Genomic DNA, 45002 nt, shown 5'->3' with positions numbered 1-45002 from the left:
TCGTGTTCCCGCAGCTGACCGAAGGTTCGACCGACGCTCACCGGTGGCAGGAGTTCACCGTTCTGCCGGACGCCTGGAAGAACACCGCCTACGGTGGTCTCGGCCAGGCCTGCCTGCTGTTCGTGGACAATCATGATCGCCGTGGTGACGAGCGCGTGTGGGTGTCGATTGCTGATTCGACCGGCGCTACCGCTAACACCAAGTACGGCGCTCACAATGGTTGGCACGCGAGGGGTAAGGTGGACGTGAACGATCCTTCGGGCTTCGTTCGCAACCTCAACCAGCCGCCTGGCACCACGTGGGACATGCTCGGAGTCAAGGCTTCCGAGTCGCTGAACACCAACGCCGGCTCGCTCGGCGCCGACTACGGCAACCACGCTCCTTCGAACGTGGACGGCAAGTGGTCGTTCGAGGGTCCGTCGATCGGCATGCTCGAGACCTATTACAAGGTCATCCTCATGGTGACCGGTGATCTGAACTCGGGCATCCTCGGACCGTTCAGCAACAAGAGCCAGGATGACACCCGTATGCTCCGCGAATTCATGCTCGGCGGCACGTCCAGTGACCTCCGCGGCGTGTGGGTGCAGGGCGACGGATTCGTCGAGGACTCGGATCAGTCGGGCGTGGACCAGGGCAACCTGTTGCACAACTTCTTCAAGCTGTCGCTGCGTGATCCGTCGTACTTCGCGCTGAGCAACGTCGACAATCAGTGCGTCGACCTGCAGGCGCTCAACCCGATCACCACGAATGGCGACGTTTACGGCGTCCGGAACGGTTGCACGTTCACGAACGACGTGCTCACGCCTGGCGTGGGTGGCGTGCCGGCGTCTCTGTATTCGCCGAACGGCACCGCGCTCGCGCCGTTGGTTTCGGGCGTGTTCCACGACAAGAACACGGGCACAGGTGAGTTCTGGCTGTCGCTGATCGACGGCTTCGACATCCGCAACCTGCGGAGCCGCTTCTGCGACAAGTCCATCGGGCGGCTGGCCTACTCGTACAACGTGCTGACGGCGATCTTCGGCAAGATTTGTGCGATTGCCGGCACCCCGCCGCAGACCACGGATGTTCCGAACAACGACAACGGCTCGGTGTTCGTGGACTTCATGAACCTGCGCAACAACCCGCTGGTTTCTGGTCAGGCGACGGTCGACTTCGGCCTCGCCAAGGCCGATCGCGTCGAGGTGAAGGTGTTCGACGTGAGCGGTCGTCTGGTGCGGACGCTTGCTGACCGCCAGTTCCTGGCCGGCCGGCACACGCTGACCTGGGACGGTGTCGACAACGACGGCCGTACGGTTCCGCGTGGTGTGTACTTCACGCAGGTGAAGTACGTGAACAGCCGCTTCACGGACGCCAAGAAGCTGACGGTCCTGAAGTAGCAGTCGTCGCAAGGAAGTAACCGCACGGGCGGGACCCTCAAAGGGCCCCGCCCGTCGGGCTTTTCGGGGAACCAAGCGTCTCCGGGATCGCGGAATCCGGCCTTTTCCTGCTTGACGGTCCCCACCCTCCCTGTTAGCTTTCTTTCACTTCCCGCTTACATGACTGGGCGTGTCGGAGGGCGCGAATGCGCTTTCGTGCTGGGCTCATTTTGCTTTTTTTCATCGCTTTAGTCGCGGGCGGATGTCGCAAGCCCATGGCCCCCACCTTCGACAGGAACAAGGCTCCCGAGACTTGGATCTCCGCCGCGCCGATGGACACCCTGTTCACGCGGGACGCCAGCGGTCACGCGACGCCCCCCCAGGTCCTGCAGATTTCCTTTCGCTATCACCTCTACTGGGCCGGCTCGGATCCGGACGGAAGCATCTCGGGGTTCTTCTATGCGGTGACCGAGACCCTACCCGATCCTCCCAATCCGGAAATCGACCCGAATCCGCCGCCGCTGCCGGGACCCAAGGCGCGTGACTACCACTTCACGGCCCGGACCGACAGCACCTTCGTGTTCTCGGTTTCGGACGGACATTCCGACCGCCAGCACGCCTTCTACATCTACGCCGTGGACAACCTGGGCAAGCCCGATCCGACGCCGGCGCGCTTCATCTTCCGCGCGTTCGACCGCTTCCCGCCGCTGGCGGTGATCGATCAATTCCTCGCGACCGGCTACGTGTTCACACAGGATCCGAACACGCTCGCGCTCACTCGCTCGCTTCAACAGTTCCAGGTGGGTTCCACCGACACCTTTGCGATTGGCCGAGTGCCCACCGCGGTGGTGCCCTCGGGTGCCCGTCTCGACATCCACTGGCATTCCGAGGTCACGACGGCGTCGAACGCGGCGGTGGGCTACAAGTACAAGATGGACGAGCCGCAGTTCGTCTCCGTGGACTCGTCGGTCACCTCGCTGACCTACAACAGCGGCGTCGCCGACCGCGTCGGCCCCGGGCTCAAGATCTTCTATCTCAGGGGGATCGATGGCTCGAGCGGCTCGCGGCAGACCTCGCGCGAGTTCCAGATGAACTTTCCGCCCGACTCCTGGTTTGCGGGCGCGGACACGTCCTGGGTGGGCTGGACCCGTTCAGGCGGGGATCGCTCGGTCGACGTGGCGATCTGGCCGAGCAACTCCAATCCGGGCGGATCGTTCGCGGACTTGCGGCCCGCGCATTGCTACCTCAGCGCCGACTCGCTGAAAGTGCTGCCGTCCCAGCGCAAGCCCTACAAGAGCTTCCTCGAGTTCTATGGAAACAAGATCTACTGCGTGCGCGAGTTCGAGACCGTCCGGATGAACTCGTGGCTGCTGTTCTTCAATGGGGGGTTCGACGCCGACTCGCCCTACAGCGTGGTCTGGACGGGGAATGATCCCAATGCGCCGCCCTCGGACACCCTCCTGAATCCCGTGATCCAGGTCCGCCCGCCGAATGGCTCGCCCATCGGCTTCCGCTCCCGCGTTCCCGCCACCCTGACGAGCGTGCCGCCGACCGACCAGGCGGGAACTCAGACCGGGCTCTACCCCATCTACGATCCCGCGAACGTCTTCCGCTCACCGAACATCGGCGCCTACTGGTCGTTCAATCGGGCCGGGACCTACTACTTCTTCGCCCGCGCCCAGGACGGAGACGGCACGGTGGACAATCGCATCGGATCCACTCCCGATCTTACGGCGCAGAACATCGTGGCCGCGGTGGACGGCGGGGGCGGGACACCACAACAGATCGCGCTTCGCAAGCAGATCATGGTTTTCAACGTGGACTTTCCACCTTATTTCGCGTTCACCGCGGCGATGCGTCCGCATCCGGGGGACGTGTATTTCACCCGAATTCTGACCCTCAACCTGGTCGGGAGCGACCTCGATCCATTCGATCCCGAGGGCGGAGGGTCCGGCTCTCCGCCCGCACCGGGCGGCCCGCCGGCGAGCGCCGTCTACCGCTACTCGGCTTCGTTCCGGGGCCCGCGCAACGTGACGTCGCCGACCGATTCGGTCACGTTTGCCCCCGCCAGCTGTTTCCGGGTCGCGAACCTGCCGGTTTCGGTGACCCTCCCCGACTCGCTCGGTGGCACACAGATCCGCGTGATGGTCGAGCTGTGCGACTGCGCGGACTGCGAAGACCGTCCGGGAGCGGGGCGCTGCTCGAACTACTCGTATCTGGTGACGGTGCCGGCGCCCCCTCCGCCGCCGCCGGCGCCCTCCGCCAGTTCCTCATGGGTCCCAAGCGCACCGGGCACGGCCGCAGAGGTCTTACGAAGGAGAGGTGAGCGATGAGCATCCGCCGAATCCTGCTCGCCCCGGCAACTCTATTCATCATCGTGCCGCTGGCGATCCTGTCCGCCGGCTGCAGCAAGAAGTCGATCACGAATCCACGCGCCAACATCCGCCCGACGATCGAGCTGACGCGAGCGCCCTACAACCAGTCCACGCGGTTCGAGTACTCGTATCGCATGGACTGGCTGGGTTACGACCCCGATGGACGAATCGACCACTATCTCTACGCCATCGATCCGCCGTCGCCGACCGCCGCCGATCCGGAGCCGGACACTGCCTGGGTCAGCACCCTCAAGAGTGAGGAGTTGATCAACTTCAGCGCCACCAAGCCCGACAGCAGCCAGCCGGGCGTCAATGGCTCGTCGGATTTCCATACTTTCGTGGTCAAGGCGATCGACAACGGCGGGCTGCAGTCGACCCCGCTCTACCGTTCGTTCTTCACCTACACCGTGGCGCCCACGGTCATGATCCTGCAGCCGCCCCCCAGCGACCGCGGGCGCAGCTACGTGACGCCGGCGGTGCGGATCAACTGGACCGGCACGGACGACGACGGGATCTTCGATTCGAAGAAGCCCGTCAAGTACAAATTCATCATGCTCACCAACAATTCGCCGGTCCCGGTCTCGGTCGCGATCTCGACGCCGGATTCGGTGCGTCGCTACTACGCACCCAGAAACTGGGCGGGCTGGGATTCCACCTCCGGCGACACCACCGAGGTGCAATACACGAACCTGGTGCCGCAGGGCGACTACCTGTTCGTGGTGGTCGCGTTCGACGAAGCCGGAGCCTATTCGCCGGTCTTCTCGCTGAACGGAAACATGCTGGCTCTCCGCGTCACGTTCGCGGCGGCCGGCGGTCCGTTGCTCACCATCTTCAATTCGATCTTCACTTACACATACAAGACCGCTGCCTACTCGATCCTCCCGCAGTACCAGATCCCGCTGGAGGTCGGGGCGGGCCAGCCGATTCCGTTCTACTGGACGGCGGAAGCCGGGCCGGGAGCGACCGTCAAGGGTTATCGCTGGGCGCTCGACATCAGCGATCCGTCCGACGAGACGCCGCGGGATCCTCCCGCCACCGATTTCAGGCACTGGAGCGACCAGGCGCTGGGCAATACTCAGGCTCTGGTGGGGCCATTCGGGGGCGGAGAGAACCATCTCTTCTACGTCGAGTCCGAGGACAACAACGGCTTGAAGAGCCTCGGCATCGTGAACCTCACCGCCGTGCTCTCGACGCTGTCGAAGCCGCTCGGGATCGTCAACGACACGCGGGGTGTGTTGGATAGCCAGAACCCCAACGGCAGCTACAGGTCGCCCACGGGGCGCTGGCCCGACACCGCGGAGTTGGACACCTTCCTATTCGCTCGGGGCGGATACTCGTGGAAGGGATATCCGGCGGGAAGCCTCAGCTCGCCCGGCCTGTTCGCGGGGTACTCGTTCGATACGATCAACACCCGGCTTGGACGCTCCGACCTGCACATTCCTCTGGCGACGATAGGACAGTACGCTCACTTGATCTGGATCACGGATGCTGTCGCCGCCATCAACACAGCCCCAGGGACGCAGCTCATCGCAGGCCAGACCGCGCTGAGATACATGACCTCGCCCGGGAATGCCAATTCGATCGCCGCTTATGTGTCCCAGGGAGGGCATTTGTGGCTGACGGGCGGCGGAATCGCGTACGCGAGCCTGAGCGTCTACAACAAGTCTACCAACGATCCGCCAGGCGGATATGGGGCGGGAAAGACTTTCACCACATTGCCGCCCTATTCCGAATTGGTGCCGGGGAGGATGATGTTCGACCTTGCGCACTGGCAATCGGAGATCAAGGTCGCCGGCCCGCCGAATCTGGTGATCAGCCGCACCCTGGCTCGCTACGATTCCTTCCCGGCCAACGTGCCGACGGTGCCCTACAACTACGCGGCCACGTACGCGCACATGCCCATGCAGATGCGTCTGAAGTCCCCGGCGACGGATCCGCTTCCGCCGCTCCGTTCGAGTTCGGATTTCTACAGCGCCAGTGCCCTGGACATCGAGTACCTGAGCCAGCCGAACTGGATCCAGGAGGATCTCGACCCGAGCCCCTTGACGGAGAACCTTCAGTCGACGCTCGACACCGTGTTCTCTGCGTCGCAGATCAGCCTCGTCCAGAACAACTTCAACGTCTGCATGACCATCTATCACGGGCTCGACACCATCAAGCCGATCATCTTCACCGGATTCAGTTTCTGGCGCTACACTCGCCAGGACGCCCAGGATCTTGTGGACGCCGTCCTCCAGAACTTCTGGGGGCTGACGAAATCGGCGCCGAGCGGCTCGAGCAGGCTCAGGCCGGTCGCGACGGTGAACAGCCCCATCTCGAGTCCACCGGCCGTCACCATGGGAGCCCCGTCGACCGGCGCGATGGTTCACGCGCGGGTTCGAGACCGTTAGCGCACTTGAAAGGACGATAGCGTCTTGTTCGACTGGAAGCGGACGATGTTCCACGCCGCGCTGGCCGTGATGGCCAGCGCGGTCTGTGGAACGCAGGCACGGGCGGCCAATACCTTCCCGAAAATCCCGATCTGGGCATACGCCGGCGCCTATCGCGACGTCGCCCACTCCACCTTTCCCTACACCCAGCTCTGCCAGGGTCTCGGACTCGCGCCGCTGCCCGACAGCATTCAGCCGAGGCAGCGCACCGTCACGGTGCGCTTCCTTCGCGACCGGGTCGCCGAGGCGCGCTCGGATTTCGGAGGCTACCGGATCTATCGGGTGGTCAATTCGCCCGACAGCTCCCACATGGAGCTGATCCGGCGCTACTCGGTGCAAGCGGGCGACACCCTGACCTGGTTCATGTCGCGCGTCGACAAGACCACGCTCCAGTTCATGTGCGGCGGCCAGGTCATGAACGACAGCATCGCGACCTTCCTCGACCCGGACTCGTGCGGCCACTACGTGAAGACCTGCCCGATTATCGACTTGCGCGCCAACCGTTGCCTCGCGGACTCGGTGTTGAGCCTGATCATTCCACCCGGTCCCCACAACGGATTCACCACCTACTACTCGGTGACCTACGAGCTGTTCAATTCGGGGGCCGAAGCGACCTACGAGGACATGTTCGTCCCCGACACCGCCGGGGTCTACGGTCCGTGCGCCAACCCCTCGAACAAGTTCACCTGCCCCAACCTCAACAACAAGCTCGCCAATCTGACGCCCGGGATCGAACCGACCGGCGGACCCACCACCGACCTCGAATCGGTGATGGTGGTCCCGAATCCCTATCGTGCCACCGAGTCCTGGGATCAGCCCGGGCAGCACGAGATCCACTTCGTCAATCTCCCGAACTCGGCCAAGATCCGGATCTACACCTCGGCTGGCGATCTGGTGAGGGTGCTGCAGCATTCCGATCCGACGCGGGATTTCGAGCGATGGGATCTCAAGAACGCGGGCGGCCAGGATGTCGCCTCGGGGATCTACATGTATCGGGTCGAGGCGGGCACATTCGCGTTCCAGAGCCGGTTCATCGTCATCCGCTGATCCGGGCGAGAGCGCCCCGCCATGCGAGTCCACCTCGAAGTCCAGGTCTGGCGCGGCACGATCCCCGAATCGCGCCATCGCCTTCAGCTCGCCGCCTGTGACGTGAACGGCGCCGAAGTCGCCGCCACCGAGGCCGCCGACAGCGTCACCACCTTTCGTTCGGCGGCCAAGCCCTTTCAGCTGCTGCCACTGGTCGAGCGCGGCCACGCCGATCGCTGGTCGTTCAGTGACGCCGAGCTGGCGGTGATGGCGGCCTCGCACACCGGCACGGCGGCTCACCTCGATCTGGTTCGCGGCATCCTCGCGAAGATCGACTGCCGCGAGAGCGATCTGGCGTGCGGATTCCACGAGCCGGTGGATCCGGACGCGCTGCGCGAATTCCGCGAGCGGCGTCTGCCGCCAACCCCGCTCTACAACAATTGCTCGGGAAAGCACGCCGGAATGCTGGCGATGTGTCGCGCCGAGAGCTGGCCGACCGCAGGCTACGAGCGCCCATCGCACCCGCTCCAGCAACTCCTGCATCGCACGGTGGCGAGCGTGTGCGGCACGAGCCCGGAGCGAGTGCCGATCGCGATCGACGGGTGCAGCGTGTGCGTGTTCGCGCTGCCGCTCTCGGGCATGGCCCTGGGTTACGCGCGGCTGTCGTCCAGTGCCGACGACGCGCGCGGCCAGGCGCTGTCGCGCATTCGCGCCGCGATGATGAAGCACCCGTGGGCGACGGGCGGAAAGGGGCGCTTCAGCACCGAGCTGATGGAGGCGTCCCCGGCGCTGGTCGCGAAGGGCGGGGCCGAAGGTCTCGAGTGTGTCGGCTGGCCGGCGCGTGGAATCGGCATCGCGGTCAAGTGCGAAGATGGAGCGGCGCGCGCGGTGGCGCCGGCAACGATCGCCGCTCTGGCGCAGCTCGGCGCGCTCGAGGAGCCCTCGCGCGCGAGGGTCGCGGATTGGGAGCGGCCCCTGCTTCGGAACGTGGCCGGGCTCGAGGTCGGCCACCTCAGCGCCGAGCTGCGGCTTCTCGCCTCCACGGCCCGCTAGTTCATCCCTCGACCGGGACGGTTCGATTGTCGCGAACGCTTGCTGCTGACCTCGCCTGGGCGTGTCTCCTTTGCGGGATGGCATGGTTGGCGGTCGCGCAGCCGGGAGAGGCCGCCGTGCCGCGAGCACCGGCGGCGCTCGGCGCCAAGCTCGATCCGTCGCTGCTTCCGTTCGCACTTTCGTCCGGCGATTCGGCGAGCGTCTGGATCTGCTTCCGCGACAAATCGCCCGGCGGTCCGGCCGCGGAGGCGCTCGCCCTGAATGCCGCGCGCGCCGCGCTCACGCCCCGCGCGCTGGCTCGTCGGCTCCGCGCCCACGTCTCGCCTTTGGTGGACGCCGCGGATCTGCCGGTGCCGTCCGAGTACCTGGACGCGCTTCGATCGCTGGGGCTCAGGCCGATCGCGGTGTCGCGGTGGCTGAACCGCGCCGCGGTGCGCGTGACGCCCGGCGACCTCGAGCCCGTGGCCGGCCTGCCCTTCGTCTCGGCGATCGCGCCGGTGCGACTCACGCGTGTCGTGCCGCCGCGAGCCTCGGGCGCGGAGGTGAGTCGCTCGAGCCCGTCCTCGACCCGGACGGAAGGTCGTCGCGCATCGGGGGATCAGGTCCTGTCGCCGCCGCTCGTGCCGTCGACGCAGAGCGGCCTCGCCTGGCTCCAGCTCGCTCAGATCGGGGCCACCGCGCTCCACGACTCGGGCTACGCGGGGAGCGGCAGGCTGATCGTGCTGTTCGACGACGGCTTCAACTTCCACGATCGGCACGACGCGCTGCGCAACGTGATCATCGCCCCGGGATTGGTGCGCGACTTCGTCGACGGCGACACCACCGTGACCGACACCACTCAGCTCGCCTCGTTCGAGCACGGCACGTGGACGTTCGGCTGCATCGCCGGCTACGAACCCGGGGTCTATCTCGGCAGTGCCTATCGCGCCGACTTCGCGCTCGCCCGCTCCGAGGTCGAGACCCGCGAGACTCCGGTCGAGATGCTCTACTGGTCGCAGGCCGCCGAATGGGCCGACAGTCTCGGGGCCGACGTGATCTCGTCGTCGGTGGGCTACAACCGCTTCGATTCGCCGTGGCCGAGTCTCGGTCCGGCCGACCTGGACGGACACACCTCGGAGGTCTCACGGGCCGCCGAGATCGCGGCCAGCAAGGGCATCCTGGTGGTCAACAGCGTCGGGAACGACGGCGAGGGGCCGCTGCCGCGCCTGGTGGCGCCCGCCGACGTCAACGGCGACAGCCTGATTGCCGCGGGAGCGGTGGACTCGTTCGGCGTGGTGACGAGCTTTTCGTCGCGGGGCCCGACCTCGGACGGGCGCATCAAGCCTGATCTCATGGCGCGCGGAGAGGCGGCGTGGGTGGTTTCGGGGTCGGGAGTGCCCGACGGCTTCCTGCTGGCCGACGGCACCTCGTTCTCGGCGCCGCTGATCGCCGGGCTCGCCGCCTGCCTGCTCGAGGCTCGACCGGCGTGGACGCCCACCGAGGTGATCCGCGCCCTGCGCGAGACCGCCTCGAGCTGCTGCGGCCCCGACGACGTTTACGGCTGGGGGATCCCCAACGGCGCCGCGGCGCTCGCCTGGACGCCCGGACCTCCGGCGCCCGAGCTTCCGCCGACCGGTTACGTCGAGGTGGCGATCCAGAGCCCCAATCCATTCGAGCCGCGGAGTGCGCCGCTCGAGGTGCGCTTCGGGCTGGGCCCCCATTTCACCGAGTCCCAGACCGGCAGGCTGCGCGTGTTCGACGGGAGCGGGCGTCTGGTTCGGGAACTCTACTCGGGCACGCTGGCTTGCGGCCGCTGGCACGTGGCGCAATGGTCGGGCGACGACGCCCAAGGCCGTTCGGCGCCGTCGGGGATTTATTTCGTAAACTTGTACGCTGCGGGTCGCACCCAGACGGTGCGGCTCGCTCTGCTACGCTGACGGATTCGATCGCGCAGGGTCCCGAACCCGCCTCGGGCTCGTGACCCGGAAAGGCAACCCTCGAATGAGACCCGGGTTCATCTGGATCGCGATGGTCGCGCTCACGGTTTCGACCACCGCCCAAGCGGCCGCGCCCACGACTTTTCGGCTCGCCAACGGCCTGAGCGTGCTGATGGCGCCCGACTCGCTCGCCGCCGGCGTGGACGTCGCGGTCTGGTATCGCGCCGGAACGGCGTACGAGCCGGCCGGGCAGTCGGGGCTCAGCAGCCTGATGGCGCGCCTGATGTTTCGCGGCTCGCCCGGTTTCGCGCCCGGCGAATACGCCCGCCTGCTCGGCGAGCAGGGCATGAACTACAACACCTTTCTCGCGCCGGACTACTCGTGCTTCTACTCGACCGGGGCCGCCGGCGCGCTCGAGACCGCAATCCACCTGGAGGCCGATCGGATGGCGGGGCAACGCCTGACTGCCGAGAACGTGGCCGCCGAGAAGTCGGCGCTGCGCGACGAGCGACGCCGGCACGAGGCCAATCCGCTGACGCGCGGCCTTCAGACGCTCGAGGCGACCGCGTTCGGCGCGCACGGTTACGCGGCGCCGCTGCAGGGAAAGGCGGCCGATTTCGAACGTCTCACCCCGGCCGCGTGCGCCAGCTACTCGAAGGCCCGGTACGGACCCGGAAACGCCCTGCTCACGCTGGTCGGGCGCTTCGATCCGGTGGAAGCGGAGTCGCAGGTCAGGCGCTGGTTTGCCGCGATTCCCGAGCGCGCGACCGGGCCGGCGCCGGCGGTGGCGCTCCCGGCACTGCGCGAGCGGCGCGCGACCCTCCGCCTCGAGTCGCCGGTGCCGATCCTGCTGGTGGGCTGGCGAGCGCCCGCCGATTCGGTGTGCGGCGTCGAGCTCGAGGTGCTGGCGCGCCTGCTGGGAGGCAAGGGCGGCCGGCTCGCCTCGGCCATGAGCGGCGACAGTGCGCTGGCATCGGGGACGGAATGCGACGTGGACACTCGCCGGCAGGCGTCGCTGCTGTTCGCGCTCGCGACGCCCGCCAGCGGAGCGGACTCGGCGAAGGTCGAACGGGCATTGATCGCCGAGGTCGAACGGCTGGCGCGCGATCCGATCTCCGATGACGAGCTGCTCCGCGCCAAGCAGCCGCTGCTGCTGGCGGCACGGCTCGATCGACAGACGTCGCGCGGTCGCGCCCAGTCGATCGGGGCCGCCGCGATGATCGACGGCGACTGGCGCTACGACGATCGCCAGCTGGCGCGACTGGAAGCCCTCGAGCCCCGCGACGTGAATCGGCTGGCGGCGCAGTTCCTCGACTCTCAGCACCGTTCGATCGTGTGGGCGCTGCCCGCCCGCGCCACCGCCCCGGGAGGCCGTCCATGAGAGCCCGGAAGATTTCCGCGCCGCTCGCCGCGTTCGCGGTCCTGGCGCTGGCGGTGCCGGGAGCCACGCTGGCGGCTTCCGAGTTCCGGCTGGCGCCGCCCCAGCAGCGTACGCTCGGCAACGGCCTTCGCGTGGTGGTGTTCCCCCGGCCCGGCTGCGGGCTCGTCCAGGTTCAGCTGCGGCTGGCGGCCGGGGTGTCGGCCGAGGGCGATGCGGAATCCGGCGCCGCCACGCTCACGGCGCGCATGCTCGATCAGGGCACCACCTCGCGCTCCGCCGCGTCGTTCGACCAGGATCTCCAGCGCGTGGGTGGAAGCTTCGCGGCCAGCGCGTCGCGTGAGTTCGCGTCGGTCGCGGCGGCGTATCTGCCGCAGGATCTCGACAGCGGTCTCGATCTGCTGGCCGACGCGGTGGTCAATCCGGTGTTCGATGACTCGCGCTTTCTTTCGATCAGCAATCAGGCGGCTCGCGCCCTGGTTCAGCAGCACTTCGATCCGGCGGCGGTGGCCGACGAGCAGATCTGGCCGGCGGTGCTGCCGGGAGTCGCGGCCGCGCGTCCTCCGGGGGGCACGCTCGGCACGCTGCTCAGCGCCACGCGTGAGACCGCCCGAAACTTCTACCGCGACCACTACCGCCCCAATCAGGCGGTGCTGGGGATCGCCGGCGACGTCACCGCGGAGCGCGCGTTCACGCTCGCCGAGCAGGCCTTCGCGCACTGGTCGGGGAAGGGCTCCACGCCGGCGGCCGAGGCTGCGCCTTCCGGCCCGACCGAGGTGCGCTCGCGTCTCATCGATCGGCCCGAGATGACCAACGCCGAGGTGCGGATCGGCTGGCGCACGCCGGGGAGCGGCGCCGCCGACCAGCTCGACCGCATCGCGGGCGCGAGCCTGCTCGAGTCCACGCTCCAGCAGGCGCTCAAGCCGCGCGTTCCGTCGCACGTCGACGTGGCGCTGAGCCAGGTCCGCGCCGGCGGCATGCTGGTGGTGGGATTCTCGGCGCCGGCCGATTCGGTGCCGGCGGCGGTGGCGCGCGTGAGGCGTGCGATGCGCGCCGCGATCGCCACGGTTCCCGAGAAGCCGCTGGCGACGCTGCGCCATCAGATCATCGCCACCTATCCGTTGCGCTTCGAGACCCTGGCCGGGTTGCTGTCGCAATGGCTGGCCGCCGATCTCGAAAGCGACGATCCCACTCGCGCGCTCGACGACTATCCGGAACGAGCGGCCGCTCTGACTCCCGCTTCGGTGAGCGCCGCGCTCGCCCGCGGCCTCGACCTCGATCATCCCGCGCTCGCGGTGGTCGGGCCGGCCGCGCGGCTCCGCACCCCGCTCCTGCGGCTCGGCCATCTCGACGTGATTCCCCTCGATCAGCCCCCGGCCGAGCTCTCGCTGGCGGAACGCGACACGATGCAAGCCCCGACGCCGGACGACGAGCGGCTGGGGAAGGAGTGGGCGGCGCGAGCGATCGCGGCGCACGGCGGACTGCAGAAGCTCCGGGCGATCAAAAGCTCGTTGTTGGAATGCGACATGACCATTCAGCTCGAGGGCCGCGCCCTGCACGGGCAGATGCGGCAGCTCCGAAAGGAGCCGGACCGCATGGTGTTCCTGACCTCATTCGAATCGTTCGAAACCCGCCAGGTGCTGAACGGCGATCGCGCATGGTCGCTGGCGCCCGACGGGAGTCTCCAGGACGCCGATTCGATCGGACTACGCGCGCTGAAATCGGGCTTCAGCTCGGACGTGCCGCACCTGCTCCTCTCGCTGGCCGATCCGCAGGCCAAGCTGGCCTCGCGCGGGGCGGCCCGGCTCGACGGCCGCGAGGTACACGTGCTCGACGTGACGCTGGGAGGAGAGCGCCGCCGTCTCTACTTGAGTCCCGACAGCGCCCGGGTGATAGGGATGGATCAGAACGAGGAAAGCGGTCGCGGCAGCCGGCTGATGGCGCGAAGGATCTATCGCGACCTGCGCAGGGTGGACGGCGTGCTGCTGCCGTTCGAGGAGGAGCGCCAGATCGAGGACCGCACGGTGCTGCAGCTCAAGGTGACGCGCGCCGAGCTGAACAGCGACATTCCGGACACCGAATTCCAGCGTCCGGCCAGCTCGGGACAGCCCAAGAACTGAGTTTGAGGCGGCGGCGGGCGGCGACTATCCTGCCCTCGACCCACATCAAGGAGGAGCGAAGCCCGTGACGGAGAGCCCTGCCGAAGTGATGACCACCGCCGAACCCGCCGCCACCACCACCTTTGTCTTCGCGTTCGGTGAGGGAAAGGCGGACGGGAACGCCTCGATGCGCGACCTGCTCGGCGGCAAGGGCGCCGGGCTCGCCGAGATGACCAACGCCGGCGTGCCGGTGCCGCCAGGGTTCACCATCAGCACCGAAGTCTGCCGCTGGTACTACGCCCACGGTCGCACGCTGCCCCAAGGCTTCGAGGCGCAGCAGGACGCGGCGCTGGCGCAGCTCGAGCGTCGCATGGCGAAGACCCTGGGCGAGGCCCGCGACCCACTGCTCGTGTCGGTACGCTCGGGCGCCAAGTTCTCGATGCCCGGCATGATGGACACCGTCCTCAACCTCGGGCTCAACGACCGCTCGGTCCACGGGCTCGCCGAGCGAACCGGGAATTCCCGCTTCGCCTGGGACTGCTACCGGCGGTTCCTGCAGATGTTCGGCTCGGTGGTGCTCGGGCTCGAGAAGCGCGACTTCGAGGAGCACCTCGAGTCGTTCAAGCGTCGCCGCAAGGCGAAGACCGACCAGGACCTCTCGACTGCGGATCTCGAGAAGCTGGTCGGCGAATTCAAGGCGCTGGTCAGGAAGCGCACCGGCCGTGAATTCCCGCAGGAACCCCGCGAACAGCTCACGCTCGCGCGCGACGCGGTGTTCCGCTCGTGGATGAACGATCGCGCGATCTACTACCGCAAGCAGAATCGCATCTCGGACGATCTCGGCACCGCCGTCAACGTGCAGGCCATGGTGTTCGGCAACATGGGCGAGACCTCGGCGACCGGCGTGGGGTTCACGCGCAATCCGGCCACCGGCGAGAATCAGTTTTACGGCGAGTACCTCACCAACGCGCAGGGTGAGGACGTGGTGGCGGGCGTGCGCACTCCGCATCCGATCTCCGATCTCGAGCGCGAGATGCCGTCGGCGTTCCGCCAGCTCCACGAGATCACCAAGCGCCTCGAGAAGCACTATCGCGACGTGCAGGACTTCGAGTTCACGATCGAGGACAGCCGCCTGTTCCTGCTCCAGACCCGCACCGGCAAGCGCACCGCGCAGGCCGCGGTGCGGATCGCCGTGGAGATGGTGGGCGAGGGCCTGATCTCACGCGAGGAAGCCGTGCTGCGCGTGGAGCCCGCGTCGCTCGATCAGCTGCTTCACCCGCGCCTCGATCCGAAGGCGAAGCTCCCGCTGCTCGCCACCGGACTCGCCGCGTCGCCGGGCGCGGCAGTCGGCATGGCGGTGTTCGACGCCGACACCGCCGCCGAGTGGGGTCATGACGGGAAGAAGGTGCTGCTGGTGAGGAAGGAGACCACTCCCGACGACATTCACGGCATGGACGCCGCGCAGGGCATTCTCACCTCGACCGGCGGGCTCACCTCCCACGCGGCGGTGGTGGCGCGCGGCATGGGCACGCCGTGCGTGTGCGGCGCGGGCGGGATCCGCGTCGACGACCGGGCACGCTCGCTGACCGTGGAAGGCCGCACGGTGCGCGAAGGCGAGTGGCTCTCGATCGACGGCTCGACCGGGCGCGTCTACCTGGGGCAGGCGCCGACGATCGAAGCCGAGGTGACCGGCGAGTTCGGCACCTTCATGGGCTGGGCCGACGAGCTGCGGCGTCTCAAGGTGCGCGCCAACGCCGACATTCCGCGCGACGCGAAACAGGCGCGCGCGTTCGGGGCCGAAGGGATCGGGCTGTGCCGCACCGAGCACATGTTCTTCGCCGAGGATCGCCTGCCGTGGGTGGTGCAGATGATCATGAGCGCGCCGCGCGCCAAGCTGCTGCGCGAGCGGCTCGCCGCGAAGACCGCGGAGCTCGAGGGCGCCGATCGGCTGGCCGCCGCGCGGATCCGGCCGGAGATCGCGGCGCTCAAGAAGCAGCTGGCCGGTCCCGAGCGCGAGTACCGGCAGGCGCTGGCGAAGCTCCTGCCGCTCCAGCGCGCCGACTTCCGCGGCCTGTTCACGGCGATGGACGGCTACCCGGTCACGATTCGCACCCTCGATCCGCCGCTCCACGAGTTCCTGCCCAAGCGCGAGGACCTGATGGTGGACATCGCGCGACTGCCCCGCGCCACTCCGGCCCAGAAGAAGGAGATGGCCAAGCAGTACCGGCTCACCGTCGCCGGCTTGAAGCGCGGCCTGCCCGACCTGCTCCAGCGGGTCGAAGAGCTGCACGAATTCAACCCCATGCTCGGCCATCGCGGCTGCCGTCTCGGCATCACCTATCCCGAGATCACCGAGATGCAGGCGCGCGCGATCTTCGAGGCCGCCACCGAGTGCGCGAAGAAGGGCGTGCGCGTGGTGCCCGAGGTGATGATTCCGCTGGTCGGTCACGTGAACGAGTTGAAGGACCAGGCGGCGATCGTTCGCCGGGTGGCGGAAGACGTCCTCGCGCGTTCGGGCCAGAGGGTCGAATACCTGGTCGGCACCATGATCGAGGTGCCGCGCGCCGCGATCACCGCCGATCGCGTCGCCGAGGTCGCCGAGTTCTTCTCGTTCGGCACCAACGACCTCACTCAGATGACGTTCGGCTTCTCGCGCGACGATGCTGGCAAGTTCCTGCCCGAGTACGTGGCGCGCAAGGTGCTGGCGGCCGATCCGTTCGTCTCGATCGACGTCGAGGGCGTCGGCGCGCTCATGAAGTGGGCGGTGGATCGCGGCCGGGCGCAGCGAGCCAGCCTGAAGATCGGCATCTGCGGCGAACACGGGGGCGATCCGGCCAGCGTGGAATTCTGCGACGGCGCGGCGCTCAACTACGTCTCCTGCTCGCCGTTCCGGGTTCCGATCGCGCGGCTCGCGGCGGCTCAGGCCGCGGTCCGGGGGCGCGCCGCCGGCAGCGACCAGCGCTGACCGGCCCCGGTCAGCGTACGGGATTGGCGGGCGAGGGGATCGCCTGGGTCGGATCGGCGAGCATGGCGCGCACCCAGGCCGCTTCGCCCAGTGCCTTCTGGTCGAGTGGATGGAAGCGGTTGGCGCGCCGGAACTCGAGCAGGGATTCACGCTCGAAGCCCCAGAGCCCGAGCACCTCGGCGCGCGTGGTGGCGACCGCGCCGCGGCGCTCGGCATCGGGTGCCAGCGCCTCGGCGCGATCCAGCTCGCTCAGCGTCTCGCGCAGGAAGCCGATTCGCTCGACCGATGAGCGCGTCCGCGGTCGCAACACTCCGTCCTGCCGTCGCGACTCGATCGCCGCGTTCTGGAGCGCGGCGGCAAAGCGCGCGTGGAACTCGAACGAATTCTGGGGCGCGAGCGACATGAGCAGCCGCGCGTAGGGAACCAGGTCGTAGGAGCGTCCCTGGTCGTCGAGGGCCTGGAGCGAATCCAGCGCCGCGGACGCCGAGACCGACGGGAGCCCGGTCGGGCGCGCCTCGCGACGGCCGGGCATCGCGCGCCACGCGGCGAATGCCGCCAGAACCGCCAGGGTCAGCGAGCCGAGCAGCCACGGCACTCGCGCTCCACGCCGGCGCGTCGCGGCGTCGCGGCCGGCCGGTCGCGGCGCGAGGCGTGACTTCGGCCGGACGGGGCGGGAACGCTTCATCGGTCCACCGGCTCCACGATCGTCGCGATCGCCGACCGAGAGCCGGGTGGGGCGAGCACGCGCGTGTCGCCGGCGGCGCCACGGAGCGGAGCCGCCGGCGGCGCGGCCAGGCGCGTGCCAGGCGGGAGCGTGAGCGTGGTCCAGACCGGGACCTGGCTCCAGGCCCAGCGGGCCTCGCTTCCGTGCCGGGAGAACTCGAGCTGCAGCGCGCCCCATCGGGTCGGGGCGCGGGTGATCTTCGCCCCCTGCCACCAGCGATCGCGCGCGCCGAGCGTCAGTCGGAGCGTGTCGTCGTCATCGAAGATCACCGCGTTCCGCACCAGCATCCACAGCGAGGCGGCGGCGCTCGGGTGCGGCGGGAAATTGACGCCGAAATCGCCGTCGCGGCTGAACAACTCGGCGCCGCCGCCGCTCGCGGTGCGCCAGCGGAGCTGGGCGGCGAGCACGCTTTCGGCTTCGGCGCGCCGTCCCGCGAGCATCGCCCACACGCCGAGATCGGCGCCGAGATAGCCGTGCAAGGAATCGGGCGAGGCGTAGAACGTGAGCCCCGCGCCGCCGCCTTCGCGCCAGACGCGCTCGGCGAACCTGGCGGCGCGCGCATCGCCCGGCGGGATCGCGCCGCATGGCCAGGCCGCGGCGTAGGCGCCCCAGTCGCGCCCCACGCCCTGCCAGGAGGGCGGGAGATCGGGCTGCCCGCTCTTCTCGAGAGCCGCGGCGAACTCGACCCGATAGCGGTCGCGCGCCGATTCGACCTCGCGCGCGTCGTCTGACCGACGCGCCGCCGCGAGCAGGCGCGCCGCCGCGCGCTCGCCGGCGATCGCCCAGGCGTCGTTGCCAAGGAGCTGTGCCCGCGTCAGCTCGGCGTCGCGCGGTTCGGCGAACGGCAGCATGCGTGGGAATCGCTCGTGGGCGGGATCGCCCCGCTCGCGCTCGGCATCCAGCCAGCGGTGGGCGCGCATCGCCGACTCCGCGAAGCGCTGAAGCTCCGGCGCGGGCGCCGGGCGCAACAGGCACTGTTCCATCGCCCACAGTGCCTGCCCGGTGCCGTCGAGCTGTCCGCGCTGGCTGAGGAACGCGCCGTTCGGCCACTGGAACGCCAGCAAACCCGCGGTGAGTCGGCGCGCGACCTCGGTCTGACCCGCGACCGAGAGCGCCGCGATCGCGCGCGCGCCGTCGCGCAGCCAGACGTCGCGATACTGGAACGGCCCGCCGATCGGGACCCAGACCCCGGATTGACGTTCCCGGCAGCAGAGCAGCACCACCATCGCCGCGCGCAAAGCGTTCTCGACTTCAGGATCGCTGAGCTCGAACCGGGCGCCACGCTCGAGCTCGGCGCTCCAGTGCCGCCGCTCGTCCTCGGCGAGCGCGGCGGCCGGACGATCGGCCCAGCGCGCGAGCTCGCGCTCGGGCATGGGATAGGAGGGGAGCACCAGCCGAATCGTCCGTTTCCCGCCGGGCGCCAGATTCCAGGTTTCGGCCAGCGAGTCGCCCGACGCGCCCTCCGCCCACGCGTGCGCCACGCGGCTCGACCGGGCGCCACCCCATCGCGGGGCGACCTCACCGGCGTCCCACGCCGCGTATCCCGGCGTCGCGTCGCGCCGGGCGAGAACCAGGTCGAGTCGCGCCGCGACCGGCGCCGTCGAGTCGTTCGTGGCCGTGATTTCGACAACCGCGACCAGCTGTGAATCGCGCGGCGCGGTCAGGGCCCTTGCGACCGCCAGAAAATCCCAGCGCACGCCCGCCCCCGCGCGCGACCAGCGCAGGACCGGAAGCCAGCGCGCTTCAGCGGCGATTCGGGACGGAGGCGCGGCGGCGAGGCCGCCGGCGGAAGGAGACATCCGCAGCTGCCAGGCCCCGTTGTCGAAGCCACCCTCCGCGGTCAAGCGCCAGGCTCGCGTCCCGCCCGGTTCCATCAGGGCGCCGCTCGCCCGCCGGAAGGCCTCGGGAATTCGCTCGGGATCGAAGGCGGGCGCGGCGGTGCGCGGGCCCGGCGAGCACGAGACCAGCGCGGCGAGCGACAGGAAGCCCAGGCGCTTCAGGTGGTCGCCCCCTTCCGGAATGGTTTCGTGCGGACGGAATCGAGTGACGGCGGCTGGTCACTCTAGCATCGGGCGTCGCGCCGCGATTGCGGGTGGCCCGGAGGCCGGCGTACTCTTTCGCCCGAACCGTCCGCCACCCGGGAGGCCGCATGTTCATCGAGACCGAGCTTCAGGAGCTGCGCCGGCAGCGGTTCGCCCCGGCCGCGCTGATCGGCTACGCCCGCGCCCTCAGCCGTCACGTCCGGGCCACATGGGACTCCAATCCGGGAGCGGTGCGCAGCGTGTGGAGCCTGGCGCTGGTGTTCTTCGCCGTGGACTTCGTGGCCTCGGCGGCAGTCGCGTTGCGGCTCGAGCCGCAGCTCGGGGTGGAAGTGTTCCTGCTCACCGCGGCGATGATCCTCATCTCGTTCGCCGGCGTGAGCGCTTCGCTCGACCTGCTTCGCGACCGCCGGGGCTTCCGGCTGTCGGCGATCAATCTGCCGATCGCGCTCACCCTGCTGCGGCTGGCGATGCTCCCCGGCATCCTGCTGTTCCTGCTCGAGCGCCGCTTCCTGCTGGCGCTCTCGGCGTTCGTGATCGCGGCCCTTTCCGACGTTGCGGATGGCGCGCTGGCGCGGCGCTGGGATCAGTGCACGCCGCTCGGGACCGTGCTCGATCCGGTGGTGGACATCGTCTTCAATCTCGCCATTTTCGCCGGACTGTACGCCGCGGGATTGCTGCCCGGCTGGGCGTTCGCGATGGCCGGACTTCGCTACGGCATCCTGCTGGCGGGCGGCGCGTGGCTCTATCTGTTCGTGGGCCCGGTGCGCATCCAGCCCACGCTGTTCGGCCGGCTGACCGGAGTGGTGCTGAGCGCGCTGGTGGGACTGCTCACACTGCTGCACGTGGTACGCGGGGCGCTCGCGGCGCGCCTCGTGCCGCTCACCGAGATCGCGCTGGGCGTGCTGCTCGCGGTCACGGTGGCGCACGTGATCGTGCTGGGCTGGCACAATCTGCGGCTGTTGACCGGCCGGGTGGAGGCCGCGGGGCGGGTGGTGGGCGACGTGCGCTGGAGCGGGCATTGAGCGATCCGGCGCTCGAGGGCGACCTCCGCCACTTCTTCCCCACCGAGGTGCTGCAGATGCTGCAGCTCGCGCAGGCCAACGGACGGCTCGAGCTCGAACGCCCGCGCGAGATCGTCGAGCTCTTCATCGAGCGCGGCCGTCCGGTGTTCGCGCGCACCTCGGGCGCCGCGGTGCGCGCCGGCGAGGTGCTGGTGCACCGCGGCATGATCTCTCAGGACGCGCTCGACCTGGCGCTCGCGATCCAGAAGGATCAGCCCGGCGAGCGCCTCGGCACCATGCTGGTGGCGGCCGGCGCCATCTCGCCCGACCAGCTCCAGCAGGCGGTGCGCGAAGTGCTGCGGCGGATCGTCTACGGCGTGCTGCTGTGGCGGGAGGGGCGCTTTCGTTTCTACCCCGGCGATCGAGTGCAGACCGAGGACATTCAGCTCGACCTTGAGCTGGACCGCCTGATCCTCGAGGGACTGCGCCACGCCGACCAGCAGCGCGCCGCCGGCGGAGCGGTCTGACAAACTCCGAACCCCGCATCGACCGCACGTTGACCGGCCGCCCGCCGGAATGGGACGCTGAGCGTTCCGCCCATGTCCGACCTGTCTCTCCATCTCGCACCCAACGCTCCGTGGATCTGGCTGACCCTGCTGAGCGTGGCGCTCGGCGCGCTCGCGCTGTGGGCCTACCGCATCGCGATTCCGCCGCTGCCGGCGCTGGCCAAGCGATTGCTGCCGCTGCTTCGCGCCTTCGCGCTTCTGGCGTTGATCTGGCTGCTGGCTCAACCGGTGCTGGAGCGCGTGGGAGGGGAGTCGGCGCGGGTCGTGGTGCTGCTCGATCGTTCGCGCAGCATGAACCTGCCCGCCGCCGCGGGCGGGCCATCGCGCGCGGCGCTCGCCGCGCGGGCGGTCGCTGATCTCAAGAGCGCCTGGCGTGGTCGCGCCCGCGTCGAGGTGCTCGATTTCGCGAGCCGCCTGGCACTCGACTCGACCGGCGTCGGCAGCGGCTCCGGCACCGGGCTCGGCACGGCGCTCAACGAGCTCGGGCGCTCGCCGTCGGGCGAAGGCGCGAGCGCGGTGGTGGTGGTGAGTGACGGGGTGAGCAATCGCGGCGACGATCCCCTGACGGCCGCGCGCGAGCTGGGCGTACCCGTGCACGCCGTGATCGTGGGCGGATCCGGTCCCGATCGAGTGATCACGGAGGTCGAGGGCTCGAGCATCGCGCGGGTTGGCGAGCCCACGCCGATCCGGGTCCACGTCACGTCGGGCGAGCCGCGCGGGCTGCCGCTGCCGGTCTCGCTGCTCGACGGCGGGCGAGTGCTCGCGCGCGCGGTGGTGCCCGCGCCGGGACCGGGCGCCGAGGCCACCGCCGAGCTCACCGTGACGCCGCCGCGGGCCGGGCTCGCGGTGTGGACCGCGCGGGTGGATTCGATTGCGGGGGAAATGGACTTCGCCAACAACGCGCGACAGGTGGCGGTGGACGTGGCGCCCGGCAAGCTCGGCGTGCTGGTGCTGACCGGGAGCCTCAACTGGGACCTCTCGTTCCTGCGCCGTTCGCTGGCGGGCGATTCGAGCCTGGCGCTCACCACCCTGTCACGCGAACGCGAGGGCTGGCGTGCGATCGAAACGCGCCGCCGGCGTGGCGCTCCTTCGCCGGAAGATCTGCGCGGCATCTCGGTGGTCGTGCTGGACGCGCTCACCGGCACCGATCTCGGCGACGTGATGGATCGCGCGCTGCTCGACTTCGCCCGCTCGGGCGGCGGTCTGCTGGTGCTGGGCGGCGCGCCTCCCGGTCTTTCGCGCCATCGGGCGGGTGCGCTCGGGGCGCAGCTCCACGTCGACCTCGAGGGCGCGCTCGCCGGCCGGCCGGGAACCCCGGTGCCCACCCCCGAAGGCCGCGAGCTGCTGGCGTGGGACCCGGATCCCGCCCGCGGCGACGCGGCGTGGCGGTCGGCGGCCCCGCTCACCGACGTGGCGCCGATCCAGCCCGGCGCCGGCGATCGCGTGCTGCTTGCGACTCCCGGCTCCGGGCCGCCGCTGCTGTTCACGCGCCGGATCGGGCGCGGCCCGGTGCTGATGGTGAACGGCGTCGGGCTGTGGCGCTGGTCGCTGGCCGCACAGGACGAGAACGGCGATGAACGCGGCCGCGCGTTGTGGCGGCGCCTGGTGCGCTGGCTCGCCGAGCCGGTGCAGGGCGAGCCGGTGCGGGTGCGGCCGGACCGCTGGCTGGCTTCCAGTGGCGAACCCGTGCGCTGGTTGGCCACGGTGCAGGACGCGGCGCTCCACCCGTTGGCCGGCGCCACGGTGAGCGGCGAGGTTCGCGCCGAGAACGGAGGCGCGCGCAGCGTGACCTTCACCGCGCGCGATGCCGGCAGCTACGAGGCGGAGCTGGACGATCTGCCGCCCGGCCGCTATCGGATCGCGGTGCGCGCCGAGCAGGGTGGCCACGAGCTGGGCCGCGGCACGAGCGAGGTCGCGGTGGATCGCTGGAGCCTCGAGGAGGCGCGAACCGCCGCCGACAGCGTGGGGCTCGCGCAGCTCGCCGCGGCGAGCGGCGGGCGCTCGACCGAGGCGGGAGGAATCGAGCGCTGGGCGCGCGACATGCCGACGCGCGAGCTGGCGCGCGGGCGGGGTCAGTCGCGACGGCTGTGGGAATCGCCGTGGACCTTCGCCGCGATCGTCGGCGCGCTCGGCGTCGAATGGGGCTGGCGCAGGCGGAGAGGGCTGCCGTAGCAGATCGGCGAGGGCCGGGCGCTTCGAGGGAAAGGTCCCCTGGTCGGGTAGGCTCGTCGGTGCCATCCGGGCGCCGACTCGCTCGCTGCGCTGAGCGCCGGACGTCCTGTCCTCTTTCCGCTCGGCGCGGAGCCCTCCCGATGGACCTTTCCCTCGTAGCGCCAAAGCGCCACCCATGAAGGCACGTCGCTTGCGCTGATCGCCGGTCGAGCCGCGCCGCGCGTCCCTGAATCGTCCTGATCCCGCCCCCGGGTGGGAGAGCTCTCGCCCGTGTGGGGCCTGTTTCTCGCGGCGGCGACCACCTGCGTGCCGCCCGCACACGCGATCGTCACCGAGGTGTTCTACGACGCCATCGGTGACGACACCGGCAACGAGTTCGTCGAGCTGTTCAACCCCACCGCCGCCACGCTGTCGCTCGCCGGCGCACGGCTCGAGGCTGGCGACGGCGCGGGACCGGATCGGTGGTCGCTGCGGTGGAGCGGGACCGGTGAGGATTCGATTCCCGCCGGCGCCCGCTTCGTGATCGGCGGGGCGCGCGTTTCGCCCGCGCCGCAGCGGCTCGTGGTGCTCGACCTGCAGAACGGGCCCGACGCCGTGCGCATGGTGTGGCCGGACGGCGCGAGCGAGGTCGTGGGCTATGGCGCGCTCGCCTATCCCGAGTATTCCTGCGGCGCACCGGCTGCGGACGTGGCTGCCGGGCTGTCGCTTTCGCGCATGCCCGACGACGCGGATCTCGGCAGCAACGCGCTCGACTTCCGCGCGGCGGCGCCTTCGCCCGGGCGCGAGAACCAGCCGCGCCGCGATCTCGCGCTCTTGCCCGGATCGCTGGCGCTCGACCCCGAGCGCCCGGATGCCGGCGGTTCCGCGCGGCTCACCGGGCGAATCGTCAATCGCGGTCGCGATTGGGTTGCGACCAGCGACGTTGCCATCACGCTCGACGTCGAGCCGCTCGATGGGCCGGGCGGATCCGCCACGACGAGTCAGGAGCCGTGGGCCTCGCCTGGCCTCTCGCCCGGCGACACGCTCGGGTTCGCGCTCGATCTTGCCGCGCTGCCGGCCGGGAAACAGCGTCTGTGGGTGGATCTGGCGGTCGTCGCCGACGGCAATCCCGACGACGACCGCGATTCGCTGCGGGCGCGATTCGGTCCCGGCCCCCTGGCACTCACCGAGATTCAGTTCCATCCCGCCGATGGCGAGGGGGAGTGGGTCGAAGTTCGAAATCAATCCGCGCTGCCACTGGATCCCGCCGCCTTCACGCTCGCGGACCGCGGCAGCACGCGCGGCGTGCCGAGCGAAGGATTGGGCCCGCTCGCGCCCGACAGCCTGGCGGTGTTCGCGCAGGATCGCCTCGCGCTGCTCGGTGCCCGCCCCGAGCTCGATCCGAATCGCGTCTGGCGGGTGAGCCCCTGGGCCGCGCTCAACAACACCGACGACGACGCCGGCATCGCCGACATCGCGACGCTGCGCGAGGCCGACGACGTGGTGAGCGATCGCGTCCCCTACCGCGCATCCGGAGTTCCGGCCGGGGTGCCGATCGAGCGCCGCGACGGACTCTGGCAGCCCTCACTCGATCCGCGCGGCAGCCCGCTCCAGCCGCCGCGGGCGTTGCCGCCGGTCGCCGGCCATTTCGCGCTCTCGCCGGCGCGGGTGGGCCCGACCGGCTCGCTCCATCTCGAATGGTCCCTGCCGTGGCCGCGCGCCCGGGTGAGCGTCACGCTGTACGATCTCAACGGTCGCCGCGTCGCCACGCTCCTCCCCGAGATCTCGACCGCCGGGCGCGGCGTGCGCGACCTGTCGCTCGGGGCCGCGCCGCCCGGCTTCTTCTGGGCCTCGCTCCAGGCGCTGGCCGAAAGCGGCGGTGAGCGACTCACCGAGACGCGTGCGCTCCGGGTCGTGGCGCCGGCGCCGTGACCACGGCCTCGGTGCTCGCGATGCTCGCCATGGCGCTGCCGGCGGTCGCGATCGCGCAGGAGTTCGCCGCTCCCACTTCGCGCGCCACGCTCGGCCCCGGAGCGCTGCTCGAGCGCGCGCTGCCGAATGGCGCCACCGGCGCGTCGCTGGCGACGCTCCTCACGCGCTGGCCGCTGGCCATGACCGCGCGCTCGCTGATCGCGGGCGGCGCCTTCCGCGGTGTCGCGGCCGAGGCCGGAGTCGCGAGCGCCGGCGACGACGCGCTGGGCTGGAACGCCGCGGGCCTCGCGCTCGGAATCGCCGACCGCGTCGCGGGCGCCGCGGCGCGCGCGGTCGTGCGCCGGGATCACGAATCGCCGGTGGAGCTGCCCGCGGTCGGCGTCGAGACCGGCATGGGCGGCTGGATGAGCCTCGGGCCCATGCGAATCTGGGCCAGCGCGCCGCAGGCGTTCCTCGCCGGCGAGAGTCCGCCGCTGCCGCGCGGGCTCACGGCGGGGGTCGAGTGGGCGGCCGGCGGCGTGGCGCTCGGGCTCGAGCGCGAGGCGCCCCGCCAGGGAATCGTCGAGCCCGCGGCGCACGCTGCACGGCTGTCGCTCGCGCTCGCCGGCATCACGGCGTGGACCGAGCTGCGCGACCAGCCGCTGCGAGGAGGTGTGGGGATCGAGGCCACGGTCGGCGCGCTCCGCGTCGCGAGCCAGGTGGACGGCCACCCGGTGCTCGCGCCGACGGTGCGGATGAGCCTCGCCCTCGAGCGGCGCCGGCCGGACTCGTGAACGCGCGCGCCGCGGCCCTGGCGCCGGCATTCGCGCTCGCGCTGCCGCTCGCCGCGGCGCTCGCGCTGCCATTCGCCGCGGCGCTCGCGCTCGCCGATGAAATCGATCCGCCGGTCGACGCTCCCGACAACACCGACGTGACGTACGAGCGCGCCGATTCGATGGCCGCGGGAAGCGTCGAGGTGGAGCTCGGGCTCGACGGGCGCGGGAACTCGACGGTGCGGAGAGCGCGCGCACTCCGTTTCAGCGGCGCGGATCTCGACGGCACGCTGCGCGAAGGCGGCGACGATCCGCTCGATGGCGCCGACGTCGGCGGGCGCTCGGAAACCTTCGCCTGGCGCGTCGGCCGCAACGCGCCGCAGTGGGGGCGCGGCTGGCTGGTGGGCTCGCCGCGGGCGCCGTGGAGCGATGCCCGCGTCGAGAGCGAGGACCGCCTGCGGACCGGGCCGCGCGGCGACGTCGCCTGGGCCGAGGCCGGCGGACCGGTCCGACTCGAGGCGCTGGCCGGCCGCTTTGCCCGCCGCGACGTGGCGGCGATGCGGGTCGGCGCCGGGATCGCGGGCTTGAGCGCGGCCGCGACGCACGCAGGCCTCGCGGGAGCCGGGCTCTCGCTCGAATCCGATTCGCTCGGGGCCGAGCTGGCGGGGGATCGCGCCGGGCGCTGGCGCGGCGAGTTGTCGGCGCTGGTGTCGCGCCCGAGCGGACGCCTGGGAGTGTCCGCACGCGCCGGATCAGGAGGCTTCCGGTCGCTGCTGGCGCCGTCTCGCAGCGGCCCTTCCCAGGCGCTCGGAGTGAGCTGGGAGCGGGGGCTGAATTTCATTCGGCCACGCGCCGCGGCCGCTCTGTGGCGCTTCGGATCGGGCGGCACGGGCGCGCGTGCGGTGCTTGAAGTGGGGTTCCGTTTGGATCACCATGCCGTGCTGAGGCTCGGTGTCGAAGAGCAGCACGGGGTGCGCCGCGAGGGTGCCGCGCCACGCGGCATGCGCCAGGGCTGGTGGGGAGAGTGGCGAGGCGGCTCGGAGCACGTGCGCCTCGAGATGCGCCTCGAAGCCTGGGGCGGCGAGGCGTTCGCGCGTGAACCGGCGCGGGGGATGAGCCGCGCCGCCGTCGAGGGGCTTGGGCCCCACGGCGCGCGGCTTCGCATCGAGCACGCGGTGTTTCGATCGGGGTCGGGCGAGAGTCTCAGGCTGCCGGAATTCGACAGTGATCGCGTGGTGTTGCGCGCCCTGTCGGGGGTCGGCGAGCGAACGCGAGTGGAGCTGAATCTGCCGGGCCCGGCGGGACGCATGCGGGCCGGCTGGAGTTACACCGCGGCGGCGAGGCCGCCGTCGCGCACGCAATGGTCGCTACGCTGGGCACGAAGCGCGCGCTTGAAGGGCGCGACATCCTGAGGAGAGAGGCATGACGTTCGCGAAGCGCATGACCCGGCTGGGCACGGAGACCGCTTTCGAGGTGCTGGCGCGCGCCCGTGCGCTGGAGGCGACGGGCAAGAAGGTCGTTCATCTCGAGATCGGCGAGCCCGACTTCGATACGCCCGCCTTCATTCGCAAGGCCGCGGCACAGGCGCTGGAGGAAGGCTGGACCCACTACGGGCCGTCGGCGGGACTCCCGGAGTTCCGCCAGACCATCGCCGACGTGTTCGGCGCCGAGCGCGCGATTCCGTGCGATGCCGACAACGTGGTGGTGACGCCGGGGGCCAAGCCGATCATGTTCTTCGCCATGCTCGCGCTGCTCGAAGAGGGCGACGAGGTCATCTATCCGAATCCCGGCTTCCCGATCTACGAATCGGTGGCCAACTTCCTGAACGCGCGCCCGGTGGCGCTCCAGCTCAAGGAAGAGGACGAGTTCGACGTCGATCTCAAGGACCTCGAGAAGAAGATCACCTCGCGCACCCGGCTGCTGGTGATCAATTCCCCGCACAATCCGACCGGCGCGGTGATGAAGCCCGAGACCGTGCATGCCCTCGCGGCGCTGGCGCGCAAGCATGATTTCTGGATCCTGTCGGACGAGATCTACGCGCGCATCCAGTATCAGGGGAAGCACCTCTCGATCGCTTCCCTGCCCGGCATGGCGGAGCGCACCATCGTGCTCGACGGATTCTCCAAGACCTTCTCGATGACCGGCTGGCGTCTGGGCTTCGGCATCATGCCGAAGCCGCTCGCCGTGCACGTCACGCGGCTGATGACCAATTCCAACTCGTGCACGGCCAGCTTCATTCAGAAGGCCGGCCAGGCGGCGCTTACCGGTCCGCAGGGCGAGATGCACGCGATGGTCGCCGAATTCAAGGTGCGGCGCGACGAGATCGTCGAGGGCCTGAACAAGATCCCGGGCGTCAAGTGCTTCATGCCGCGCGGAGCGTTCTACGCCTTCCCCAACATTCGCGGTACCGGCTTGACCAGCAAGGAGCTGTCGACCGCACTGCTCGAGGAGGCCGGGGTCGCGTGCCTCGCCGGCACCTCGTTCGGCGTGCATGGCGAGGGCTACCTGCGGTTCTCCTACGCGAATTCGATGGAGAACATTCGCTTCGCGCTCGGCGCCATCAACGAGTTTCTGTCGGTTCGCGCGCGCGGCTGACGCGGACGCCGGCGCCGACCGACGCGTGATGAAGAGGCCGCTCCCGCGCGAGCACGCGGCCGCGTCGCTCGGGGTGGGGGCGGCCTTCCTGCTGCTCTACGGCTTCACCGCGGCGCCCGGGCTCCGCTGGGCCGACAGCGCCGAGTTCCAGACCGTGGCGCTGCTCGGCGGGATTCCCCACTCGTCGGGCTATCCGCTGTGGCTGATCGCGGCCCGCGCCTTCGCCTGGCTGCCGGCGTTCGCCCCCGAATTCCGCGTCACGTTGCTGAGCGCGACCGCGGGCGCGGCGGCGCTCGCGCTGATGGTGCGCCGCCTCGGCGAGTTGCGCGTCTCGCTCGCGGGCTCGGTGATCGCGGCCGGCCTCCTGGGCCTCAGCTTCAGCTTCTGGCGCGTGGCGCTGCGCGCCGAGGTCTATTCGCTCTCGATCCTGATGGCGTTTCTTGCGCTCGGGGCGCTGTTGCGCGCCCGTGCGACCGGCGCGCGGCGCGAGGTGCTGGGGGCCGGCTTCCTGCTCGGCCTGGTGATGACGGTGCACCTGTTCTTCGCGCCCGCGGTGGCGATCGCCGGGCTCGCGCTCGCCTGGCGCGAGGGGCGGCGCGGACTCTCGGGAGGCGCGGGAACGCCTGCCGGATCTCCGACTCGCGCCGCGGTCGGACTCGCGCTCTTGCTCGGCGCCTTCCTGCTCGGGCTCACGCCCTATCTGCTGCTGGTGTGGATGGACGCGCACGGCGTGCCCGCCAACTTTCTCGACCTGGTGCGCCACGCCGCCTCAATCATGGGAGTGGATCATCCGCCGCTCGACACGCCCTGGCAGCGCGTGTGGTGGCTGGTCACCGGGCGCAACGTCTATCCCCCGCTGCCGGTCGAGCACCATCCGCGCTCGATCTTCTATGGCCTCGTGGATGGGTCGGCGCTGCTGTGCCTGTTCGAGCTGGGTCCGGTGGCGGCGGCGCTGGCGGCACTCGGCTTTGCGCGGCGCTGGCGCCGCGATCGAAGCTTGGCGGCGCTGCTCGCCGCGGCGATCGTGGCGACGCTGGCGTTCGCCGCCCTGATCACGCGCGGCGCAATGCTCGATCTGTTCCTGCTGCCGGCGACCGCGCTGGGAACGCTGCTGGCGGCGGATGGGGTGGACGGACTGCTCGAGCGTTTCGCTCGTTCGCGACCGGCGGAGCCGCCCACGGCACGAGCGTGGGCCGGCATCGCGATCTGGGCGCTGCTGGTGTTCCCGCCCCATCTGCTGCGCGCGAGCGCTGCCGCCCATCCGATCGGACCGCGCGGCTGGCAGGTGATCGAGGAGGACCGGACCCTTCACGCCGGCCTGTTTCCCGGCATGCGCCACGCGGCCGAGGCAGCACCGTGGGGCCGATCGGTGCTGGAGTCGGCGCCAAGGAACGCGCTGCTGCTCGCCTCCTGGCCCGACTTCACGCCGCTCCGGCACCTGCGCCTGGTGGAGGGGTTGCGGCCCGATCTGACGCTCGATCAGATCGCGCCCGAGACCATCGACCGGCGCGTCCGCGGCTGGCTCGCCGCCCGCGACGGATTGCCGGCGCCGATCGTCTTCACCGAGCGAGGGGAGCGCGAACGGCCCTATCTCGGCGCCGCAGATTCGGTGAAGGTCGCCGCGGGGCGCTGGATCTACATCGTGCGCGCCGTGGACAGTCGCGTGCCCTGAAGCGACAGCGTCCCGGTTTCGCGCTGCGCCATGGCCGCCGTATCGCGCTTCCCCGGCGGGCACGGCGCGTGCAGTCCTGCGAGCCACCACGCCCTCGAGCCGCTCCCGGTTCGCTCCCGTGGAGACGCCCGATGCTCAAACAGTTCTGCTACATCGTGATGGTTGCGATCATGATCGCCGAGGGAGCGGTCATCGCTGCAGAAGCCCGCGCCGACTCCCCGCTCGTCATCAACGAAATCCTGGCCGGCCCGGCGCGCGACTGGGATGGAAGCGGCGCGTTTTCCTCGCGCGACGACGAGTGGGTCGAGATGTTCAATGCCGGCGGCGCGACCCTCGACCTCAACGGGTACTTTCTCACCGACGGCGATTCCATTCCGCGCTACGCATTCACCGGTGACCTCGCGCCCGGCGGGCACCTGGTGGTCTACGGCAAGACGTCGTTCGACTGGGAGCATGCCAACGGCTTCCCGGCCTTCGGACTCTCGCTCGGCAACTCCGGCGACGCCGTGCTGCTCTGGCACGTGAGCGGCTCAGACACGACGCTGGTGGACTCGCATGTCTTCGGCAGTCACGAAGCGGCTGCGGATCGCGCGGTGGGCCGCTCGCCCGATGGCGGCCCGGACTGGGCCCTGTTCGACGGACTCGATCCCTACACCGGCTCGACCGCGCCGACCGGGACCGGATGCATGCCGACGCCCGGAGAGGCGAATCTCTGCAACTCGACTCCGACCGCGCCGGTCACGTGGGGGAGGATCAAGGCGATCTATCACTGAGAGGGAATGGCCGGCACCCGGTTGTTCCAAAGCGTCTGACCGGCACGGGCCTCATTCCGGGGTCAGTTGAGGTCGGGGGCGCGGCTTCGATAGGCTTGAAGCTGAGTCGGCGCGGCCGCGCCCCCCGAGGGTGGGTCGCTCCATCCGCACCCTCACGACCTCTTGGAGTCGTCGCCACTTCCCATGCCACGGCCGTCGATTCGAGCGATCGCCGCTGGCGGCGTGCTCCTCGCCTTTCTCATCCTCTACTCCTATACCGCTGCACCGGGAATCCTGTACGGCGACAGCGGGGAGCTCCAGGCCGCAGCGTTGACGGCCGGCATCCCGCACGCCACCGGCTACCCCACCTTCGTGCTGCTGGGCGGGCTGTTTGGCCGCCTCGGGTTCGCGAGCCCTGCCTATTGCGTCAACTGGATGAGCGCCTTCTTCGGAGCCGCGACGGGGGCGCTGCTGGTCGTGCTGATGGGCGAGCTGGGCATCGGCGTCGCGGCCTCGGTCGCGGCAGCCTGCATGTTCGGCCTCGCGTTCAGTCCATGGCGCACTTCACTTCGCGCCGAGGTGTACACGCTCGCCAACGCGTTCGCGGTGCTGGCGGGGTGGAGGACCTGGGCCGCCCACCGCAGCGGGCGCCCCGTCGATGCCCTGCTCGCCGGCGTCCTTCTCGGTCTCACGCTCACCGGGCACATGATTTTCGCTCCGCTGGTCGCGGTGCTCGGCGTGTCGCTGGTCATGCTCGTCTGGCGTCGCGATCCGCATCCGATTCCGAGTCTGCTCCTGCTGCTCGGCTCATTCCTGCTCGGTGTCTCGCCCTACCTGTTCCTCGTCATCGCCGACGTTCGCCATCCGGCGATCAACTACTACGACATGGTGCGCATCGTTCAGAACCCGTTCGGGCGCCCGATGCCCGATTTCGACACGCCCTGGAAACGCCTGGGGTGGATGATCGCCGGCCGCAACAGCTATCCGCCGGCGCCGATGGCGATCCAGTGGCGGGCCATGCTGATTCGACCTCTGGAGGCCGGGTTCGACGTCTTCGTGTTCGAGTTGGGCCCCATCGCCTTGCTCCTGGCCTGGCTCGGCTGGCGCCGCCACGTGCGGCTCGACCCGGGAAGCGCGCGAGTGCTGGCGCTGGGGCTCATCGCCTCGAGCGCGTTCGCGATTCTGCTGGCCGGAAATCCCATGCTCGAGCTCTTCCTCCTGCCCGTTCTGCTGATCGTCACCTTCTGGGTCGGTTCCGGGCTTCAGGTGGTTCAGCCGATGGCGGCGGGTCGGGGGCGCGGAGTGCTGATCGGCGCCGCGGTCGCGGCGGTGGCGGTGGTGGCGATCACGGCCAACGCGCTCCGCGAATACGCGGAGGTGCACCCGTTCACGCGCTGGAAGTTCCGGGTCGTGGAAGAGGATCCGAGCCTGCGCGCCGGCTGGCTTCCCAGCATGCGAAGCTTCGACGAGCCCGAGCGCTATGGCCGGAGCGCGATCGAGCGGATCCCCCGAGGCGCGCTGGTGATCGCGGGCTGGAGCGAGCTGAATGTGCTGCGTTATCTGCAGGCGGTGGAAGGGCGTCGAACGGACCTTGCACTCGAGCAGACTTCGGCGTTCAGCCTGCCGGATCGCATGCGGCTCTGGCAGCGGGCGCACGACGTCTCGCGGCAGCCTTTCGTGTTCACCGAATGGGTTCCCGAGATGGCGAAGTACTACGCGATCGCCGAAACGCTGGACGTCATCCCCGGCCATCGCCTGTACGTGCAGCGCACGCCGATCGCCGACCCCGGGCGCTGACCGTGAAACGGCGCGCGATTGACCCTTGCCTCGACGGCGGTTAACTTCCGCACGAATCGCACGCCCGCCGTGCGCCCTCCGGGAGGTCCCGTTGAACCCCACCGTGCCGTCCGCCGAGCTCGTCGACGCCCATCAGAAGGGGCGCCTGCAATGGCCGGTGGAAAAGCTCACGGCCAAGGCGCTCGACATCCGCCGCGACATCGTCACCATGCTGGTCAAGTCGCAGACCGGGCATTCCGGCGGCCCGCTGTCGTGCTCGGACTTCGGCACGGCGTTGTTCTTCCACGAACTGAACATCGATCCCGCGAACCCGTCGTGGCCCGAACGCGACTTCTGGCACTTTTCGATCGGCCACGTCACGCCGGTGATCTACTCGCTGATGGCCGAGCGCGGCTACTTCCCGCTCAGGGACCTGATGAAATTCCGCACCTTCGACGGCCACACCCAGGGCCACCCGTCGCATCACGACACGCCGGGCATCGAAGTGTCCGCCGGCTCGCTCGGCCAGGGCCTGTCGGTGGCGTGCGGTGTCGCCAAGGCCGCGCAGATCGACCATCACCCGCGGCGCGTGTACTGCGTGATGGGCGACGGCGAGCAGCAGGAGGGACAGATCTGGGAAGCGGCGATGTTCGCGGCGCACTATCGGCTCGACAACCTGTGCGCCATCATCGACTACAACCGCAAGCAGATCGACGGCGACGTCGAGGACGTGATGGGCATCAAGCCGCTCGACGCGAAGTGGCGCAGCTTCAATTGGAACGTGATCGAATGCAACGGCCACGACATTCCCGACGTGCTTCGCGCGTTCGCCGAAGCCCGCGCCTTCAAGGGCCGGCCGAGCGTGATCCTGGCGCACACCGCGATGGGCCAGGGCGTGTCGTTCATGGCCGACGACTACCGCTGGCACGGTAAGCCGCCGAAGCCCGATCAGGGCGAGGTCGCGTTGAAGGAACTGGGCACCAACTACGCCGAGTGGTCGGCGCGGCTGCTCGGCCACTGACCCGAAGACACCCATGACCGCCACCATCACGCTGCCCGAGAAAGTCGAGATGAAGAAGACGCGCGAAGGCTTCGGCCGCGCGCTGGTGACGCTGGGCGAGAAGGATCCTCGCATCGTGGTGCTGGTGGGAGATCTCGCCGAATCCACCATGGTGAGTTTCTTCGCCGAGCGCTTCCCCGACCGATTCATTCAGGTGGGGATCGCCGAGCAGAACATGTGCGGCGTGGCCGCGGGCCTCGCGGCGATGGGCAAGATCCCCTTCTGGTCCACCTACGGCGCGTTCGCTTCGTGCCGCGCCGCGGACCAGATTCGCGTGACGCTCGCCTACACCAACCTCAACGTGAAGATCGGTGGCGCGCACGGCGGCATTTCGGTCGGCCCGGACGGCGCGACCCATCAGGCGATGGAGGAGATCTCCATCATCCGCTCGATCCCGAACATGAAGATGATCGTGCCCTGCGACTACTGGGAGTCGTACAAGGCGACGATGGCGGCCGCCTACGAGCCGGGGCCGGTCTACATCCGCTTCGGCCGCGAGGACGTGCCGCTCGTCACCACCGAGCAGACCCCCTTTACGTTCGGCAAGGCCGAGGTGTTCGCGTCCGGCAAGGACCTCAGCATCATCGCGTGCGGCGTCATGGTCTACGAGGCGCTTCGCGCCCGCGAGCAGCTGCTGGAGCGCGGCGTCGAGGCGCGCGTCGTGAACCTGCACACCGTCAAGCCGCTCGATCGCGCGACGATCGAGCAGTGCGCTCGGGATACCGGCGCGATCGTGACCGCCGAAGAGCATCAGGTGAACGGCGGGCTCGGCGGCGCGGTGGCCGAGGCGGTCGTGCAGAACACGCCGGTGCCGATGGAGCTGGTCGCGGTGCACGACCGCTTCGGCCAATCCGGCAAGCCCGCCGAGCTGATGGATGCCTTCGGCTTGCGCGCGAAGGACATCGTGGCGGCTGCCGAGCGCGTGCTGGCGCGGAAGAAGAATCGCGGCTGAGTCGAGCTCAGCCTCCGACTCGCTGGAGCCCTGCGCGCGCCTCGTCGTTCTGCGGGTGGATCTGCAGCTCGTAGCGGAAATACTGGGCGGCGCGCGCGCGATTGCCGATTTTCTCCCACGCCTCGCCCAACCGCTGATACTCGTCCACCGGCGGTCCGCCGATCGCGCGCTCCTTCTGGAACTCGGCGATCGCGGCGCCCCAGTCGCCTTCGGCGAGCGCCAGGTAGCCGAGCCGCCGGTGCGCGCTGTAGAAGCGCGGGTCCACTTGAAGCGCCCCCAGCAGATGCCGCCGCGCACCCATGCGGTCGCCGTCCAGGAAGTCGAGATTCGCAAGCGTGGATTGCGCCTGAGCGCTGAGCGGTGAGGCGCGCACGCAGCGCTCGAGATCGGCCCGCATCTGCGCGCGCAGGCCGGCATTCGATGCCAGCGACTCGCGCAGGTTCATGAGCGCCTCCCGCCCGCCCGGCATGACGTGGAACGCCATCCCGCGGGCCGCCTCGGCGGTCGCGCCCGAGCGGCGCAGATAGAGCGCCGAGGCGTCATCGCGAAACACCAGCGCCCAGGTCGAATCCTGATCGAGGCGATCCATCAGGTGATCGTTCTCCACCCAATCCTGGTGCCCGTCGAGCAACGCGAGCTGGAAGTCGCGCTCCTGCATCAGTTCGTTCCACGCCTCCGGGCTGGCGAAGCAATAGGCGTAGAGCTCGCGGTCGCGGCGGGAGCCGCTCTGATGGATGTCCATGAACGGCAGCCGTTCGCGCTGCGGCCAGAAGCGCCACAGCAGGTAGCCGCCGAAGTAGTAGGGATTGAAGAAGCGACCCTGAAGCCCGAAGTGCTCGATGAAGTCACAGGCCGGCCCCGGGTAGTAGGTGGCGACAAAGCCGATCCCGGCCGGGAACTCGGGGCGACCCCATTCGGGAATGCCGGCGAGCACGATCGCGGCGCCGACCATCGCCGCCCGCGTGACCGGTCGCGTCCAGGAGGCCGGCCAGCGCAGCGATCCCAGGAGCTCGGAGAGATCGCGCGCCAGATAGGGCGCGGCCGCCACCACCAGGAAGCCGGCGAAGCGCTGGTTGAAGAGCGTGAGCGCCACGAACAGCGTCGCAGTCGCGACCTCGACGCCATCCAGGCGTCGCAGGCGCAGGCGCGAGAACGCCAGCAGCGGCCACAGCGCCACCAGGATCGGCAGACCGCTGCGCAGATGCGAGCGCCAAGTGAGCCACAGCGGCGAAAGCTCGGGGATGGTGAGATAGACCGGCTCGTGGCGCCAGGTCAGGAAGTATTCGAATGGCTGCCAGAGCGCTCGCCAGCCGAACGGATTGAGGAACGAGACCGCGGCGCACAATGCCAGGGTCCACAAGAGCGGCAGGTCGTCGAAGCGGGCGATCGCGGCCCGAATCCGGGCGCCGAGCCCGGTTCCATCCGCGCGATCGAGCGCCGGCTCGGGCCACCGACGTCGCAGCTCGGCGGGCAGGTGGATCGCGATGAGAGCGAGTCCCAGCCAGTACGAGATGTGCGCGTTCGCCCACACCCAGGCCAGCGCGACGAGCCCGATGGCGCCGCCCGCCGCCCGAGCCCGGCGCCGTTCCAGCACCCACAGCTGCAGGGCGAGCAGTACCGCCACCAGGGTTTCGGGGCGCACCTGGCTGCGCGGGCGATAGGGGAGCGCGCACGCCGCGATCACCAGCAGCGGAGTCAATCCGCGAGCGCCGAGCCTGCGCGCCACGGCCCAGGCGATGCCGAACGCACCGAGCGTCGTGAGCCAGCGCCAGACCTGGAGCCCCGGTTCGCCTCCCACTTTCCAGAACGGCCACAGCAGCACCGTGAACAGCCAGGAGGGCAGCACGTCGGGCTGTCCGAACATCGGCCAGGTCCACAGGTGTTCCTGGGGGATGCGGCCGAGCTGCCAGAGCGCCTTCCCGACCAGCAGATGCTGCCAGACGTCGGGCGTGCTCATGCGGAAGGTCACGGAGTATGCGACGCAGCCGAAGGCCACGAGCGCCACCGCGGCCAGCGGCCAGCCCCCGGCCGGGGGCATCGGCGAAATCGCGCGCGATGCACGATTCTCGCGAGCCGAGCGGCCCGGGCGAGCAGGGGAAGTCTTCGACACGCAGGGGTTATAGCACGCGGGCGCGCTCGTTGACGCCCTTTGCGCCGGGCTCCTATATTCCCCGCCCGGCTTCGTGCGGAAGTGGCGGAACTGGCAGACGCACTAGATTCAGGTTCTAGCGCCCGAAAGGGTGTGGGGGTTCAAATCCCCCCTTCCGCACCACTCTTCGCGACCCCTCCTGAGGCCCGCGCTTCCTTCCGCGCCGGCCCTTCAATTCGAGCCATGGCGCGCTCCACTGAAAGCGCGGAAAAGTTGGTGGCCCAGAATCGCCGGGCCTATCACGACTATCAGGTGCTCGAGACTCTCGAGACCGGTCTGGTGCTGACCGGGACCGAGGTGAAGAGCCTGCGTATCGGCAAGGCCAGCCTGGCCGAGGCCTATGCCTCGGTGGACAACGGCGAGCTGTTCGTGCGCCAGCTTCACATTCCCCCGTACGAGCAGGGCAACCGGTTCAATCCCGATCCGGTGCGCGCCCGAAAGCTGCTCGCCCATCGCACCGAGATCGAACGACTGCGGCGCGCGGTCGAGCAGAAGGGCATGACGCTGGTGCCCCTCAAGCTCTACTTCTCGAGGGGGCACGCCAAGCTCCTGATCGGGGTCGCGCGCGGCAAGAAGTCCTTCGACAAACGCGCCTCGATCGCCGAGCGCGATGCGCGCCGCGAGATGGAGCGCGCGCGGCGTGGCCGGGAGCGCGGCGAGTGACGCGGGTTCCAGGCGCGCCCGGCTTCCTCCGCCGGGCGTTCGCGATCGCGGTGCTGGCGCTGGCGGCGGGCGCCGTTCCCGCGCCCAGGGCGGGCGCCTCGGAGCCCCCGCTCAGCGAGCCGGTCCAGCGTCTCGAGGGTCAGCCGTACGTGAGCGGTTCGGCGCTCGCCCGACTGCTTCAGGCGACGCGCTTCTGGCGCGCCGACATCCGCAAGATGGTATTGCGCAGCGGCAATCATCGCGTGGTGCTGACCGTGGACAATCCGTTCGTGGTGGTGGACGACCACACCGTGCGATTGCCCGTCCCGGTGCGCTCGCTGCACGGTGAGCTGCAGGTGCCGGTGGCGCTGACGGATTCGCTGCCCCGCGATTCGACCCTGGCGCGGCTGGTGCTCGACCCCCGCGGCCAGCGCCTGGTGGTGGTGCCGCCCGGCGGGGTGGTCGGCAGCCCGCGCATCACCAGCACGGAAGGCATCACCCGGGTCACGTTCGCTTGCGAGCATTCGGACCAGGCGAAAGTGGTGGGCCGCGCGCACGCCAATTTTCAGGTGCATCTCGAAGGATTCTTCGCCGGCCTCTTGCCCGACACGATTCCGGGGCCGTCGCTGGTGCGAAAGCTGCGCGAGCTGCCGACCGCTTCGGGCAGCGCGTTCGAGATGACCGTCGGGCCGGAAGCGGTGGGCTGGCGCGTCGTGCGCGACCCGGACCGCGTCACCTTCGAGTTCTGGCGCCGCCCCGGGACGCTGCTCGAGACTTTCGCTCCCGAAGGGCCGCCCGGGCCGCGCGCTCTTCACGTGATCGTGCTGGATCCCGGCCATGGCGGCGAAGACGCCGGCGTCATCGTGGGGGAGGCGATCGAGAAGGATCTCACGCTGGCGCTGGCCCGCGCGCTCAAGCCCGAACTCGAGAAGCGCCTCGGTGCGCGAGTGGTCCTGACGCGCGACGCCGACGTGCCGCTCACCGCCGATCAGCGCGCCGAGGCGGCGAATCGCTCGCGGGCCGACCTGGTGCTGTCGCTCCACTTCGACGGCCTGCCGGGCTCGCGAGCCCGCGGCTTCACCGCCTACTGTCCTCCCGCCACCTCGGGAGCCACGGCGGCTGCGGCGACCGGATTTCCCGCGCCGATCGAGATCCTGCCGTGGCGTGACGTCGCCACCCGGCACGCGGTGCGCGCGCGCGAAATCGCCGAAGCGGTGATGGCGTCGATCGAGCTGCGCGACGAGGGGCCGGCGCGTCTTCGCGAGACCCTGGCGTACCCGCTGCTGGGAGTGAACGCGCCCGGGCTCCTGCTCGAATGTGCGACGCTCACCTCGAACGAGGATCTCGCCCGATTGCGTTCCGCGAACGGGATCACCGATCTGGCCACGTCGATCGCCGAAGGCGTCGAGAACTGGCAGCGCCAGCGATGAGGACCGTGAGACGACTCTTGATTGTGGGCCTCGGAATCGCTGTGCTAGCGTGGGCCGCGTGGCGTTTCATGCATCGCGCCGAGGTTCCCCCGCCGCCGCCGGGCGTGGATTCGGTCAGCACCGGCGTCCATTCGGTGGAGCTGTGGTTCGCTTCGGCGGACGGTGACAGCCTGGTGCGCGAGGCGCGCGACGTGGTGGAGCCCGAGGCGCTCCATCAGCGCGTCGCGGAGATCGTCGCTCAGCTGGAGCGCGGACCGCAGCGCTCGGGCATCCGAACCCTGCCGCCCGGCACCGCGGTGCTTCATGTCTATCTCGATGACCGAGGGCTTCTCACCCTGGACCTGTCGCGGGCGTTCCAGCAGGGCTTTCGTGGTGGCGCGGGCGCCGAATACCTGACGCTCGGTTCGCTGGTGCGCACCCTCGCCGCCAATCTGCCCGGGGTGAAGCGCGTCATGCTGGTCGCCGACGGCAATCCGCTGTCGAGCCTCGGCGGACATCTGCCGCTGGACCGGCCGCTCGAAGTCTCGGACTGGCCATGATCTGATGCCCGCCACCCACGATCCTCGTCCCATCGGCGTCTTCGATTCCGGCCTCGGCGGCCTGACTTCCGTGCGCGAGCTGTTCCGCGCGCTGCCGTCGGAGTCGGTGGTGTACTTCGGCGACACGGCGCGGCTGCCCTACGGAAGCAAGTCACGCGAGACCGTCACGCGCTTCGCGCTCGAGATCGGCGAATTCCTGGTTCGCCAGAACGTCAAGTGCCTGCTGGTGGCGTGCAACACCGCTTCGTCGTTCGCGCTCGAAGCGGTGCAACATCGGCTGTCGCTGCCGGTGGTGGGCGTGATCGAACCGGCCGCGCGCGCCGCGGTGGCGGCGAGCCCGCACGGCCGCATCGGCGTGACGGGAACGCTCGGCACGGTGGGGAGCGGCGCCTACCCCGCGGCGATCGCGCGCCTCGCCCCCGGCGCCGCCGTGATCTCGCGCGCCTGTCCGCTGTTCGTGCCGCTGATCGAGGAAGGCTGGATCGATCACCCCGTGACGCGCGCGGTGGCCGAGGAATACCTGCTCGAGCTGCGCGCCGGCCAGCTCGAGAGCCTGATCCTGGGCTGTACCCACTATCCGCTGATCGCGCCGCTGATCGCCGAGCTGATGGGGCCGGCGGTGCAGCTGGTGGACTCGGGCGCCGAAGCGGCCCGCGAGGTGGCGCGCCTGCTCGCCGAGCGCGGACAGCTCGCCTCGGGACCGCCCGATCATCACTTCTACGTGAGCGACGAGCCGCGCAACTTCAAGCGCATCGCGCAGTCGTTCCTCGGGCGGGAGCTGCCACCGGTCACGGTGGTGGATCAAACCGATCTGCCGTGGTTCGAGCGCACGCCCTCGATTCGAGAAGGTGAGCCGAAATGACGCGCAAACCGGCGGCGATTCGCGAGCGCGAAGCGCGGACTCCGGAGACTCCGGAATTCGCGCGCCACGACGGCCGGCGCGCCGCTCAGACGCGTCCGTTCAAGATCGAGCGTGGCCCCATGCCCAACGCGGAGGGCTCGGCGCTGGTCACCATGGGGCGCACACGGGTGCTTTGCTCGGCCTCGGTGGACGAGAAGGCGCCCGGCTGGATGCGCGGCCAGGGGAAGGGCTGGGTGACCGCCGAGTATGGCATGCTGCCGCGCAGCACCACCCAGCGGACCCCGCGCTCGGTGCAGACCGGCGGCCGGGCGCAGGAGATCCAGCGGTTGATCGGACGATCGCTGCGCGCCGTCACCGACCTCACGGTGTTCGGCGAGCGCACCATCATCCTCGACTGCGACGTGCTCGAAGCCGATGGCGGCACGCGCACCGCCGCGATCAACGGGGCGATGGTGGCGCTGCACGACGCGTTCGTCGCGCTGTCCAATCGCGGGCAGCTCAAGGGGCCGCCGCTGAGAGATTCCCTGGCCGCCATCTCGGTCGGCGTCGTGCAGGGTATTCCCTGCCTCGACCTCGACTACGCCGAGGACGCCGGCGCCCACGTGGACATGAACGTGGTGATGACCGGCTCCGGCCGCTACGTCGAGATCCAGGGCACCGGCGAAGGCGTTTCGTTCACCGAGGCCGAACTTCGTCAACTCCTGCGGCTCGCGCGGACCGGAATTCGCCGCGTCACCACCCTCCATCGCCGGTTGATGGGGGACTCGGGGCTGCTGCCGGCCGCCTGACGCGGGAACGAGCCGATTCGGCGCGGTTTCGCGCGTTTGGGTGTTGAGATGCCACTCTCAGGGTGAGTACTCTCGTGACACGCGGACCCCCACTCCGTGCGGCTCCCGCGAGCCCGAATGTGCCCCCGGGCAACTCTGTCGTCCCTTCACGTTCCGTTGCGGGAGCTCCCCATGCGCCGAGTGTTTCGCCGGTTCGCGCCCCGTCCTCTTCTGCTGATCCTCCTTCCGCTGACCCTGTTCGCCGCTCGACCGTCCGCGGCGCTCACGGTTGCGCAGATCACCTCGATTCCGTCCGCGAATCAGAGCTGGGGGCTGGTGGGCTCGGGCTCGTCGATCGAAGCGGACGTGTTCTGGATCCGCAACACCGTCACGGTGACCAGCTCGTTCACGCTGACTCTGAACCCGGGCATCATCGTGAAATTCGACCCGGGCACCTACCTCCAGGTGAATGGCTCGATCCACGCGGTGGGCACCGGCGGGAATCTGATCCACATCACCTCGAGCCGTGACGACACGCAGGGCGGGGACACCAACGGCGACGGCGCCTCGACTCAGGCGGCGCCCTCCGATTGGAACGCGATCTACCTGGCCAGCCACGCCAGCCCGGACTCGTCTCGATTCGTGTTCTGCGACATCGCCTACGGCGGCTACGGCGGCAACGGCATGATCACGTTCCAGACCGGCATCTCGGGAGACGTCCTCAACTGCACGCTGCGCCGCGCCTACAGCGGGATCGCGATGAATGGGACGTCGGCGCCCAACATCGTCGACACCAACATCCAGAACTCGACACTGACTCCGATCATCATGGACTTCAATTCCACGCCGGCGTTCAACCGCCTCACCTTCTCGCAGGGCAACAACGCCTACGACGCGGTCGGGATCCGCTCCAACATCCTGAACAGCGGCACCGCCACGCTGACCAAGCGAACGGTCACGGTCGGGACCACGCTCTACAACAACATCACCTACGTGGTGTTGGGTGGGGAGACGATCAATCCCACCGCGACGCTGGTTCTCTCGCCGGGAATCGTGCTCAAGATGGTGGGCGGCGCCAGCATGGTCAACTACGGCACGCTGACCATGAATGGCACGCCGACCGACACCGTCTCGGTCACCTCGATCCACGACGACACCATCGGTCAGCCCGCCGACACCAACGACAACGGCTCGTCCACCTCGCCGCATGGGGGCGACTGGTCTCAGATCAATTTCCAAGCCGGCTCGACCGGGTCGCTGCAGTATTGCCAGCTTCGATTCGGCACCACCGGCACCAGCAACGGAATGCTCGAGGCCTTCAACGTCAATCTCCCGGTCTCGAACACGCTGCTCACCGACGCCGGGCATGGCTTCACGTTTCACGGCACCTCGGCGCCCACTCTGACCAACGTGGTGATCAACAACATGGCGTCGTCGCCGACGCTCATGTCGCTCACCTGCAATCCGAGCATCACCAACCTGAGCTTTCACGCCAACACCATCACCGCACTCGGCCTCATCGGGGAGACGGTGACCGGCGCGCTTCACCTCACGCAGCGCAACATTCCCCCCTACAACAACATCACCTACTACATCCAGGGCGGGTATCTCGACATCGCGTCCGGATCGTCGCTCGTCATCGACGCCGGCATCGTGATCAAGTTCCCGGTGAGCGGCGGCGTCGGCATCATCGCGGACGGGACGCTCACCGCGAACGGAACGGTCGGCGCCCCGGTCGTCTTCACCGGCGAGCGCGACAATGTCTGGGGGAATCCCGCCGACACCAACGGCGATGGCGGCGGGACCTCGCCCGCGCCCGGCCAGTGGGGCTTCATCCAGATCAACTCCACTGCGGGCGCCAGCGCGCTCAACTATTGCCGCATCGAATGCGGTTCGGCGGCGCCATTCGATGGCTATCCCTGCAACCTGTGGATCAATGGTTCATCGCCGACCATCAGCCACTGCAACGTCAACCGTGGCAACTACGGGATTCGCGTGAACGGCGCGGTCACGCCCACGATCGGGACTGCCGACACCGTCACCAACTGCGTCACCGCGCCGATCCTGATGTCGGCGATGAGCGATCCCACCTTCACCTCGCCGTACTTCGCGAACAACGGCCAGAACGGCCTGGCGCTGATCAGCGAGACCCTGACTCAAAACGCGACGATCAAGTATCGCCCGCAGGTCATCTTCCCGCCGCCGGCGGCGACTTCGGTCTTCGCCTACGTCGTGAACGGGACCATCACGGTCCCGCTCGGGGTGACGCTCGCGATCCAACCGCAGGTGGTGATCAAGGTGCAGAACGGTCCCGCCTTCTCGATCGCGGGGACGCTCAACGCGGTCGGGAATCCGGGTGGCGCGAACCGCATCACGGTCACGTCATACCGGGACGACACCGTGGGCGGAGACACCAACGGCGACACCAACGCCAGCTCGCCGACCTCGGGCAACTGGGGCACGGCGTTCTCGTTCACTTCGACCGCGAGCGCGACCAGCGTGGTGCGCAACTGCCTGTTCACCTTTGGCGGCTCGGGCAATTCCGGCGGACCGGCGGTGATGGCGGTGGGTTCGAAGCCACGGATCGTCAGCTCCGACTTCCTGTTCAACAACAGCGCGCTGACCTTCGGCGCAGGATCCACGTCGGTGGTGGATTCCTGCTCGATTCTCAACTGCAACAATCTGCCGGTGAACATGTCGCTGCTCGCCGACCCGACCTTCACGCACATCACCTGGTCGGGGAATCCCTACAGCGTGATCGGCATCCTCGGCGAGAGCATCGGGCAGGACGCGCATCTCACCACGCGCAACCTGGGACCCGGGCCACTCTCGAACATCGCCTACGCGCCGACCGGCACCATCACCATCGGCAGCTCGGCCAAGTGGACGATCGAGCCCGGGCTCACGATCAAGCTCGGCCGCTACGGGGTTGATCCCACCGGGTTCTACATCGCGATCGACGGCGCGCTGGCCGCGAACGGCACTCCCGACAGCCTGATCATCTTCACTTCGATGGCGGACGACGCGTTCAGCGGCGATAGCAACGGCGACGGTGCTTCTTCACACGGCAACCCCGGGGACTGGTGGGGAATCGGCTTCAGCGCGCTGACCAACGTGGCCGCCACGGTCATGAACAACGTGCGGCTCCGCTTCGCCGGCGGCAACGGCGTGCCGGCGATCTCGATGACGAACGCCAGCGTCCCGATCACCAACACCAATGTCACCGCCGGCTACGAGGGGATCGACATTCTCGGCACCTCGGCGCCGCTGCTCAGCGCGGTGAACGTGGATTCGTGCACGTATTTCCCGATCCGCATGTCGCTGGCCGGCAACCCTACCTTCACCAACGTGTTCTTCAAGTCCAATAGCTACACCGGCATTGGCGTGGTGAACGAGACCATCGCGCAGGACCTGCTATGGAAGATCCGGCCGATCTCGGGACGCAACAACATGCCGTATCTGGTGGACGGGAATGTCGGGGCCGGCCTCGCCACCACCCTGACGCTCCAGCCCGGCCTGATCGTGAAGCTCCGTCCGGGCGCCAACATCATCGTGAATCGCGCCTTCTTCGCGCTCGGCAAGGCAGTCCCCGAGAGCCTGATCGTGTTCACCTCGATCCGCGACGATTTCTACGGCGGCCGCAGCGACACCACCTCCGCCACCACCGCGCCCAACGCCGGCGACTGGAGCACCGTGCTGGTGCAGAACACGGCGATCGACGGGCAGGTCCATTTCCACGATTGCGTCTTCCGTTACGGCGGATCGGGCTTCCAGGGCGCGCTGCGCTGCAACAGCTCGAACCCGGCGGTGGACTCGTGCCTGTTCGCCTACAACTCGACCGGGATTTCGGTCGAAGGCTCGGCCAACCCGCACATCCAGGGGTCCAGTTTCCTCGGCCACGTCTACGACGCGGTCTACAACGCCGGCAATTCGCACTGCGTGTTCGCCGAGCAGTGCTGGTGGGGCGCCAACAACGGCCCCAACGACCCGAGCGCGACCCCCGACGTCTGCAACGCCAGCGTGGGCCCGACCAACCTCGGCA

The 45002-nt window shown here is 69.4% G+C and carries 30 protein-coding genes and 1 tRNA gene; 28 read left to right on the top strand and 3 right to left on the bottom strand.

Annotated elements, in window-relative coordinates; genetic code table 11:
- The 9 genes from VMJ70_04105 to ppdK all read left to right on the top strand — a co-directional run.
- The coding region (locus VMJ70_04105) for a FlgD immunoglobulin-like domain containing protein (GenBank protein ID HTO90291.1) at nt 1–1376 on the top strand (1376 nt) is incomplete at its 5' end.
- A 254-nt stretch (nt 1377–1630) separates the two neighbouring features.
- A complete protein-coding gene (locus tag VMJ70_04100; GenBank protein HTO90290.1) occupies nt 1631–3688 on the top strand; it encodes a hypothetical protein in 2058 nt (685 codons plus the stop codon).
- Nucleotides 3685–6120: a hypothetical protein gene (locus VMJ70_04095; GenBank protein ID HTO90289.1), complete on the top strand. Its 2436-nt coding sequence runs from the start codon at nt 3685–3687 to the stop codon at nt 6118–6120. Before VMJ70_04100 ends, VMJ70_04095 begins: the two co-directional genes overlap by 4 nt.
- A gap of 24 nt (nt 6121–6144) precedes the next feature.
- Entirely contained in the window at nt 6145–7206 is a 1062-nt protein-coding gene (locus VMJ70_04090) for a hypothetical protein (GenBank protein HTO90288.1), read from the top strand.
- A gap of 21 nt (nt 7207–7227) precedes the next feature.
- Nucleotides 7228–8238 carry an asparaginase gene (locus tag VMJ70_04085; protein HTO90287.1) on the top strand — a complete coding sequence of 337 codons (1011 nt, stop codon included), beginning with the start codon at nt 7228–7230 and terminating at the stop codon, nt 8236–8238.
- A gap of 116 nt (nt 8239–8354) precedes the next feature.
- Nucleotides 8355–10154 carry a S8 family serine peptidase gene (locus VMJ70_04080; protein HTO90286.1) on the top strand — a complete coding sequence of 600 codons (1800 nt, stop codon included), beginning with the start codon at nt 8355–8357 and terminating at the stop codon, nt 10152–10154.
- 64 nt (nt 10155–10218) lie between these two features.
- Entirely contained in the window at nt 10219–11535 is a 1317-nt protein-coding gene (locus VMJ70_04075) for a pitrilysin family protein (GenBank protein ID HTO90285.1), read from the top strand.
- Nucleotides 11532–13652 (top strand): pitrilysin family protein, encoded by a 2121-nt coding sequence (locus VMJ70_04070; protein HTO90284.1) that lies wholly within the window; start codon nt 11532–11534, stop codon nt 13650–13652. Before VMJ70_04075 ends, VMJ70_04070 begins: the two co-directional genes overlap by 4 nt.
- Before the next feature lie 64 nt (nt 13653–13716).
- Nucleotides 13717–16596, top strand: coding sequence for a pyruvate, phosphate dikinase (gene ppdK / locus VMJ70_04065; protein HTO90283.1), 2880 nt, complete (start codon nt 13717–13719; stop codon nt 16594–16596).
- Nucleotides 16597–16606: 10 nt separating this feature from the next.
- On the opposite strand, the gene VMJ70_04060 is transcribed toward ppdK, so the two are convergent.
- Both VMJ70_04060 and VMJ70_04055 read right to left on the bottom strand, forming a co-directional pair.
- Nucleotides 16607–17281 carry a hypothetical protein gene (locus VMJ70_04060; GenBank protein ID HTO90282.1) on the bottom strand — a complete coding sequence of 225 codons (675 nt, stop codon included), beginning with the start codon at nt 17279–17281 and terminating at the stop codon, nt 16607–16609.
- On the bottom strand, nt 17278–19164 hold the full coding sequence (locus VMJ70_04055; protein ID HTO90281.1) for a hypothetical protein: 1887 nt from the start codon (nt 19162–19164) through the stop codon (nt 17278–17280). Before VMJ70_04055 ends, VMJ70_04060 begins: the two co-directional genes overlap by 4 nt.
- A gap of 305 nt (nt 19165–19469) precedes the next feature.
- On the opposite strand from VMJ70_04055, the gene VMJ70_04050 reads away from it, so the two are divergent.
- The 12 genes from VMJ70_04050 to VMJ70_03995 all read left to right on the top strand — a co-directional run bounded on the left by VMJ70_04050 (nt 19470) and on the right by VMJ70_03995 (nt 34571).
- Nucleotides 19470–20384 (top strand): CDP-alcohol phosphatidyltransferase family protein, encoded by a 915-nt coding sequence (locus VMJ70_04050; GenBank protein ID HTO90280.1) that lies wholly within the window; start codon nt 19470–19472, stop codon nt 20382–20384.
- The gene (locus tag VMJ70_04045) at nt 20381–20890 is read left to right on the top strand and encodes a DUF4388 domain-containing protein (GenBank protein HTO90279.1); all 510 of its coding nucleotides are present in this window, start codon (nt 20381–20383) and stop codon (nt 20888–20890) included. The genes VMJ70_04050 and VMJ70_04045 overlap by 4 nt, the downstream gene beginning before the upstream one ends.
- A 72-nt stretch (nt 20891–20962) precedes the next feature.
- Complete coding sequence (locus VMJ70_04040) at nt 20963–23101, top strand: hypothetical protein (protein ID HTO90278.1); 2139 nt, start codon at nt 20963–20965, stop codon at nt 23099–23101.
- A gap of 270 nt (nt 23102–23371) precedes the next feature.
- On the top strand, nt 23372–25012 hold the full coding sequence (locus VMJ70_04035; GenBank protein HTO90277.1) for a hypothetical protein: 1641 nt from the start codon (nt 23372–23374) through the stop codon (nt 25010–25012).
- Nucleotides 25009–25785: a hypothetical protein gene (locus VMJ70_04030; GenBank protein ID HTO90276.1), complete on the top strand. Its 777-nt coding sequence runs from the start codon at nt 25009–25011 to the stop codon at nt 25783–25785. The genes VMJ70_04035 and VMJ70_04030 overlap by 4 nt, the downstream gene beginning before the upstream one ends.
- Nucleotides 25782–27176: a hypothetical protein gene (locus VMJ70_04025; GenBank protein ID HTO90275.1), complete on the top strand. Its 1395-nt coding sequence runs from the start codon at nt 25782–25784 to the stop codon at nt 27174–27176. Before VMJ70_04030 ends, VMJ70_04025 begins: the two co-directional genes overlap by 4 nt.
- Before the next feature lie 10 nt (nt 27177–27186).
- A complete protein-coding gene (locus VMJ70_04020; GenBank protein HTO90274.1) occupies nt 27187–28359 on the top strand; it encodes a pyridoxal phosphate-dependent aminotransferase in 1173 nt (390 codons plus the stop codon).
- Between the two features lie 28 nt (nt 28360–28387).
- Nucleotides 28388–30031: a DUF2723 domain-containing protein gene (locus VMJ70_04015; protein HTO90273.1), complete on the top strand. Its 1644-nt coding sequence runs from the start codon at nt 28388–28390 to the stop codon at nt 30029–30031.
- A 131-nt stretch (nt 30032–30162) separates the two neighbouring features.
- Nucleotides 30163–30804: a lamin tail domain-containing protein gene (locus tag VMJ70_04010; GenBank protein ID HTO90272.1), complete on the top strand. Its 642-nt coding sequence runs from the start codon at nt 30163–30165 to the stop codon at nt 30802–30804.
- Nucleotides 30805–30987: 183 nt separating this feature from the next.
- Complete coding sequence (locus VMJ70_04005; protein HTO90271.1) at nt 30988–32580, top strand: DUF2723 domain-containing protein; 1593 nt, start codon at nt 30988–30990, stop codon at nt 32578–32580.
- Between the two features lie 91 nt (nt 32581–32671).
- Complete coding sequence (locus VMJ70_04000) at nt 32672–33580, top strand: transketolase (GenBank protein HTO90270.1); 909 nt, start codon at nt 32672–32674, stop codon at nt 33578–33580.
- Nucleotides 33581–33593: 13 nt separating this feature from the next.
- The gene (locus tag VMJ70_03995) at nt 33594–34571 is read left to right on the top strand and encodes a transketolase C-terminal domain-containing protein (GenBank protein ID HTO90269.1); all 978 of its coding nucleotides are present in this window, start codon (nt 33594–33596) and stop codon (nt 34569–34571) included.
- 7 nt (nt 34572–34578) lie between these two features.
- On the opposite strand, the gene VMJ70_03990 is transcribed toward VMJ70_03995, so the two are convergent.
- On the bottom strand, nt 34579–36609 hold the full coding sequence (locus VMJ70_03990) for a tetratricopeptide repeat protein (GenBank protein HTO90268.1): 2031 nt from the start codon (nt 36607–36609) through the stop codon (nt 34579–34581).
- A gap of 147 nt (nt 36610–36756) precedes the next feature.
- On the opposite strand from VMJ70_03990, the gene VMJ70_03985 reads away from it, so the two are divergent.
- From VMJ70_03985 to VMJ70_03955, 7 genes are all read left to right on the top strand, one after another.
- A tRNA-Leu gene (locus tag VMJ70_03985) sits at nt 36757–36843 on the top strand.
- Between the two features lie 60 nt (nt 36844–36903).
- On the top strand, nt 36904–37383 hold the full coding sequence (gene smpB, locus VMJ70_03980) for an SsrA-binding protein SmpB (GenBank protein HTO90267.1): 480 nt from the start codon (nt 36904–36906) through the stop codon (nt 37381–37383).
- On the top strand, nt 37380–38792 hold the full coding sequence (locus tag VMJ70_03975; GenBank protein HTO90266.1) for an N-acetylmuramoyl-L-alanine amidase: 1413 nt from the start codon (nt 37380–37382) through the stop codon (nt 38790–38792). The genes smpB and VMJ70_03975 overlap by 4 nt, the downstream gene beginning before the upstream one ends.
- Before the next feature lie 68 nt (nt 38793–38860).
- Nucleotides 38861–39331 carry a GerMN domain-containing protein gene (locus VMJ70_03970; protein HTO90265.1) on the top strand — a complete coding sequence of 157 codons (471 nt, stop codon included), beginning with the start codon at nt 38861–38863 and terminating at the stop codon, nt 39329–39331.
- Between the two features lie 4 nt (nt 39332–39335).
- Nucleotides 39336–40193 carry a glutamate racemase gene (gene murI / locus VMJ70_03965; protein ID HTO90264.1) on the top strand — a complete coding sequence of 286 codons (858 nt, stop codon included), beginning with the start codon at nt 39336–39338 and terminating at the stop codon, nt 40191–40193.
- Nucleotides 40190–40981 (top strand): ribonuclease PH, encoded by a 792-nt coding sequence (gene rph, locus VMJ70_03960; protein HTO90263.1) that lies wholly within the window; start codon nt 40190–40192, stop codon nt 40979–40981. The genes murI and rph overlap by 4 nt, the downstream gene beginning before the upstream one ends.
- Nucleotides 40982–41152: 171 nt before the next feature.
- On the top strand, nt 41153–45002 hold a 3850-nt coding region (locus VMJ70_03955; protein HTO90262.1), incomplete at its 3' end, for a hypothetical protein.

The organism is Candidatus Sulfotelmatobacter sp., from assembly GCA_035498555.1.
GTDB lineage: Bacteria > Eisenbacteria > RBG-16-71-46 > RBG-16-71-46 > RBG-16-71-46 > DATKAB01.
This window is presented reverse-complemented; position numbering and strand designations above follow the sequence as displayed.

Bases quoted from the DNA above. Each gene is read 5' to 3' on its own strand.
- VMJ70_04095 (HTO90289.1), top strand. From the start codon at position 3,685: ATGAGCATCCGCCGAATCCTGCTCGCCCCGGCAACTCTATTCATCATC.
- rph (HTO90263.1), top strand. From the start codon at position 40,190: ATGACGCGCAAACCGGCGGCGATTCGCGAGCGCGAAGCGCGGACTCCG.
- VMJ70_03990 (HTO90268.1), bottom strand. From the start codon at position 36,609: ATGCCCCCGGCCGGGGGCTGGCCGCTGGCCGCGGTGGCGCTCGTGGCC.
- VMJ70_04005 (HTO90271.1), top strand. From the start codon at position 30,988: ATGCCACGGCCGTCGATTCGAGCGATCGCCGCTGGCGGCGTGCTCCTC.
- murI (HTO90264.1), top strand. From the start codon at position 39,336: ATGCCCGCCACCCACGATCCTCGTCCCATCGGCGTCTTCGATTCCGGC.
- smpB (HTO90267.1), top strand. From the start codon at position 36,904: ATGGCGCGCTCCACTGAAAGCGCGGAAAAGTTGGTGGCCCAGAATCGC.
- VMJ70_04010 (HTO90272.1), top strand. From the start codon at position 30,163: ATGCTCAAACAGTTCTGCTACATCGTGATGGTTGCGATCATGATCGCC.
- VMJ70_04070 (HTO90284.1), top strand. From the start codon at position 11,532: ATGAGAGCCCGGAAGATTTCCGCGCCGCTCGCCGCGTTCGCGGTCCTG.
- VMJ70_04015 (HTO90273.1), top strand. From the start codon at position 28,388: ATGAAGAGGCCGCTCCCGCGCGAGCACGCGGCCGCGTCGCTCGGGGTG.
- VMJ70_04100 (HTO90290.1), top strand. From the start codon at position 1,631: ATGGCCCCCACCTTCGACAGGAACAAGGCTCCCGAGACTTGGATCTCC.
- VMJ70_04085 (HTO90287.1), top strand. From the start codon at position 7,228: ATGCGAGTCCACCTCGAAGTCCAGGTCTGGCGCGGCACGATCCCCGAA.
- VMJ70_04040 (HTO90278.1), top strand. From the start codon at position 20,963: ATGTCCGACCTGTCTCTCCATCTCGCACCCAACGCTCCGTGGATCTGG.
- VMJ70_04060 (HTO90282.1), bottom strand. From the start codon at position 17,281: ATGAAGCGTTCCCGCCCCGTCCGGCCGAAGTCACGCCTCGCGCCGCGA.
- VMJ70_04020 (HTO90274.1), top strand. From the start codon at position 27,187: ATGACGTTCGCGAAGCGCATGACCCGGCTGGGCACGGAGACCGCTTTC.
- VMJ70_03970 (HTO90265.1), top strand. From the start codon at position 38,861: ATGCATCGCGCCGAGGTTCCCCCGCCGCCGCCGGGCGTGGATTCGGTC.
- VMJ70_03995 (HTO90269.1), top strand. From the start codon at position 33,594: ATGACCGCCACCATCACGCTGCCCGAGAAAGTCGAGATGAAGAAGACG.
- VMJ70_04050 (HTO90280.1), top strand. From the start codon at position 19,470: ATGTTCATCGAGACCGAGCTTCAGGAGCTGCGCCGGCAGCGGTTCGCC.
- VMJ70_04075 (HTO90285.1), top strand. From the start codon at position 10,219: ATGAGACCCGGGTTCATCTGGATCGCGATGGTCGCGCTCACGGTTTCG.